The following is a 57,671-nucleotide window of genomic DNA, read 5'->3' as shown; positions in this document are numbered from 1 at the left end:
GGGTGGAATTGAACGGACCACCTTGTGTCAGGGCTAAGTTTTGATCATAGATTTTAAATGCGTTGGACAACGTCAAGAACAAAGTGACGGTGAAAGCTGGCATCAACATGGGTAATTTGATACGGAAAAAGACTTGCAAAGGATTTGCCCCATCCATATCTGCCGCTTCCAGAATCTCTTCTGGAATATTGTTGAGAAATGAGATATAGATCAGCATCATATAGCCACTCATTTGCCAAACAAATAAAATAATGAGCCCCCAAAACCCCGTTTCTGGCGTGTTCAGCCAACCGGCAAAAAAATTGATACCCGTCATAGTTGCTAGACTTTCAAATGCTTTATTGAAAATAAACTGCCAAATAAATCCTAGGATGATCCCTCCAATCAGATTTGGCATGAAAAAGATCGTTCGGAAAAAAGTCGTCCATCTACCTAATTTTTGTGTCACGAACATCGCTAGACCTAAAGCCACGATGTTGATCAAAATCACACTGAAAAATGAGAATTTTGCGGTAAACAGTAAACTGTCGATAAATCCTTGATCATTAAATGCCCGAAGATAGTTTTCAAATCCAACGAATTCACCTACTGTATTGCCATTCCAGTTTGTGAGTGAGTAATACCCCCCTGTCATTAATGGAATGAACAAAACGATCGCTAACGCCAATAACGCTGGTGCAAGTAATAACCAAAAAGCTTTTGTGCGATTTGTTAACATGAGAACCCTCCTTGTATCTCGCTAGATAAAAATCAACCGATCACCGCTTACTTCCTTTCTTGTGTCCAACTGGTCTGCAAGGTATCAATAAATTCCTCCCAAGAGATTCGATCGGCTGCATACGCTTGGATCTGGACACCAAATATATTTTGTCCAAATCCATCTGGATAGGAATTATGGACCCATGGAACGGTTTTACCTTCGCTTAAATACGTATAGATTTCCTTGGATAACGGATCATTGATCGCTTCGCTCGAAAAGTTGGTATACGCCGGAATAAATTGAAACTCATCAACGATTGCTGTCATCGCCTGCTCATCCGTATACATCCACGTTAAAAATTCGATCGACGCATCAATGACTGCTTGATCTTTATCCTTATTGCCCCCCCAATACCAAGCTGGCCCCGCCACGATGTTGCTTTCTCCCGATGCTTCGATTTGCATAGGAAGAATCCCTAGTTTTTCTTTCGTGAACGTCTCATCTAAGCTATCTAATGTTGGTACGATCCAATTTCCTTGATGGATGATAGCCACCTTTTCACTGGCAAATAATTCTTCAACAGATGTACTATAATCCATTGCCTCCATTGGTTGTGCATTGTACTTAATGACCAAGTCGGTGTAGTTTTTCATTTGCTCGGCATAATCTACGCTTAATTCAGACGCTTGATAAGTCTTTTCTAAGCTGTTCTCAAACTCCGGAGCAAGAAAATTCGAACTATATTGACTGGATACCCACGTTTCTGCCCCACTAAAACCAAATACGCCTTGTAGCCCAAGTTCGTCTTTTTTACTATCCAATAATTGAACGGCTTCTTCAAATGCCTCAAATGAGTTGATCGATCCACTATCGATGCCAGCTTGTTTAAAAATATCCTGATTGATCAACCAGCCATATCCTTCGATATTCATCGGTACCCCATAGACCGTCTCGTCGAGTGTAGCCCCCTCTAATGTCCCCTCAATTGCTTGTTTTGCTAATGTCGTTTCCCCAAGATCATAGAGTTTATGTTGCCAAATCTGCGTATCTGCTAAGCCACCCAACATAAAGATATCCGGTTCATCTCCTGAGGAAAACTTTGATTGTAACGCTGCCGTCGCATCAGTTCCTCCGCCAACCGTCGTCAAGTTGATCTTGATTTGCGGATGGTCTTTCTCGAAATCCTCCACTAAGGCATCCATTTGCTCGGCTGTTTCTGTCTTGATATTGAAAATCTCTAATGTTACACTACCATCATCTGAAGACCCGCTTTGTGCCGTCCCGCAGCCAGTAATTCCAAACACCATGATAAAAGCAAGTATTAAAAATCCTCGTTGTTTCTTCATGATTATTCCTCCTCCTCTTATTAACAAATTGATTATATTGATATTTACAACGGTATGTAATCGCTATCTTAATCAAAATACCTTGTAATATTGATCAAAATGGAGGAAATGTGATGTTTAGACCAAACGATATTTTTACCCCCAATCCTAGTCAACAAGATATTGATACCACGCTAAAGGAAATGACCGAACATGGGGATAGTTTGTTTCCAATTGCCGTTCACTATACGAATCACCCAACCCATCAGGAAAATATGATCCACCCCCATTGGCATCGAGAACTAGAGATTCTTTATGTCTATCAAGGACTCATGGAAGTCAAAATAGAAGGAGTAACTTACGTTGTTCACGAAGGAGAGGTTATGTTTATTCCTGCGAATCAATTACATGAAGCACTCAATCATCAAATGAATGCCTGTGCATTTTTTGCCATCGTATTTGATGCTTCATTCATTGAAAGTCGCGTTTCTGATCATATTCAGCAAACTTATCTTGATCCATTGCTCCATTCACCAGAACAAGTAGCGATCCATTTTACAAATGATTGCTCAGATATTTTGGAGATCCAACAACTTGTTATCACGATCATTGATACATTTGCCTTGAAAGAATCTCGCTTTGAACTGACGATCAAAGCACAATTATTCTTACTGCTCAAACATTTTTCGCGCTGCAGTACTCAGGTAAATCCTACAAAATTAGTTGCTAGTAAAAACAAACTCAACACCTATCGCTGTAAAAAAATCATTCTATACCTTGAAGAAAATTACCAAAACACCATCACTCTTGAAGCAATCAGTCGTCATATTGGCTATAGCAAAGAGCATTTCTGTCGTTTCTTTAAAAAACATTTCCGTATGACTTTTTTTACGTATCTAAATCAAATGCGCATCAAAAAAGCCGAATACCTGTTACTGCATACTGAGTTGAAAATCATCGATATTGCCTTGGAAGCTGGTTTTGAAGACGCGAATTATTTCAGTAGCCTTTTTAAACGTGAAACCCAAATGACTCCGTCAAATTATCGAAAAAAAAACGCAAAAAATCATTGATTTTGCGCTTGATTCGTTAGTTGAACAATGGTTACGAGAAAAGATCTATTCTAAAACAGCAACATCTTGTATAGACGATATCTTTGATTTATTTGTCAACTCTTCTTACTTTCACTGTCAATAGAAACTAATTCATCTTGTTTCGCTAATTTGAAATATTTTCTTATCGTATCAGCTATATTCCACTCACGGAATAAGCGACTTTGTATTTCACTTACTTTGCGAACTGAGCTGAAAACAATAATGTAAAGGAAAATTTATCTTTCTATATAATTAGATATAAGAGACAATACAGTTGATTTAATATCAACAAGCGTATATACGGTATATACAAAAAGAAAAGGGGAGGGTGAAGAATATGGCAATTGAAGAAAGAAAATTTGGATAATTAAGTAGTATGAACAATTTCAAAGGCGTTTCTCAAAGAAAACGGGTTACATCCTGAAGATATAATTTTTTAGATTTTTAGATAAGGAAAAACTTCAAGCAGCAATTCAAAAAAACAAAGCTTAACTGATGAGATGGATGTATTAATATCTCAAGCATCAACAGAGTACGATCCTGCCTTTCAATATCTTGTTGGTAAATGATTATTCATTTTTTCATCAAAGTGGTAATGATAATTCGTCCATTATCTACTAATTGTATTTTTTAGTAGATATGGTATAGTTGTTTTAACGAAAAGGTAATTCATGATACACCAAAAACCACTAGCTGGCGGGCTAGTGGTTTTCTTTTACGTTCTATTCAGATTAAAGGTAGGCTTACTGTCTTTTTTGGCAATAATTTTGCAATCAAGCCATTTACAGATGTAATGCGCGGTTACTTCTGCTACGATTGCAAAAAACATATCGAAAAGGTAATTCATAATACAACTTCCTCCCCTTGCCAGAATAGGCCAGGGTAGCAGACAGCATAAATATCATACCCTAACTGAAAATCTCATTTTAGTACATTTCTATATATATTGATAAACCATCACAATAAAACATACCCTGACTAAAAGAAAAACTCTTATTAAACTTAATATAACTTGTAAAATATCCAACTGTATAGAAAACGTAATTTTCTATACAATTAAAAAGGTTAAATTAATTACTAAAAAATTATATTATAAGCTTTATGTTATAATTTTAGAAAACACATTAGGAGATGTATTCTATGTTTTTCTGGCCTATAGCCTTACAATATTTCATATATACAATTTGTATATTACTCATCGATTATCAAATAGTACATAAATCTCTTTTTCTAATTGTTACTTGTTTAAATGCTATCTTATTAAGTGTCTTGTACCCACTATTTGGGATTTTTTCTACACTAATAGCAATTTTTATGTTAGCTATGATATTCCATTGTTTATCTTCATCACATCGACCCTTAGTATATGCTTTAACTTTGGGATTATTATCTTCCCTACTAGGAGATCATCTAGCAAGTATAGGAGATTTTATAGTATTTGGTTCTCCAGTGATCGAACCCGGAGACAGCTCGCAATACTTTCATATTGCGCTTTCAGCTCTTTTGTCTTTTATCCTTGCTTATAGTTTTAGAAAATCTCTTGATAATTGGTCTTATGTAATTGATTACCAAATAATCGGTACAATCGGTGTATTTATTCTTTCAACTTATTATATTATTATCTTATATACTCGTTTTTCGGGAGGAAATCCGGAAGTTCTTGCATTAAATACTACTTTTTTTATTCTATATCTATGTATTGGTTTAATTATTTTTATTTATTATTGGAAAATTTCAAATGCAAAAATGGAAGAACAATTATTAGAACAACGAATCCAGCTACAACAAGATTATATAAGAGATATTGAGAAAAATTATCAAGAACTTAGGGAATTCAAGCATGACTATCAGAATCTATTATTTTCGATGAATAGTTATATTATTGAAGAGGATCTGGAAGGACTACAAAAATATTACGATCAAAATATACTTCCTACACGTGAGATAATGAATCTTACCCCAGTAAATCTTAGTTTATTAGATAAAATAAATGTACCGGAAATAAGAAGTTTATTGTCATTAAAATTGATGATGGCAATAGAGAAAAGTATCTCTCTACAGATAACCATACCTGAAGAAGTAAAAATTGATTCCAAGCATACGGTTAATTTAGTTCGTATACTTGGTATTGTCTTAGATAACGCAACAGAAGGAGCTGCTGTGACAAAAAAGAAAAAAATCGAATTGTTAATTTTAAAGAAGAAAAATTCGTTAGTTATTCGAGTAGTTAATACAACTATCAATACACTACCACTTAACCAATTAAAACAAAAGGGTTTTTCTACGAAGAGCAATCCTAAAAATGAAGGACTGGGTCTGCATATCCTGGATAATTTGGCAAAAACGAACCCTTATCTATTGATTGAAACTTCAATTGAAAATCAGCGTTTTTCTCAAACAATTTATATACAAACACATTAAAAGGAGCTTTTTTAATGATTCCAATATATATATGTGAAGATGATCCGAAACAACTGGAGATGATAACTACTGTCATAAAGAATCGAATCATGATTGAAAATTTAGGCTACTATATCCATTTCGTTACTTCAAATCCCCAAGATTTACTCACAAGTGTTCAAATAAATACATCTCCTTTTGGTATTTATTTTTTAGATATCGAATTGAAGGACAGTGAATTGAATGGGATTGAACTCGGTAAAAAAATTCGTGATCTTGATCCATCTGGTAAAATAATTTATGTCACTTCTTATACTGATCTTTCGTTGATTATTTTGAAAAATAATATTGAACCCACTGATTATATTATCAAGGAAGATATTTTACATTTGAAAGATAATATCGAACGTATTTTAAGTAAGCTATTTAAAGATCTTCAAATAGCTCCTTTAGAAAAAGAGATGTTTAAAATCGAATTCAACGATGAAATCAAATTTTTACCTGTTAAAGATATCCAATACTTTTCTACTTCTCCTGGTGTACCTCATAAATTAGAGGTACATCTCCCTTATAGTCAATTCCAGTTCTATGGCAACATAAAAGAGATTGAAGATAGAAACCATCACTTTATTCGTTGCCATAAATCATTTGTAGTAAATACCCAGAATATTCAAATGATTAATAAAAAAATACGGGAAGTTACTTTAGAAAACGGGGACATTATTCCAGTATCCATTCGTGGTCTGAAAAAACTAATTACTTGAAAATTAAATTCAATTGACTATTTATATAAAATACCACACAAACTGAAGTGATCGTTCAGTCTGTGTGGTATTAGTAATTTCAACAAAAGATACTTTATTCAATAAAAAATTTTATTATTTAGAGACTAATATTGATATATTTCCACGTGAATTAATTCAAAAAATAAATTGAATAATTTAATATAGTAGCAAATATTACCCATAGATAATAGGGAATCATCAATAGCATAGCTTTCCGACTATTCATCCACAATTGATAGAGTAAAATCGTTAAGAAAACTAAAAGTAAGCTGATATCAATAGCTGCAATAAAGCTATTCTTCAAATTAAAGAATAATATCGTCCATAAAAAATTACAAATAAACTGAATCGCAAATAGGATTAATAATCTGCCCTTCATTTTTGTAGAAGGTAGATTGATTATTAAATACAACGCGCCTCCCATCATAATATATAGAAGGGTCCACATCGGTCCGAATATCCAGCTAGGCGGTGCAAATGGCGGTAACTGTAAAGAATAATAATAGTCTCCTGGGTTGCCACTAAAAACACTTGATAAAAATCCTAACCCAACGATTCCTACAAGACATAACCATAAACGATAATCTTTTAAATAATTCATGTTTGAGAAAATTCCTTTCTATTATTTAATCACTTTCTATCAACTTTTTTTCATCATCTTATCTTTATTGAGTAGAAACTTCAGCGGTTAAATGATATATATTTCTTTTAACTTATTCACAATATTTACTTTATTCTCTTCATATCCTTCATTCCTTTCTTTAAGAAAATTATAATATGAATATAAAAGGATAAGTTATTTTTTTCATAAAGTGTTCTTTTTAGAGCATAATCGTATTTTACTCAAAATTTTATTCATTAAATATGAATTATCCTACTAAGGATAAATTATATATATTGATGATTTATGTAAGTTCAAACTTGAACCTTCTAAACAAACTAAAACGAGTTTCCCTGAATTTACTCCTATACAAAGAAAGGAAAGAGAACGATTCTCTTTCCTTTAATTACCAGGAACTGCACTTAATTCCCATGTCAGCTTGGTCGAATAACTAGTTGCTTCTGGATTTGTCCCTCCAGGGACATAGAGACTGACACTTTTATCTGCCGTTTGTTGATCCCCAAAACGATAGATCCACGTTCCTGTACCAGATTCTCCGTTTGCTTGTATGAGTACTTTCCTTGTATTTGGTACGATTCTTTGTACAGGTTCTTCCTGTAGTTCAGGTTTAGTCCCGCCTTGTGCAGTCACTAGTTCTTGATTGAATAACTGGATTTCAGACCCAATCAATTCATGTCCGCTTTCATTACGGAATTGTCCGTTCTGAGTAACTGATAATTGCCATCCATTGCGCTCATTGGCGGCACGACGGTCACTGATCTGTACATAGTTTGGACGCTCTTTCGTCTCGTTAACCGTTCCATCTTCATTTAATAACCGTTGTGGTTGGGCGTAATACGTTTGATCACTAACAGATATTTTTTGTGTCTCAAAGTTAAATTGGGACACAAAATCTAGACTCAAACGTCCTTGATCTTCTGGGATTTCTGGTTTATTCTCCGGTTCAACTTCCGTTTCAGGATCTAATGGATCCACAGGTGCCACCACAATTTTTTCCTCTACCATTGTACTAGCGGTATCATTTTTCCCATTCAAAAAAGCATAGGCTGTCACGGTATTTCCAGCAGTGAATCGTCGATCTTCCGGTAATTCATAGCGATAATCCCCATTTTCATCCGCCGTTGTATGATACTTTTCACTTTCAGAAATATCAGGCGAAGGAATAGAGCCTGCAGGAATCGCCGGATCTCCTGAGAAGCGGATCACACTATTAGGATTCGCCTTTCCAGTAATCGTATGAGAATTCACTTCCTTCGGATCTTCTGTTAACGGATCAATCGTGACTTCGACATCTGGAATTTTTTCAAATAAAACCCGTTGGACATTTTGCGTAGTGAAATATTTTTTAAAACTATCCGCTGTTTCTTGTGGAATAGAAGAAACATCATCGTTAATCCTAGGTACAATTCCTGTATAGCGTAGATTCAAATTGAAGATAGGTGTCCATGAATGATCAGGTATCTCTTCAAAATTTCCTCTTGCCCATTGTTTCACTGATTGGACATCGATATCTAATAGACCGGTACTTCCTGCGATATTAATCAATCCGTTGGCGGTCGACGTTCCGGCAATCGTTCCAGTTCGTTCCAAATTGACTTCTTGAGCATCAGAAAATTCAAAAGTTGACCCAGCAGAAGCGAAGTACATCAAATTTTGATCATTTGAGGTGCTGTCACTTTTTATATTCAAGGTGGCATCTTTGCCGATGGATACCGTTGCATTTCCATTAACATGTAAAAGATTCGATGGTGAGGCAGCCATTTCAGTGGCAACAATATTCAGTGTACTCCCGCTTTCTACTAGTAGATTACTTCCTGCCGCCATCCAAATAATATTATATAGGGCACCATTAGCATTCGCCTTTGTTCCTTGAGAATCGATGGTAAGGACGCCTTTTTCTTTTATTCTGAGCGATGAGTTCGCAGTACGTAAAGAAATTGCTGATCTTAGATTTTGTGGTACTAAGTTCAGCTTTGCACCCTCATCTATTTCAACACTGCCTCTTCGAACGAGTAAACTTGTTCCATCAGCTTCGCCAGCATTTCCTTTTGATACAGCATTTAAAGATGAATTTTTTTCCATTCTAAAGTTGTTATTGGGGTGTACTACTCCTCCTAAATCTAAATTACCTGCGCTAATTGTTTCTAATTCAACCTCAGCATCTTCAACTATCGTTAAATTTGAAGCATAGATATTCGTTTGATCTAGTGCATTGATGCGCCACGTACCAAAAGAGGAAGTATACTCTGATACTTGTTTACTACTTGATTTACCTGAGATTTTAATACTACTGTAAGGTGAATGAATCAGTTGATTTCCGTAGTTCGTAATATTATGGTAAGTGATCTGACTAGCAGTTTGATTCGTCACGTTCAAATCATTGAAAGTCAACGGTCCATAATAGTTTCCGTGGTATATCTCTAAATCTTTTAACGCGATATTCCAAGGAGTTGAAGAATTAGCCGTAATATTGTTAAAACATAAAGTGATTGCGCGAAAATCAATTTGATGGCCATTTCCTTCGACCGTTAGATTTCTAGAGATATTAGCTACATTAAGATAAACAAATGCTGTCCCACCATTAGGATTATTCGTTCCACCTGTTGTAATATCCGTTAGATTGAGTCTAGGATTATCTGGTGTTTGAAAATCAGAAACAACATTAATCGTTGTTATTGACGGATCTACAAATGCACGGATAAACTCTTCCCAATTCGCCACATCTTGAACACTCGCTTCTTTTGTTGACCGAGCGCTTTCTGTTACTTGTTCTGGATCATTTTGCGAAGTATCTGTGGTTGATGATTTTTCATCACTTGATACACTCGCTTCTTCTTCGACTGTTGATTCTTCGGTCTTCGCTGTTTCTTTTTCTTCCGAGGAAGTGACTTCTTGTTCACTAGTTTGTTGGCTCTCCTCTGCTTGAATGTTAAGCGTCATTTTTGATTCTCCGACAGCTATCTCATAGGCTCCTGCTTTTTCTACAACTAGTGGAATGGAAAAGATCATTTGTGGAGAATTCGTCCGTACTTGCCACTGGCTTCCTTCTATATTGGTGAACTTAATGTTGGCAGATTGCTTGTCTTCTACGATACTGACTCTCTCTGGGAGATTCAACACAAACTCGGAAACTTCTTGACTGGCATGTGCGACTAATTCAAACTGTTTATTTACCATATGTGGCTCTTGGCTCTCTTCAAATGAAAATATAGGACCGTTTGTTTCCGTTGTACTGGCCAGTGGATCCTGCAATTCTGATTCTCTCGATAGTTCCACAGAATTCTCAATGGCAGATACCGGAATACTCGTTGAAATCACTGGGAAAAAGAACGAAGGAAAACAAAGAAGACTAACACTTACCACGACCAAGATTTTTTTAATTTTCATCTCACTGGTCCTCCTTATTTTTAGCTCTTTGCTTCTTAATAAGTAACCAAACAATAATCAACAATAAGAAAAGAATCAGGATGACCGCGGCAACGAGCCACCAATTAATACTCGTATCAATTGTGACATCTTGCTGATTCAATGCTCGGGCTGTATCTGCTTCAATGGTAAATTTCCGTTCCCATTGCCATTCCTCTTCTCCTGAACGTGCCGTCATTTTCAACACGTAGTCGCCACTTCGAAAGCGATCCCCTTCTAAAGAGATGGGGAAGTTGAAATTAGAATTAGGTGCCATTTGCATCTGTTCTTGCTTAGCTCGATAGAGAATATCGTTCTCCCCTTCTTTTTGTACCGTTGCTTCTACTTCTAAATGATTGACAAAGGTAGGTGTAAAGTTCTGTAAGTTCGCACTGATCACATTGCGATAGTTGAGTTGATCGGCAAAGACATCCAATAAATCTAAATCAGGTTTTACGGCAGAGCGATCATTACTCACCACCACTCCTACGACATAGGCAAATTCATTTTTGATCGCCACTCCTTCTCCACTTGTTTCTGTTTCCTGTGGCTTTTCTTTCACCTCTGCAATTCTTAAGCCTCCCGCTAAAAATCCTGAAAATGCTTCTTTAGGCATATTTAGCGTGACTTTGACAGTCTTCGTTTCGTTTCCTGCAAGCTCAATAGGGACTGGGGGTTCAATTAAGTCTGCCAAAGAATAGGGTAAGGTTGGGTCTGCTTTTTCGGCATCTTTACCATATTCCACCACTCCTTGGACATTAGTAAATGCCGTATGAGCCGTGATTTCAATTGTCTTTGCTTGATCATTAGCATTTTGAATTTTCAGTGTCAATTCCTCTGTACTTCTAGGTTCACTGTTAAGGTCGAAGTAACGGCCACTTCCTTCTACTTGACTCTCTGGAAACTCTGGTGTGACATAAAAACTTAAATTTTCTTCTGCAGAAACAAGAATTGGAGAGAACAAAAACGCTAACATAATAAGTAATCGTCCACTCCATTGAATCCTCCTCTTTATTTGATATATCGTACTTTTTATCATCAAACACACTCCTTCGATGTTTCATTCAAAAAAGCAGCGCTACATATTATGTAACGCTACTTTAGTCATGTCCCTAATCCATCATTAGATACACCAATCTATTAGGCTCCTACATCGCTACCTGGTGTAGTCGTTAATTCCCATGTCAATGTTGAGGTATAGGTGGTCGCGTCTTTGGCTGACGCGCCGGGTACAGATAATTGAATGGCATTGTTTGTCACAGGTGCTTTTGGATCTGCCTCAAATTGGGCATCTAAGTCTGCTTGATTTCCCCAAACAACAGATGAACGCCCCGCTCCTTTACTTGACTCAGCGGTCATAACTGAAACTGCACCACTATTAGGCAACAATTCCAAATTATTTGCATGTGCAGCTGGAGCTAACTCCTGATTGTTCCCCGTGTATTGAATTTGGGGATCCTTTAAAGTGACTTTGGCTCCTCTCAAGATAGCGTTTTGCGTATTTTCCGCTTGAAAGTCACTTAGACTGACTTTCAAATCCCAGCCTGCATTGCTTCCTCTAGTATCAGAAACTTGTGCAAAACTGATATAAGGAACTTTATTTTCCTCACCAGTCGTCCCGGTCTTCTGTTGTCTTTCTGCTACCATATTGTACGTTTGATCTTGATTTGAAATCACTTGTGAACCAAAATTCATTGTCGCAGCCTTTACAATTGACAAAGGACCCGTGGTTCCGGGTACTTCTGGTCCAATCTCTACATCTGGTTCTTCTACTGGTGGAACAACGATTTCTGGTTCGTCTGTACTAGGTGTAAATTCGATATTTCCGTTGGTCGTCACTTGACGAGTCTCGTCGGCAAACGCAGAAATCGCTCCTCCGGCGAAAATAGTAGTTGATAATGTTGCAATGGTTGCTAATCTAACGAATTTCATATATTTAAATCCTACTTTCTTTGATTGTTTTTTTCTTTTTGTTTTTTCCAAAACCAAAAGCCAAGTATGACTACGATGATCAGGATGCCCAATATTTTCCAAGCACTCATCTGACTCTCGTTCGTTTGAGGTAATTTTTTATGTTCACTCTTTCGCACTTCTGATGGTGATTGAACAATTTCTTCGGGAAAGCTTGGTTTTACCTCAACTTCTGGTGCTGGCTCTGGTATTCCTGGTGTTTCATATACCCCAGTAAAACCAATTGTTCCTTCAGTTTCCACCGAGTGTACTTCTGTCCCATAAACAACTAGTGGTGCATAAACTTGAATCAATACTATACCTATACTTAATATGCATCTTTTTAAGTGTTTCATACCCCTCCTCCTATATTCTTAGATGTCTCAAAAATCTTCGTTTTAAGGACAGCACAAAAAAAGACATCTGATACCATCAGATGTCTTGAAAAAGTGATTAGATTAGGTTCCCTATTTATAATGATAAATAACGAATTTAAATTACTAAAAACGAAGGTTTTTGAGAATTAAAAGTTAAGCCAATAACTATTATACATGACTTACACTTACATCATACTATACCAGAAATATTTTTCCAAATAAAGTGATATATTTCTTTGGTCACTTAAAAAATACTGGGCCATAAGAACTAACTCAATTCAGAAAGATTCCTCTCTAGTTTTAAATAGCGATAAAAAGTTGATTGTTTAATCCCAGTTTTTTTACAAACTTCTGAGACAGATAATCCTTTTGTAAGGTGTAATGAGAGTGATTCTTGAAGAACGTCTTGATCTATCTTTGGCCGGCCACCAACCTTACCTCTTGCACGTGCAGAGTTTAATCCTTCAAGGGTCCTTTCAACAATAATATCTCGTTCAAATTGACTAAAAGCTTGGAAAACAGTGATCATTAATTTTCCCTGAGGAGTTTGAGTATCAAAATTTTCTTTTATACTGATTATTTTAACTCCTTTTTTTTCAAAAAAATAAACAAGGTTAATTAAATCTTTTGTGCTACGTCCAAATCGTGAGAAGCTTTCAATGACTATTTGATCACCGGTCTTTACACGTTTTTTTAGTTTATTTAGTTCTGGACGACTTGCACGGACACCACTGATTTTTTCAGTATATATTTTTTCGCAATGATAAGTTTCTAATAAATCTAACTGTCGCGAAAGATCTTGTTGTTTAGTTGAAACTCGAGCATAGCCGTAAATTTTTCTAGTCATATAATTCCTCCAATAAGTTATCTAATAAAAAACTCATAATTATCAATAATATATTTATAGAATAGATATGAGTAGAGCCAATTATACAATGACTTAACTGTAAAAATGACTACTGTAATAAAAAAAGCATGCAACGAGTCGCTTATGGTTATCATAACTTTCTAAATTACCATGAATATTTTCCTTGATCTAGGGCTTAGTTTGCCAAAATCAATTCAGAACAAAAAATAATCAATCGAAGTTTACTTCTACTTCGATTGATTAACTTTAAATTAGCATCGATTCCTCGAATTCGACTTTAGCTTTTTTGAAATCAAAGTACTTTTCAGATATCAAATCTTCGTAATCGTTTTTTTCTACCTGTTAAAGCTTCCAAGCATCTCTAGCTCCTGAGGACACTGGAATATCATTTGATAAGTCGTATAGTTGAAAAAAGACCTCATTTTGTACAATCGTCATAATCAGAAAAGATACAAAGGCCCAAAGGATTTAGTTTATTCAATAATAAAGTATTGGTATGAAGCATTAGTAAATTCTTGAGTAACTCAATATTTCTACCTCCAAATTAAAGTCCTCTGTGGCTTAATACTCGCTGTTCATGATTATTGATCAATCGATAGGCATCCCCTTTTTGTGGATCTGTCATCATATGACGAATTTTCCATTGTCGTCCTTCAATTGGATTAGCTAATGGTCTCGCTCCTACCAGTCTATCACTATTTTGATCACAACCGGACAAAGAATGTAAATTTCCATATTGAATCCCATTAACATTTACATAAGGTAGTTTACTTTGAACTATGTGGGTACCTGACGCATCATCATACTTCAAGATTCATTTTCGTCTATCATGTTCAGTATTCTTAGTCATTTTAACTTCATCCCAATTTGTCTCCCATATCCACGTGAGAGCATAAGAAGGATCATCTACACTTTTAATTTTTATTTCTCTGTTATCAAATAGTTCTCTATAGTCAATTCCACCATTAGCTGATACAGTACCTGCATCTACATCATTACCTCCGGAGAATAAGCCGAAACTTGCACATGCCGCTGCACCTAATAAAAATTTTACACTAATTTCATTTTTTCTTTCCCATCTCGTTTGTATTGATAAATACTATTTGTATACTATTGCAACATGTTTTTTCTTAAAAGAAAAAACATCAAAACCAAGATATTCTAGGGGATTTATCAGGCAATGGATTAGCTCCTTGAGACATAATACCGTTTATCGTATCAAAAAAAAAGATCAAAAACTTTTTAAGTTTTTGATCTTTTTTCTTATGATCGATTTATTCTACTTCATACGTTGCTAATACTTGCAACGAATTCGATGAACCACCAGGTGTTCCACTGCTTAATTCAACTGAGATTACATCGCCAGCTTTATAATCAATTGTTTTACTAACTTTTACGCTGTCCTCTGCTCTTTCACGTACCGATGCATAATAAACTTTGCCTTTATGGATTTCTGCGACATAGGCACCATTTTTACGAATGATCATTCGGTTGTTCCCTTCGAAACTTGCACGATCAAAATCAACGTCTAATCTGTTTCCTGATAATTGAATATTCTTCACCGCATGTTCTAATAAAGAAGTGTCCACTGCTAAATCTTCTTCTAATGTGATCGATTCTAACAAGCGCTTGCCTGTTGAGCTGTGACCAGGTGAATTTGGTGCGGTATAGACTTCGATTACTTGTCCTTTGACACCGGAAATGCTACGACGTACTTGAGTACCTTCATCGGTTTTGCTTGTAAATGAATAGTAAGCTTTACCTTTATAGGTTTCAAAATGATAACGACCATCAATATAGACCATCAATCGTTCTGAACTGTTGAAACGTTCTGCATCTAGATTTAAATACGCATAAGCTTCACGATCTTGTGTTCCTACAGTCAATAAACTCGTTTCTGTTTTTTCTGGTTCTACTTGAATATTGTCAAATTTTGCCCAGCCATTTCCTGTTGAAGAGAAACGAATAATGTATGTATTGTCTGTTTCAGGTGTAGTAAATGTAAATTCTCTACGTGTCCAGTTTTCATTGTTGTGTGATGTTTCTTCTAACGAAATAAAACCTTCATCATGATTCATCGTACCAAATTCAACTTTTGCTGGAAAATCAGCACTACCTGCTACATCATAGCCAAATGTATAGGTCGTGTTTGGTTTCAGTGCCAAATATTGATGAATGTTTTCTCCATAAGTAGCAACTGCATATTTATTCCCGCTTAACTCTTCGATTGTTGGATTCTGTGTACCTGGACTAGAAACGATCCAATGGTTCAAACCCTCATTGAAATCACCGTTTTTGATCGTCAACTGTTCTTCTACCTGATTACTGATATTCGCCGAATCACCTGTTGATTGACTTGCCGCAGATGTCACGACTGGTCCTCCTAACGAAAGAAGTAACATGCTTGTTGCTGCAATTTTTTTCAAGTTGTTTTTTTTCATCTCAAGCTCCTTATTGATAGCGGATAGTTCGTTATACAGTAAACCATAAAACATAATCTATCTCGCTCTTTAAAAAGAATAACTGATAAATATCTCAATAAGAAAACACTTTTTTCTGGAAAAATATTTTTATGGAAACATAACGATGAACAAAAAAAAAGTAATGGATAATAACCGCAAAAAATCAACAGTCCACTAAGTTTATCGAATGATTTCAATTATTCCTTTTCTTGGATAAAATAAAAAAATACAGCACATGGCTGTATTTCAGACTGTAGACAAAGTACTAGTTTTTAGTGCTTTGTCTTTTTTTATCCGTTAAAATAAGAGTATCAATTGGAGGTGTATCCAAATGCTCTCAAAACAAGATATGAGTAAACGCGCACAAATCGGTTTCTTTTCTCTTGAAGACTTGGTCCCACAGGACCATTTATTGCGTCAAATAGATCAATGTATTGATTTCTCCTTTATTTATGAATTGGTTAAAGAGAAATACGATGAAATCCAAGGACGTCCTAGCTTGGATCCTATTCTTCTAATTAAATTACCAATGATTCAATATCTATTTGGTATTAAAAGTATGAGACAAACAATAAAAGAAATAGAAGTGAATATCGCTTATCGCTGGTTTTTAGGTTTGAGTTTAGAAGATCCTGTTCCTCATTTTTCAACATTTGGTAAAAACTATACGCGACGGTTCAAAGGAACAGATCTCTTTGAAAAAATTTTTTATGAAATTCTAGAACAATGTATCGCTGAAGGTATCGTAGATACTTCGGAAGTATTTATTGATAGTACGCATATTAAAGCACATGCGAATCGTAACAAAAAAGAATCTGTCGAAGTAATGGAACAAGCTGTTTTTTATACAGATAAGCTGACAAAAGAAATCACCAAGAATCGAGAAAAACATTTAAAAAAGCCCTTAAAAGAAACAAACGCAGAAAGTAAAACCTCCTTGAAAAAAGAAGTACGACTGATCCTGAAAGTGGTTGGTTTCACAAAGGTGAACACAAAGAAGTTTTTGCTTATAGCTCACAAGTGGCGTGTGATAAACATGGATGGATACTAGGTTATACTACACACCCAGGGAACTTTCATGACAGTCGTACGTTTGTTTCTTTGTTTAACAAGCTCAAAGGAGCTTTTCCCCTAGAAAAATTGATTATGGATGCTGGGTATAAGACACCAGCAATTGCACAATTACTACTCGAACATAAATTGACCCCGATTTTCCCATATAAACGTCCGATGACTAAAAAAGGCTATTTCAAGAAACATGAATATGTTTATGACGATTACTATAATTGTTATATCTGTCCCAATAATAAAATACTCTCTTATACCACTACCAATCGTAAAGGATATATCGAATACAAAAGCAATCCAAAGGATTGTAAAAATTGTCCTTTCTTATCTAAGTGTACCAACTCAAAAAATCATACCAAAGTAATCACTAGACATATTTGGGCTGAAGCTTTAGAAACCTGTGAAGAGATACGCCATCAAAGTTGGTTCAAAGAACTTTATAAAAAGAGAAAAGAAACCATTGAACGAATTTTTGGGACAGCAAAAGAATTTCATGGATTACGTTATACCAATCAAATAGGAATTGAAAAAATGCACATGAAAATTGGGCTTACTTTTGCGTGTCTTAATATGAAAAAGCTAGCAAAAATAAAAAGGATCAGAGTGCAAAAGAGGCGTTTTCCTAAAGGAAAACTGCCTAATCTATCGATTATCCATAGAATATTACATAGAAAAAAGACAAACCTCATGTTTGTATAAGGTTTGTCTACAGTCTGAAATACAGCACATGGCTGTATTTTTTTATTTTATCCAAGAAAATCAATCTATCAAAACATAACACCTAAAGATATCACTCACAACATTTTTCGTTATGGTGAGCACGTTGTTTAAAAAGCTGGGATATTTGAGCCTTTTGAATTATTTTTGATGTAGTCAGCGACTTCTGGTGTAGTCATCGCTTCTTTCAACACCTTGATTTTCTCGCTATCTTTTTCTTCCTCTCGAGTAACTAATTGCAACGCATAATGTTTACTTGCTGCTTCGTCTTCAAGTAACAAGGCATCTTCTGTCGTCAAGTTTGCTGGTTCCAAATATGCTGGATAACAAAAGACCATCGCAATATCACTTTCATCATAAGCTTTTACTAGATTCAAAAGATCAATACTTTCAAAGGTAAGATTTTTAGGATTCTCTATAATATCTGCGACTGTACCATCAAAACCAACTCCATCTTTCAATTGAATGATCTCATTCTCATTCAAAATCGCTAGCGCACGACCTTCATTTGTTGGATCACTCGGAATACCGACTTTTGCATTTTCTGGCAAATCATTAACATCATCATATTCTTTTGAATAAAATCCGCCGGCAAAATAATAGATTGGTTGGACAGCTACTAAATCAGCGTCTTTTTCTTGATTGAATCGTTCCATAAAGGGTTCGTGTTGCGCAAAGTTTGCATCTACTTCCTTATGTTGGACGGCATCATTATAAGCAACATTATCACTGACTTCCATGATATTGATCGTGTAGCCTGATTTTTCTACTTCTTTTTTGGCAATTTCTAGAATATCTTTTGAGGATTCCAATTGAACCGCTACAGTGATTTCTTTTTTACTTTCTGCGGTTTCATTGCTTCCACCACAAGCCGCTAAAACTAGAACTCCAACTAAAGCAAACGCAAATAAATAAAACTTTTTCATAACTTTTTTCCTACTTTCGTTTATCTAATGATTGTGCAACAAAATTTCCAAACATTTGTAAAAAGAAGACCAAAGCGATCATGATCACAATAGCAACATACATGACACCATACTCATACCGTTGATAGCCGACACGGACAGCAAAATCACCGATTCCGCCACCACCTACGACACCCATGACGGTGGAATAAGAGATCATACTAACTGTTGTCGTAGTATAAGCCAACACTAAGCCGCTTCGCGCTTCAACAAATAAGAAGTGCCAGATGTATTGAAATCTGGAAGCGCCTAAAGAATTCGATAAGGCATAGATCTCTTCAGGGACATCTAACAACACTTGCTCCACTAAACGAGCAAAAATCGCGACTGCTACAATACTAAGTGGTATAGATGAAGGAACAGGTCCAAAGGCCTTTCCTAAAATTGATCGCGTCACTGGGATCAACGCAATCACTAATAAAAGATAAGGAAACGAGCGAACGACTGTCACAATGAAGTTGAGTAACCAGTATAACCAAGGGTGTGTCCCTCTGACCTTGGGATTTGTCAAATATAGACCTAATCCTACTGGCAAACCTCCCAACACACAAACGAACATGGAAATCGCCATCATGATGCCCGTTTCTTTCAAACTATTGATTAGAGACGGCCAATATTCAATCAATGCTGTGGGCAAGTTCATCAGTCAAACTCCTTTTTATTTTTTCAAAATAAGTTAGTTCCTCTTCCTCGTACTGTTTTGGGTCATTCATCAATTCACCGATCAGATGCCCATTTTCCATGACTAAGATCCGTTTACATAAGCGTTTGACCGTTTCCAGTTCATGACTAACAAAAAAAATAGTCGGTTGAAACTCGGCATGTGTTTTATGTAATAAGCGAACCACACTTTCTGTATTTTCTTCATCTAAAGAACTCGTTGCTTCATCACAAAGTAACAAATGCGGATCTCTACTTAACGCTCTTGCAATAGAAACCCGTTGTCTTTCTCCGCCAGAAAGTTTGACTGGATAGCTTTCTGCTTTATGACTCATGCCAACAAAATCGAGTAGATCATTGATTTTTTTAGGCTCTTTTTTCCTTTGTAACTTCAATGGTAATGCAACATTTTCATAAACACGTAAATTTTCAAGTAGGTTATGATGTTGAAAAATCATGCCTATTTTTTGTTGTTGCTGCCGGCGCTCTTTTTTTGATAATGACTGAACATCTACACCATTTAGTTTGATTGTGCCTTCAGTAGGCGTTTCCATCAAATTCAATAAACGTAACAAGGTCGATTTCCCAGAACCACTTTTCCCAACGATCCCGATCACTTCCCCTTGTTTTACAGTAAAACTAATCTTATGCAACGACTTGGTCTTTTCATACTGCTTCGACACATTTACTAGCTCGATCACATTTTTCCTCCAGTCTATACATGCAATTAAAAGAATAACACAAAGAAAAAAAACTGTATTAATTTTATTGCTAATAAAAGATTTATCTGAATTTTTAAAAGAGTAAATAAAGTACAAAAACATCTATTTTTATAATCCATTAAAAGAAAGGAAAAAGCAACTTTTTTACTCACAGATAAATATACACTGTTTTGATTTCTGTACTAGTAGTTTTAGAAAAGATAGCTTGGTTATTCATTTTCGACCAGTCTATCTTGAGATTGAAATATATTTTTTTATGAGTGAACTCAATAATTTATCAAATCTAAAAACAAATTGATTTAGTATACTATTTTTTTAATATGAGAAAAAATAATAAATAGAGCGGAAGGAAAAAGATGTTATACTTTGGATAATGGATAGCTCAGTAATACAATATAGATTGGTTCGTTATCTTATATTGTATCAAAAATTAGATTATTGATAAACGAACGAAGGACTGCTATCCTGAATACAATTATTGTGGATGAAACAATCGGGACTAAAAATTGTTTGGGGAAGTAGTTTTTAGTACTTTTCGTCCATACGTGTCAATGGCGTGCTACTTTCAGCATCACTAAAAACGAGAGTAGAACAAATCGGTCTCCTCTCGAAAAAATAAGCAGCAACCCATCAAATTTGATCGGTTGCTGCTTATTTTGCTAGATTCAACGATCTTCAAGATCCAATCATAATTCCATTAATTTTAAGTACGGTCAAAAATTCCTCTACATAACTATCTTTTTCATCATCTGTAAATTCTTGATCTAAACGATACTTGTCTCGCACAAAGGCTTTTATGTTTTCTTTCGTCGATTCAGCCTTTAACAAATTAAATATATCAATTGCTACGTCATTGTCTAAAACATAACGTTCATCCTCGACCATGATGTATAAGTCATTACCCATTTTTTCATAAGTGATGTGCTCATTGAGTTTCATGTCTTCCACTCTTTTCGTTATTCATTTGTACAGCTACGAACCATTTGATGCTTTAGGATTTCCTTGATCAAATTACACTCTGCTTCGTCTACACCTTGGGTATCATTGGTTGCATAATAATGATGTGCACGACATCCTCCACCGCATAAGTAACGGAATGAACAATCATTACATTTTGTTAAATGATTGATGCTTTGAGAGCGAATAAAAGCAATATTCTCTTCGCCAAAAACCTCGCTAAGTTGCTTTTCTCTAATATTTCCCAGTTTGTAGTCAGCAGTTTCTAACAGTTTACAGGCAAATATATCACCAACAGGATTGATTGCAAATTCTCCAACGCCAAGTCCACAGGATTCTTTGATGGTGAAAGGTTTTAAAAATGGTGAACGATTTTTGTTCTTTTGTTTTAACTCGATTTCTGTTCTCTCACTATCAGTTAAAGAAATCTCTGCCATTTTTGCACGTCCTAGTTCACTGAATCCGCCTAATTTATAATTGATGTTATTCTTCTTTAAAAATTCCACCGTTTCGTCAATATTATTGAAATTATTATTGGTAATGATCGTATTGACTGCAATATTTGGATAATTCAAGTCTAATAGATTTTGAATCCCTCTCATTGCTATGCGATAGCAGCCTTTCCCTCTATTTTTATCATTTGCAACTTGATCGATCGAATCTAAGCTGATGGTGATCGAAGCACATCTTTCAGCTAGAAACGCTGCATCTTTTGCATTCCGCACTAAAGTCCCATTCGTGATCAAACCAATAGTTAGACCAATTTTTTTGGCATAATCGATATATTTTAGCGCATCCTTACTTAACCCAACCTCACCGCCAGTAAAGATAATTTTCTTTACACCGCAATCCTTCAATTGATTGAGAACGTCGATCCATTCGACAAAATTTAAACTATCCTCATATTCCTTTTCAGGACTGGCTTCTGCATAGCAGTAAACACAGTTCAAATTACATTGATGGGTCATAACCAAATAAGCTGTCTCTGGTATTCCATGCTCCGTTTTTTCTACTTCAATCGGGTCTTCTAAAAGGATTTGAAACAGATCCATCTTTTTCTGGGTTGCCATTGGTAGATGTTTGTAATCTTGCTTTTTTATTTTGTTTAATTCTTCTTGATCAACTAATATCCATGTACTACGTAGGACATTATGTACAATAAATTGTTCATTGAATCGATAGGCATGAAGATTCTCTTTGATTCGGATAAAATCACCTCATTTTTTAAACCACAAATTCATTTTCGCAGGGTAAACCGAAGGGAGCGCCCACTTTCTGCACCAAAAATAAGTAGCAAACATTTGAAACCCCTTTCAAAAAAAACAAACTGAAAGTCACAAAAATCGTATGAACAATTTCCGTAATCTTCAGCTTATTTCTTGAGGTAAGACATGTTGTCATCGTCTCATCTCTATTTACGATCCTTGACCAGCAATAATCCCACAGTTGCATGGAACTGCGTATGTACCTGTAATTCTTTTCAAGTCAGGTTTTTTGAACATTACTATTCCTCCTTTACGTTTTCAAACCATATCAAAAAATCAGCATGAGCATACGAAACAACATAAATTCTGTTAAGTAACTACCTAATTTTTCTGTCTTTACACACTCACAAATTTAGGAAAAAGAGAAAAATAACCTTTCCATTTTTTCCTAATAAAAGTATAATATTCTTTATAATGATTTGTCAACCACGTACTTAAGGAGTGTAATGGAAAATGAATTTTTTTTCAAAGAAAGGCTACATATATCTATTTATATCTATGTTATTAGTTTTAGTAACCGTACTAACCACCTTGATTGCTCCCTTCATCCTTAATAGTATCAATAGTTATCAGTCAACCACTATTTTTCCTATTATCTTCCTAATAATTGGTGCCATGACACTCTCTTATCTTTTTCAGGTTTGTTTGATCATTTACCGAGAAAATTTTGCAAAAAAATTCAATTTGAACTCAATTTCCGATTTGTTAGCCAAAATATATACTTTGAAATTTGAGAAATATATCAATTTAGAATCTGGTAATCTAGTCACTCGAATTTTCAGAATTGTAGATACCTCCTATATGTTTATGACGACCAGCTTCTTTTTAGTACTGAAATCAGCCATCTCTATTCTTATCGTGTTAGGTATATTTTTAACCCTCGATGCAACTATTTTCCTGATTACGCTTCTTTTGATCCCTATTAACATCTTCTCTTATCTTTTTATCAATAAAACACTCAATCAAAGAATCAAAACGATGCAAGACGAAAATGCCAATGCTCAAAAAGATTTGATTTTGCTCTTGGGTAATCCAGAACAATTTAAAATGTTACCTAGCTTTGATACTGTCAAACAACTAACTTCAAAAACACTCAAAAAAATGTACACAAGTTTGGCAGCAACAAATAAATTTGCTCAAATCACTAGTTATACTGTCTCATTCATCAACCAACTTTCTCAAAATATTATTTTTATAACGATCAGCTACTTGGTGTATAACCAACAGCTCCAGTTGAATAATATGATGGTAGTTAGTATATTAATGCCCGTTTTCTTCACTTCCCTTTCTGACTTATCCAAAATCAATGTCGATTATCGAACAGTCGTGGCAAACCAACAATTTGTTCAAGAAAACTTAGAACTACATCAAGAAGATTTATCCGGCACACCAATTGATCCAATCACTAGCATCAAATTTACCGATCCGCAAATCACGATGGCATTAAATGCGAAAAGAATCCATTTGTCATTGACTGAAACACTGAATTTAGGAGATATTTGTTATATCGAAGGCCCTTCAGGTTCTGGAAAATCGACGCTGATAAAAGCCATCTTGAGCTTTTATGCAAGTAATGGTATCTATATCAACGACTTCCCTCTTGATCAGTTGAATGGGAAGCAAGTCAGAGAACAAATCACTTATCTTTCTCAAACAACTTTGCTCTTTTCAAATACACTTGAATACAATATCACTCTTGGTCAACCGATTTCAGAAGAAAAAAAAGAAGCGCTGAGAAATTCAACACTTCTTGCTCCGATTTTTAAAAACAAAGACTGGGATTCTTTAATCATTGATAATGGCGCAAACCTGTCGGGGGGCGAAAAACAACGCGTGTTCATTGCCCGTATGATACTCCAAGACAGTAGGATATGGATTCTAGATGAAAGTACGAGTAGTATCGACAAAGACTCTGCGGATGCCATCTTTGACACACTCATGAACGTAAGACAAAATAAAATCATTTTATTCACCTCTCATGACAAGGAAAATAAAAATTTTGCCAATAAGTTCATTCAAATCTCTTCTCGTGTAGAAACGATTGTATAGATCTATCCTCCGTCCTCTTCAAAAAACAAGTAAGAATCCACAAAAATCCGATGAACGACTTTTGTGGATTCCTGCTTTTATCTACGCTAGATATTTTCCTTTTGGACTAATAGTAAAATTGTTATTCTTTCTTTTCTAACACTACTGCTAGTGTCGGCGAGTTCTCATCATAAGGACTTCCTTTTACATCCCCGTAAAACCCACTAACAACAAAACCAGCAGCTTCCATTTCTTTTTGCAGAGTTTCTTTTGTGAAATACGTCATCCATAGATAATAATTTTTGTTTTCATGATCGGTAAGGATCGTCGTTTGTTCTAAAGTTACATGTTCGTTGTATTTTGTATTATATTGTAATGCTACATGAGGTTCATCTGTCCAGAATCTTCCGTCTGGACAAGTATCCCAAACTCGCTTTTCTTCAAATGATTGATAACTTGCCATCGAAAAAACATCCAATAAAACTTTTCCCGTCGGTTTTAGATGCTGATAAATATTTTCTAATAATCTTTTTCTATCACTCGCTGATAACGCTCCAAAGTCACAATAGATCATTGTGATGCTATCGTATTGTTTATCTAAATCCATTGTCAGATAATCTGCGTAATGGTACGTAATCGGTAACTGTTGGTCTTCCGCAGATTTTTTGGCATATGCTATCGAACGCTTAGAAAAATCAAGCCCCGTTACTTCATACCCTAATCGACTAAATTTTTCTGCATAGATTCCCGGACCACAGCCAATATCTAATAATGTTGGATAGGCTTTCGGCGGGATTACTGTATTGATCCAACGAACAGATTCATCAATAAACCCAGCTTTTCGACTTGCGCCTTCAAATTCAGGGTCAAGATGTGCTTGTAACATTTGTTTTGAGATGTGACGATCATCCCAAAATGCGCCTTTCGTTTGTTGATAAAGTGTTGGTTTGTTTAAAAGTGTTTCAATCATTGTTTTCCATCTCCTCATTTTTTTATAAATTTGAACAAAAGAAAAAGCCGTAGATTTTACTCTACGGCTTCCCTGCATAAGGCGAAGATGCGAGTAAAATAAAATCAAATACATAGGTACGCTAAATAAAGCTGTGTCTCAGCTAAATTTTTTACCTATTGAATTGATTTTATTTACTCGCTTCCAGTCATACCCATGTTACTGATTATATAACATCTGATATGCCGGATTCATCACCTTTTTCTGTTAAATTTATAGTTTCGTTTTATAGGACATACCAGTAATTGTCAATTTTTCTCTGGTAAATATAAAACGATCGTAAAAGAAGCATACCTATAAAATAATGGGACATCAAAGTAATTTTTTCTAAACGGGAGAAATATTCCTGGATGGCGCAGCCAACTATTTTAGTCGTTGTGAAAGAGGAGCATTCATGTAATTGATTTTATTTATACTCCCTGATTTTAGGCGGGATATACTGATCTACAAAAGGTTGAATTTCTGTCAGCGCATCCGCAAACAAAATTTTATCGAACTCTTCTCTTGTTAAAAAGCCTTGATTGACCATGGCTTGATACTGCTGCTTTAAAGGATCGAAAAATTCTTTGTAATTCATTAACACGCACGGATTGACATGTTGCCCGATCCTCCCCCAAGAGATTACTTCAGTAATTTCTTCGATGGTTCCTGGGCCACCTGGTAACGCAATATAGACATCTGATAATTCAATCATTTTTTGTTTCCGTTCGTGCATCTACGACACGATCATCAAAGAGGTGCCATCTTTTTTGCTAGTTCTCGTTTTGCCAAAAAGTCAGGCATGATACCTGTCACTTTCCCTCCAGATCCTAGTACTGAATCAGCAATAATCCCCTTCAAACCAGCGTTTCCACCACCATAAACCAACTGATACTCATTCTTCCCGATCCACTCACTTAAGCTTCTCGTTACTCGTTCAAATTCTGGAGAATTCCCTTTACTTGCTCCGCAATAGACTGCAATCTTTATTTCCGAAACCCCTTCCAAATTTTTTTCAGCTTATGCTATTATATAATTGAAAGGTGGTTAACCTCAACATGAACATAAAAGAATACAACGACTGGGTGGTTGATTTTTATAAAAAAAGAAAGTGGTACGACTACGATCCATTTATCCGTATCGGCTTTTTAACTGAAGAAGTTGGCGAAGTTTCAAGAGCGGTTCGAAGTCTCGAAATCGGTCGTGATCGTCCGGATGAATCTATACAAACAATTGATTTTTACAAGGAAAATCTGATGGAGGAATTGGGTGATGTCTTAGATAATGTTCTGATTCTTGCTGATAAATATGACCTATCCTTCGAAGAAATCATTCATCACCACAAACAAAAACTAGAGAAGCGGTTCAATATGTAGTCTTCTCACGATGCCATTTCCAATTTTTTTAGAAAAACCCTTTCCATCGTGCTATACTCTAAAGAAAAAGAATCTTGAGGTAAACACATGGCTATCTTTGAAAGTCTTAACTTAAATAAATTGTCTGCCGTTGAACAAGAGATTTACCGCTTTATCGTTAATAACCTTGAGAAAATACCTTATATGCGGGTACGAGATATTGCGACGGATGCGCATGTTTCGTCAACTTCTGTCTTTCGTTTTATCCAAAAAGTCGGCTTTGATTCCTTTCCGGAATTTCGTTTTTATATTAAAAATCATTTGGAAAAAGCCCATTATGAAACAGATGACAAGCAATTAATGTTAGAAGAACGAATCAATCAGTTGAACATGACGATTTTTCATCCCGATATTGAATATCAAATCAAAAAAATGGCAAAAACATTGCGTCAAGCTGATTTTATCCTATTTATGGGCATGGGGGCTTCGGGAGCATTAGCGCAATATGTGGCACGAAAATTAGCGAATATCGGTTACTTTTGTATTAGCTTAGATGAACTGACTTATCCGATTCGTAGCTTTTTGCGTCCAGATCAAAAAAATGCGTTAGTCTTTTTGAGTGTTTCAGGTGAAACAAAAGAACTGATCGAAGTAATTTCAGGTTTAGCTCATGCGGATAGCGTGCATAAGTATTGTATTACCGCTCATAAAGAAAGTTCATTGGCCCAATTGTGTGATTACTCAATTGACTATGCCATTAAAGAAGAACGGAAAGACATCTTTCTTGATTTGACTAGTCAGCTACCTTCCATGGCGATCCTTGAAACACTGATCGGTTATTTAGAGGATGAATGATTCACCACTCAATTTGGAACACTATGTTCCTACCACGAAATAATTTTCATTGTTCCAAATTTTTATCCTAAATAAGAATGCGCTTACTTTTCTTTCACACCTTTCGCTATAATGAATCCATCATATAGCGAAAGGTGTTATTCTTATGCAAAAATTCAATGATTTATTAGATCGAAGTCTTGTTCCTATTGCAACACGGTTAAACAACCAACGACATATTGCAGCCGTTCGAGATGCATTCATGCTTATTTTTCCATTGACGATTTCTTCTTCATTAGTCATCCTAGTCAATAATATTTTATTTTCAAAAGACAGTTTTATCGTGCAATTATTTCAACTTTCACGTATTTTTCCAAATTTAGAAAGTGCACAACAAGTCCTTGCTTCTGTAGCAAATGGCACAATCAATATCATGAGTTTGTTTATTGCTTTTTTAGTCGCTCAGCTGTTGGCAAAACATTTCGAAGCTGATGCAACCTTAGTTGGGCTAACTAGTGTCGCTTGCTTTATGATTTTTTACCCTACTTCTTTTGCAGTCGATGAAATGAATGTCATCTCGACGCAATATTTGGGTGCTCAAGGTTTATTCGTTGCGATGATTGTCGCTTGCTTGGTTGGCGAATTCTTACCGAAATTATTCAAAGTCAAGAAATTACAAATCAAGATGCCTGAACTCGTTCCACCAGCTGTTTCTCGCTCTTTTTCTGGAATGATCCCAATCATTGTCGTTGTTTCTATGTCAGCTTTGATCAACTTCTTCGTCTTGATGATCGCGCCTGAAGGAATCAACGAGTTGATTTATGCCGGTATCCAAGCACCTTTACGTGACTTAGGTGGGAATGTGTTTGGCGTCCTACTCTTAGCTTTTATTCAGACACTGCTATTTTCTATTGGTATTCATGGTCCAAACACATTGAATGCTGTTCGTTCAGCGATTTTTACCGAGCAAGACTTAGCCAATCTCCAATTCATCAATGATGGTGGTTCGCTGTGGGATGTCCCTTACAAGGAAACTTGGGGCATTTTGAACGATATGTTTGCAAACATGGGTGGAACGGGTATGACCTTAGGCTTGATCATTGCGATTTTTATTGCTTCACGACGACCTGAATATCGCGAAATCGCCAAACTATCTTTTGTACCAGGTATTTTCCAAATCAATGAACCGATGATTTTTGGACTACCGATCGTCTTAAATCCAATTATGATCATTCCTTTTGTTTTAACACCGATGGTCAATATTCTGGTCGGTTACTTCGTCACAGTCGTCTGGCCAATCATGCCATCACCAGCGATTGGTTTACCTTGGACCACCCCAGGGATCATCAATTTGTTTTTAGGAACTGGTGGGAATATCATGGGAATTGTAATAGGCGTACTTTGTTTAGCGATTTCCGTTTTGATTTACCTACCTTTTGTCATGGCTTCCAACCGCGCACAACGCACAGAGATATAACTTGAGAATCACTGAAACTTAGGAGGAATTTGTATGAATAGAGAGTTACCCAAAGATTTTTTATGGGGAGGCGCAATTGCTGCTCATCAAGCAGAAGGTGCTTGGAATATTGATGGACGAGGTCCAAGTATCGCTGATGTTATGACTGCTGGCGGAAATGGGATTCCGCGGAAGATCACTAAAGGCATCATCGAAGGGGAATATTACCCAAATCACGAGGCCATTGATTTTTACCATCGTTACAAAGAAGACATCCAATTATTTAAAGAACTAGGCTTAAAATGTCTACGCACTTCCATTTCATGGAGTCGGATCTTTCCTACTGGTCAAGAAGAAACACCGAATGAACAAGGATTAAAATTTTACGATGATCTTTTTGATGAATGCTTAAAAAACGGGATCGAACCGGTAGTTACGTTGTCTCATTTTGAGATTCCTTATGCCATTTATGAAGATTTTGGTGGCTTTGCCAATAAAGCGGTCATTCCTTTATTTGTTAAATTTGCTCAGTGCGTATTTGACCGTTACAAAGACAAAGTAACTTACTGGATGACCTTCAATGAAATCAATAATCAGGCGGACGGACAAGAGCCCGTTCATGTTTGGACCAATTCAGCCATGATCATTGAAGATGACCAAGATAAAGAGGCCTTAGTATTCCAAGCAGGAGTCAACGAACTGATTGCCAGTGCTTGGGCTGTCAATGAAGGGAAAAAGATCAATCCCAATTTTCAGATTGGTTGTATGATGGCTTACGTTCCAATCTATCCCTACTCCTGTGCGCCAGAAGATATGATTGCTTCAGTCAAAGCAAATGAACGTCGTTTCTTCTACAGTGATGTCCATGTACGCGGAGAAATCCCTACCTACACAGAAAAGTATTGGGAACAAAAAGGGCTCACAATCGATATTAGCGAGAAAGAACGACAAATTTTACGTCAAGGAACTGTTGACTATATCGGTTTTAGCTATTATATGTCGGGAACGATCACAACTCTTCCCGATGTTGAGGGCAGACAAACAGAAGATATTCCTTCAGCAAAACTAGTTAAAAATCCTTATATTACTGCTTCTGACTGGGGCTGGCCGATTGATCCTGTTGGGTTACGTTATGTATTGAATACGGTGTACCAGCGTTATGATCTCCCCCTGTTTATCGTTGAAAATGGTTTTGGTGCCTACGATCAGTTAACTGATTCAAATGAGATCCATGATGACTACCGGATCAATTATTTAAGAGAACACATCGAACAAATGAAAAAAGCAGTAGTTGAAGATGGCGTACCATTAATTGGTTACACACCTTGGGGAATCATCGATATCGTCAGCTTTGGCAGTGGTGAAATGGAAAAACGCTATGGCATGATCTATGTCGATAAGGATAATACCGGTAAAGGAACCTTACAACGTTTGAAAAAAGATTCCTTTGCTTGGTACCAACAAGTGATTGAAACCAATGGGGAACAGCTTTAGTAACGAACAAGGAAAGGCGATCCGACTTCATTGTCGTGACCGCCTTTCTTTGTTATGTTTCATATTTTTCTTTCACAACTGCTAAGTAATGTTGCAGACCGATATTCATTACCCAGGCTACACCTAGACCAATGAAACTACCGATGACGATACCAATAAAACGATACTCGATCAATGAGATCAAGTACGTGTTCCTGACCAATGTCGAAAGCATCAATGCCATGGGGTTCAAGAAAATATTCGCCACTGCATAATTTCGGGCAACTAAAAACTGAGAAATACCATAAAGAAACGTAATTAAAAAAATCGTTTCAAGTTGGGAAAAAGGAATCAGTGATAAGACAGCCGATAAACACAACCCTAACATCGAACCAATCAAATATTGCACTTGCCGATGTTTCATCGCATCTAAATTCTCAGCTAATAAAATCGAGGCACAAGACAGTGTCAGCCAATAAGGATTTTTCATGTTCAAGCCATGGCTCACATAAACGGAAAGGAATAATGCAGCGCTGTAAAAAATCGAATCAATGATCACTAAAGGTTCTTGGTGAAAACGCTCCTTCAAAGATACCTTTATCACTTCCTGTTCCGGGCGCGAATCCATTTTTTTCGTTAGAAATGCAGCAATCAAAGCAAACACAACACCCATAAAGAAAAAAGAAGCTACTGTCGGCAAATGAGAAAATGGAACGGACATACTCGTTCCCATAGCCGCTAACATCGCAAAGAATAAGCCCCCTGGTTTAGAAATATGGAACAAACGCAAAATAAACCGACTGAAAAAAGCAACTGCTCCAACAGCAAATGGTTCAAGCCAGATGACATACGTCGACAATAGCCCTAATGTAAAAGCCAGTAATAGACCGCAACCAATCAAAAATAGGCGCTTTAGTAATTGCTTCATCGGAATGTTCTGGTAGTAAAAGAAGGTAAAGATACCTAGAGAAGAGAAACTTGAAATCAAAAAATTATGATTGATGTAACCGATCCATAAAACGAGAAAGATCAGCACCATCAGATTCATGATACGAAATGGATTTTCTTGAATTTTGTTAAATGTAAAATAAGATTTAACCATAAAAAACCTCCTTATTTTGAAATGTATATAAAAATCGTTTTCGCCTTAAGGATGTCTTGTCTATTATAAGAAGTATCAAAGAAATCAACTATTAGAAGTAAAAGGAGAGTTTTCCAGAGAAAAATTTAAACGAATTTACTTTATCTAGTATAACACCAATTTTCATCGCTTAAACAGACAGAAATTCCCATCAATCATTAAATAACAAATTAAATATTATAATTAATTAATAATAACCACCATTATTTGTAATAATATAGATAGTTTTAGCTATCTAAAATTAAAAGCTTTTCATCTATTCAAAGAATTTGTGAAATCTGCTTTATTTTTTTGTATTTTAAATTTATACTATGAAAGAAATCATTTTTAATAACAAAAAAAAATAAAATTTATTGTTACATAAAGTTTTTTTGATTTTAACATCAGACATATACGTTGGAGAACACAGAAAGGACAAAAAGTAAGGAAAATGAAGAAAATTATTTTAATTATCAGTAGCTTGTTTGCATGTGTCGGTTTATTTTCTTTTATTCATTTTTTGAATTCTCCTGTTCGAGATGTTACCTCCAAAGCTGAAATGATCCAAACAGACGAAATTAAAATGGAATATGTTCCTACAAAAAATCAGTTATTGAAAAGCATTGGTGACTCGGTCGATTTTTTAGGCATCTACGAAGTAACAGAAATCAATTTTAATGATACACCTCATATCGTACTAACAAAAGAAGATGAAAATGAACTATCGTTTGAAATCAGAGTAACTGATCCAAAAGAGCAATCGTTCTCGATTCCAGCAATAAAATTCTCTCCACAAAACATTCATGTTTCTGATACATTTGGCATTGCGAAAAAAAATGATCGCTACTTTGCCTATAAAAACAATGTATCCATTGAAGGAGAACCTTACAACACACGCTGACATACCCTGTGGGGGTAAATATAGATTTATATTTATACTACAAAAAAGCAAACTGAAACGAAGAAATTCCTCTTCCTTTCAGTTTGCTTTTTTTTGAGATCCAACGAATATCTGTCCATCCTTTAGTATCGTTTTATCTATGTTATTTAAAATAACAACAAAAAATAAATGTGCTTGTTATCTAAATTTTTGATTTAATAATGAGTTGTCCACAGTGGATAACTCATTAGCTCTTTCTATTTGTCCACAAAATCCGTCATCTTTGACCTTGTGACCGATCGAGCTCAAGTTTGTTTACTTCTTTGTATCGTCTATCCTTTAAGCGTGACGATGACAGTAAGTAAAACTGACAACAGGAGAACGAGCAAATTACACCTCGATTGCTCTACATAAATAAGTACGGTAATAAAACTTGTAATGATTGCTGGATAAAATTTTTTTCGTTTTCTCATATGCATCCCTCTTTAACTATCATTGTGCCTAAAAAATTCGATTGTTTTTTTATTTTTTACTTATGTTTCTGTTAAATTTTTTTATAATCGTTAAAAGAGTCAAAAGCATACAAAAAAAACACAGAACAGGAAAGGAGTATTTCCTAACTATTCTGTGTCTTTTGATTGACTATGTTATTCAAGTATCTAGCGATAGTATGCTTCAATTTTACGACTTGGGATCAACCAAGTAACCAAAATCAAGACATTGACTATTAGTACTGCGATGGGCGCGATCAAATATCCGAGAATCAATCCCACGACATTCAAACCAATAGATACGTAGGATTTACGATAATTGCCAAACAACTCTTTGATAGATGCATTCTCGTCTTCCTCTGAGGCAACTAATGTCCTTGCTAACAAATAATACGTGAGATTAGCTCCTAATATCACTATACCATAGGTCATTTCAGGAACAAGACTGTTACTGTATTCGCTGATCCATGAAGTAACGAATGGAAACAGCGACAGGAAAAAAATAAAAAAGCTATTCACCCAGAGCACTCGCCCATTCACTTTGTGGACGGCTTGAAACAAATGATGGTGGTTATTCCAATAAATGCCCAGGGTAAAGAAACTAATGATATAAATAAAAAAACGTGGCGCAAGTGCAACTAGCGCTTCCAAGGTATCTGAGTGTGGTTCATGTAGCTCCAACACTAAAATCGTCATAATAATAGCGATCACGGCGTCTGTAAAGGCCTCTAGTCGATTTTTCGGCATGACTTTCCTCTCCTTTCGCTTCATTTTATTCGTAATAAGGGCAAAAAAGCAACCTTTTCACACCAAAGTAGCAAGTAGAAATCGGGCTCTGGGTGGAGGTTAAGTCAATCAATCCTTGCTATACTTACTATATAGAAAACAGCAAGCGTAACTTCTATTGAGAAGTTTATCAAACGAGAAAAGAGGCGATCATCATGCAAAAAAGAAATACGTTTCAAACAATCATTCTATTAGTGGTAGGTTTCTTCGTAGCTAGCTTTGTCCTCAATCTATTCGTTGGCGTGATCAGTGGTTTATTATGGTTAGGTATTAAATTATTGATTCCAGTAGCCATTGCGATTTGGTTAGTCCGTTGGATCACTCGCACCACGCAACAAAGAAAATACTACTAATACTATTTTCCTAAATGAAAAACAAAAAGAGGCAGAAAATTTCTGCCTCTTTTTTTACTTCTTTTAAATGATATATCATTTAACCTAATGCTACATCTAAGATCATCATGATAATAAAACCAGTCATAACACCAAAAACTGCATAGTGTCGTTTACTTGAAAGTGTTTGTTGCGCTTCAGGAATCAGTTCTTCCACGACGACGTAAATCATTGCACCCGCAGCAAAAGCTAAGGCATAAGGCAGTAAGACTGCAACTTTTGTCACTAAGATTGCCCCGATGACTCCAGCAATCGGTTCAACCACTCCTGAAGCTTGCCCATAGACAAAGGCTTTTGTTCGACTTAATCCTTCTTGTCGGAGAGGAATCGAAACAGCCGCACCTTCTGGAAAGTTTTGAATACCAATCCCTAACGCAACAGAGATCGCTGCTAGCACCGCAGTCGTTGGATTATCTGCAGTTGCCGCTGCACCAAATGCAACACCTACTGCTAAACCTTCTGGAATATTATGCAAGGTAATGGAAAAGACAAGCAAAATCGTGCGTTTTAAATGTGTTGGTAAGCCTTCTTTTTCGTGTGCTGGACCAAAATGCATGTGTGGTAAGATTTTGTCGGCAATGTATAAAAATAATCCCCCTAGCCCAAAACCAATACTCACCACAAGCCAAGCAATATCACCATTTTCTTCTGCTTTTGTGATTGCCGGATCTAATAAAGACCAAAAACTGGCGGCGATCATCACACCCGAAGCGAAACCTAACATCAAATTGAGTACATCTTTTTTGATTTCTTTAAAGAAAAAAACTAAGCCAGCCCCAAGCGCAGTCATAAAATAAGTAAACGCCGTACCCGTCAACGCTTGCTGCCAAGGTTCTAGCTTCAGTAACCAATCAACCATACAATTCCCCTTTCACCTTTTTATTCTTACTCTAGCATATTGCCAAAAATGTGACTACTATTCTACTATTAATCTGATGATCCTTTATTCTAAGCGGTTATCCCCTCACGTTTTTCCAATCATTCCCATACCACTTATGGTAAAGATCATCAACGACTTGAACATTTGTAATCGTCATGTTTGGATCGACCACCGTATCTTGCTTCTTACCTGAGGAAAGTAAATCGGCGACATGACGGATCTCAAAGACAAATTCACTATCCATTGGAAAATCTTTTGTTAACACTTTTCCGTTGTTCATCTGGATCGTATAATGGTCTGTTTTCCAATAGTTAGGGATGATGATCGTGCCTTTTTCTCCAACGATGGTATACGTACTAGTAAAATCCATTTTTGTCGTAAGGAATAAACTGATGAAAAGGTCTTTCTTCTTCAGGTTGACCATACACTCTTCATCCGTCAGACCTTCTCCATGTTCTACACATAAGCCGTTATATTCATCAAATCCTGTACCAAATAAATATTGACTGACACTTAATGGGTAAGAGGCGTTGGAAATCAATACGCCACCTCCTTGTTCCATCTTCCAAAACCAAGGGATTTTTTCAGAACCCGGTCGAGCATCACGAATATCGACTAATTTTACTTGACCGATTTTTTCTGATCCAATGGTTTTTTTTAAGTCTTCGATCGCAGGTAGAAATAGGGCTTTTTGTGCTTCCATGAGAAAAACCTTGTGCTCCTTAGCCAAGGCATAGAGTTCTTGTGCTTGCTCCGAATGTAGCGTAAAAGGCTTCTCTAAAAGCACATGTTTCTTTGCTTGGATCGCGGCTTTCGCGGCTGAAAAATGCAAGTGATTGATCAATGGAATATAAATCAGTTCTATCTCGTTGTCAGAAAGTAACGCTTCGTAACTGCCATACGCTTTTGGAATGCCTAACTCTGTGGCTAACTGTTGCGCCTTTTCTAAGCGACGTGTCGCAATCGCTACAGCTTGTGCCACGCCACTTTCTTTGATCCCCTCCACAACACGTGGCACGATCGAAGCACCGCTCATAATACCGATTTTCAGCATACTCTTCCTCCTAACATTTTGAATCCACTATAACATAGTTTCACACATTACTGGCACTTCACTCTACTTGGTTGAAAGTCGCTTTAGTTGGGCTTTTGATAAGGAAGATTTATACTTTAGACAATAAATATAATTTGTTTTTTTAGGGAGTGGATCAAAATGTCAACGATAAATGCCGGTATTGCCATGGTAAAAGTGCTTGAAAGCTGGGGAGTTGATCATATTTATGGGATTCCGGGTGGTTCGTTCAATTCCATTATGGATGCGTTGTACCATGAAAAAGACCAAATCGATTATATCCAAGTACGTCATGAAGAAGTAGGCGCGTTAGCTGCCGCAGCGGATGCCAAATTAACAGGAAAAGTCGGAGCTGTCTTTGGCTCAGCTGGTCCTGGAGCCACTCATTTGATCAACGGACTTTACGATGCTCAAATGGATCACGTCCCAGTTGTCGCCCTTTTAGGGCAAGTGGCTTCGACTTCTATGAATTATACTGCCTTTCAAGAATTAAATGAAAATCCAATTTTCGCTGATGTTAGTGTTTATAATCGGACAGTCATGACACCTGAAAGTTTACCTTATGTCGTTGATGAAGCGATCAAGGCAGCTTATGCACATCAAGGAGTCGCTGTTGTGACGATCCCAGTTGATTTTGGTTTTGAAGAAATCGAGTGGCAGGATGTTTCTAATGCTTCTACGTACAAAACAGGGGTGATCCTCCCTGAGATTGAAGACGTGAAAGCAGCCCTTCCTTATCTCGAACAAGCTCAAAAACCTGTCTTGTTCATCGGTCAAGGTGTTCGTCATGGCTATGATCAGATCAAGAAATTTACCGAATATTTCAAAATGCCCGTGGTTGCCTCTGTTTTAGCAAAAGGAATCGTGCCAGATGAAGACAAAAATTTTCTTGGATTTGCAGGTCGGGTAGCGACAAAACCTGCGAATGAAGCATTAGCAGAAGCCGATTTGATTTTATTTGTAGGAAGTGACTTTCCTTTTGGGCGAACCTTTTTCAATCCAGAAGCTGCTTTTATCCAAGTCGATATTGATGCCGCCAAATTCGGCCGCCGTCATCATACCGATTTAGCTATTTTAGGGGATGGTAAAACAACGTTAGAAAAACTGATTGAATTGGGGAACGAACGCACAGAAGATGCTTGGTATCTAGCCAATCAAGAAAATCTTCGCAATTGGCGGCGTTGGTTAACGTCCTTTGAAGAACCCACGGAGAAATCGATTCGACCAGAAGCGGTCTATAAAGAAATCAACCGAATTGCCGAACGTGATGCTATTTTTGTGACAGATGTTGGAAATACGACCATTCATTCGATTCGTTTACTGAACATGACTGGTGAGCAGTTACACACTACTTCGGGTTGGTTTGCGACGATGGGAAATGGTATACCCGGCGGAATCGCCGCTAAATTAAGCTTTCCGGAGAGACAAGTCTTTACTTTGAGCGGAGACGGCGGTTTTGCCATGGTGATGCAAGATATCTTGACTCAAGTCAGCTATCAGTTGCCAATCATCAATGTCGTTTTCTCAAATGATTCATTCGGATTTATCGAAGCAGAACAAGAAGATACTGAACAACAAAAATTTGGTGTTTCCCTTGAACAAGCTGATTTTGGGAAAGCCTGCGAAGCCTTAGGTGCCGATGGCTTCACGATCACACACTACGAACAATTACGCCCTGCCTTAGATGCTGCGGCGAAATCTGATCGACCAGTCGTGATCGACGTCAAGATCCCCAACAAACGGCCCTTACCTGTCGAAGACTTACACTTAGACCCAAGAAAGTATAGCGAAGAAGAAATTGAGCGCTTCAAAGAAAAATACGAAGTACATGATATGCCGGTGCTTCATGAAATATATACGCATCATCTTTCTAAACAGTTGTAAAAGTCCAGTAAACCACAACTTAGTGAGAAAAGATCCACCTCAAATTGATAGGATTTGAGGTGGATCTTTTTCAAATTTCATACACTTATTTTATTACTAATCATCTAAACGCATAAACGATCTGATTGATCCCAACGACCATAAAATAAAATCCAACTAAAAAACTTAGCGTCAACGCAGAGGATAAAGGATTGAATAATAAAATAATACCTAGTAAGATACCCAATACATTGATGACCACTGTAAACCAATAATGTCCTGCGCTTATTCCTCTGAATAAATCAGCAGTAAATAAAGCCAAAACAGAATCAATAATAAACCAAACAGCGAAGACAAATGGTAGTGCAACTACCCCCGCACCAATATTGAAAATGAAAAAGATCCCAATCAATAAATCAATGATCCCAATCACTATCGGCATCTTCCCTTTATATCCTGTCAGTTCTTTTACTCGACTACGTAGAAATAACTCAAATAATCCTTTTAGGATCGCAAAAATAGCAAATACAATAACGATAGCAACTAAGTTACCTACTGGATCGCGAAAAGAAATCAAGGAAACTAAAACAAATAGTATCCCCAAAATAAGTGAACCCCAATCAATTTTTCTACTTTCTTTCATTTTAATCCCTACTTTCTTCTAATCTATTTCTATCTTACGCCCCCATTTAAATAACTTCAAAAATTTAGCATTTATGAAAATGCTTTAGTTGTAAAAAAACGGTTTATCTCTTTTCTTCTTTTGATTGTTTCACGTGAAACGTAAAGAATTACTGATTTCCTTGAAACTTTCAACATTCCCCTATATAATTCTAGAAGACTTGGCAAATATTATAAACATAAAGTGAGGAAAAAAATTGATTACTGTAAATGATGTAAGTTTGCACTTTTCAGATCGCAAACTATTTGATGATGTTAATATAAAATTCACTCCCGGCAATTGTTATGGCTTAATTGGAGCAAATGGCGCAGGTAAATCAACATTCCTTAAAGTATTATCAGGTGACTTGCAACCTTCAACAGGCTCTGTCACATTAGGTCCAGATGAACGTATGGCTGTTTTGAAACAAAACCACTATGACTATGAAGAATATACTGTGATGGAAACAGTAATCATGGGTCATAAACGTTTATATGAAGTAATGAAAGAAAAAGATGCCATCTATATGAAAGAAGATTTCACAGATGAAGATGGGATTCGTGCGGCAGAATTAGAAGGCGAATTTGCAGAATTAAACGGATGGGAAGCAGAACCAGAAGCAGCCGTTTTACTCCAAGGATTAAATATTCCTGAAGAGTTGCATCATCAATTGATGAGCGAACTAACTGGTGGCCAAAAAGTGAAAGTGTTGCTTGCACAAACGCTATTCGGTAAACCAGATGTTTTACTTTTAGATGAGCCGACAAACGGACTAGATATCCAATCGATCAACTGGTTAGAAGAATTTTTGATCGAATTTGAGAATACAGTGATCGTTGTTTCCCATGACCGTCATTTCTTGAATAAAGTATGTACCCACATGGCAGATTTAGACTTTGGAAAAATCAAGCTTTATGTAGGAAACTACGATTTCTGGTTAGAATCAAGCCAATTAGCAACTAAGTTACAAGCAAACGCCAATGCGAAAAAAGAAGAACAAATCAAAGAATTACAAGACTTTATCGCACGTTTCAGTGCAAATGCGTCAAAATCAAAACAAGCGACATCCCGTAAAAAAATGTTAGAAAAAATCACATTGGATGATATCCAACCTTCTTCACGTCGCTATCCTTTCGTTGGATTCAAACCAGAGCGTGAAATTGGAAATGACTTACTACAGGTAGAAAACGTTAGTGTGACAATAGATGGTAAAAAGATTTTAAATGATATATCATTTACATTAAACAAAGAAGACAAGGTAGCATTCGTTGCCGAAAACGATATAACAACTACAACGCTATTTAAAGTTATCATGGGCGATCTAACACCTGATACCGGTACTGTCCGTTGGGGTGTAACAACTAGCAATGCTTATCTACCAAAGGATACAACGAAGGAATTCGATACGGACTTAACGATTCTTGATTGGTTACGTCAATATGCAAGTAAAGAAGAAGACGACAATACGTTCTTACGTAGCTTCTTAGGTCGTATGTTGTTTTCTGGAGAGGAAGTACTAAAACCCGTGAATGTTCTTTCTGGGGGCGAAAAAGTGCGTTGCATGCTTTCTAAATTGATGCTTTCAAAAGCAAACGTCCTTGTCTTAGACGACCCAACGAATCATTTAGATTTAGAATCAATTACTGCATTGAATGATGGTTTGATGGCATTTTCAGGTTCGATCCTATTTGCTTCTCATGACCACCAATTCATCCAAACGTTAGCAAATCGTATCATTGCTGTTTCTGATAAAGGCGTGATCGATCGTGCAGATACGACATATGATGAATTCTTAGAGAACAAAGACATCCAAAAACAATTAGAACAATTGTGGAACTAAATATTCCAAAAATAACTATAAAAACAGCTGTACAACGTGAGTAGTCTTACGTTGTACAGCTGTTTTTCTTTTTTATCGACTTACACCCATTGAAAAGATGGCGATACACCCATAGCCTGTATGACTGGCGATCGTTGGTCCTAAGGGATAGAGTTTGATTTCTTTTGTTTTGATATTTTCTTCTAATAATTTTTTGGCTTTCTCAGCACTTTCTAGGTCTCCGGCATAAGCGATATACACCGTTTGTTCCAATGGAGCTACGATCGTTTTGACCGTTTCCTCCACGATTTTCTGAATGGATTTGTTTCTACCACGCACTTTATCGACATTCTTCAAATGACCACTTGGTTCAACGGTAATGATCGGCTTCACGCTTAACAGACTACCAATAGCAGCACTTGCTTTAGAGATGCGTCCTCCACGTTCTAAATGTTTTAAATCATCAACGGTTACCCAAGAATGAACTTTTAGGTAATTATTTTGTAACCAAGCCAATGTTTCTTCCAAAGAATAACCCGATTCTTTCAAACGAACAGCTTCTAATACAAGTAGTCCTTCCCCGATACTTGCGGCTTTCGTATCAAACACATGAACTTGCGGGTCCTCATAGGTTTCTTTCAATAATTCGACTGCTTGTAAGGCACTGCTGTAAGAACCACTCATGCCACTCGAAAAAGCAACGTACAAGACTGGGATACCTTTCTCCACATAGCTACGGAAGAACTCCAAATAGCGACCCACATTGATTTGTGAGGTCGTAGGCATTGCTCCTTCACGTAACTGTTGGATGTACCCTTCATAATCAAATGTTTTTCCCAGATCATCGATTCGTATTTCCTCACCAATCTGGATCTCCATGGATAAAAAATCAACATTTGCATTTGCCAACACTTGATAGGGCAGATCGCAACATGAATCTGTGACTATTTGATACATTCGTTCCAACTCCTTTTTTTCTCCACTTTTCATCGCAGTCTATTATAGCAAACTCCTTTAATTTTAAATAACTTCAGCTCTTATATTCGTTGTACTTGGTACAAGCCAATCAAGCGAACGCTTAAATGAACACGATCAGTCTAAAACAAAAGTCACATTCATTTTTGTGTGTCGCCCTAAAACCGATAAATAATGGCAATAGGAGTAATCTCTTGGGAAATAAAGCGACAACCACAAAAATTAGAAAAACAATTTTCGTGGTTGTCGCCGTATTTCTCGAGGCTAAACACTTCTGTCCCGATTTCATTTATTTCTCGTGATTTCAGTGGTCCACTCATTCTTAAAGAATGTTCCTGTTAGCGAATCATCACTGAAAGGCTTAGATTTGCGCCCACACGCTTTCTAAGATATTTGTTTGGTTTCGGTCAGGACCTACTGAAAATGTTGAAATACGCACGCCTACAAGCTCTGAGATACGTCTTACATAGTTACGAGCATTTTCTGGTAATTCAGCTAGTGTGCGACAAGCAGTAATGTCTTCTGACCAACCTGGCAATTCTTCGTAGATTGGTTTGCAACGGTTCAATTCTTTCAAACTCGCTGGATAATGATAGATTCGTTCACCGTCTAATTCGTATGCTGTACAGATTTTCACTGTTTCCAAACCGCTCAAGACATCGATCGAATTCAATGATAGATTCGTGATACCTGACACACGTTTTGAGTGACGCATCACGACTGTATCAAACCAGCCGACACGACGTGGACGTCCAGTCGTTGTACCATATTCGCGACCGACTTCACGAATTTGTTGACCTGTTTCATCAAACAATTCAGTAGGGAATGGGCCATCTCCCACACGTGAAGTGTAAGCTTTACATACACCGACCACTTTATTGATTTTTGAAGGTCCGACACCACTACCGATCGTCACACCACCAGCCACTGGATTTGATGAGGTAACAAACGGATACGTTCCTTGATCGATATCCAACATCACACCTTGTGCGCCTTCAAATAAAACACGTTTTCCTGCATCTAACGCATCATTTAAGATAACTGATGTATCCGTCACGTATTGTTTGATTTGTTGTCCATATTCGTAGTATTCTTCAAAGATTTCTTCAAATTCAATTGGCTCTGAATCGAACATTTTCACAAATTGACGGTTTTTATCGTCTAGATTCACTCGTAAACGCTCTTCAAAAATTTCTTTATCTAATAAATCGGCTACACGGATTCCGACACGAGCGGCTTTGTCCATATAAGCAGGGCCAATCCCTTTGATGGTCGTACCGATTTTATTTTCTCCTTTTGCATCTTCTTGCAATTGGTCTAATTTGATATGATACGGTAAAATCACATGCGCACGATCAGAAATACGTAAATTATCTGTCGTCACATTTTTTTCATGTAAATAAGCCAATTCTTTGACTAAAGATTTCGGATTGACTACTACACCATTCCCGATCACGCTGATTTTATCTTTGTAAAAAATCCCCGAAGGAATCAAGTGCAGTTTATACGTAACACCATCGAATTTAATTGTGTGTCCCGCATTGTCGCCACCTTGGTACCGTGCGATCACTTCAGCATTTTCACTAAGAAAGTCAGTAATTTTTCCTTTCCCTTCGTCGCCCCATTGTGTACCCACTACTACTACAGATGACATTTGAACACCTCATTTAATATTATTTAATCCTGAATTATTGTAACAATACTTCAAACTTTATTCAACTAAAATCGAATGATATTTAATATATTTTAGAGAAAACGTTTAAAAAGCGAACATTATAATTTTCTATGTTCCATTGGTTACTAACAAGTAGGCGCCTGACCTGACTGAGTTTGAAAAACCATCTTCGGACATTCGTCCTCTCGCACCACCAAAAATCGAATAAACGGTGGGAATAGAAATAACCTCTTTGAAAAATAAAGCGCCAGCCACAAAAATTTGAAGAACAATTTTCGTGGCTGGCACCTTATTTCTCGAGGCTAAACACTTCTGTCCCGACCTCGATGTTTGATTTATTCAGATTTATTCAGATTTATTCAGATTTATTCGTCCTAATATTCTTCTCGCGGAGAAAGCGAGGAAAATTTATTGTATTCTTTGATAAAGAGCAATTCGACCGTTCCCCTTGCTCCACTCCGGTTTTTTTCAATGATGACTTCGATCACATTATCGTTTTGTGGTTCTGGCGCATCACCATCTTCGCCACCTTCACGTTCGTAGTAATCATCACGATATAAGAATGCCACGATATCCGCATCCTGCTCAATCGAACCAGACTCACGGATATCACTTAAGACAGGCCGTTTATCTTGGCGTTGTTCCACTCCACGAGAAAGCTGGGAAAGAGCAATGACGGGAACTTTTAATTCTTTCGCTAGTTTTTTCAATTGACGTGAGATATCGGATACTTCTTGTTGACGGTTTTCTTTCCCATTTCCTTCGATCAACTGCAAGTAATCGATGAGTATCAAGCCTAGATTTCCTTTTTCTTGTGCAAGTTTCCGACATTTTGCTCGTATCTCAGAGATTTTGATCCCTGGTGTATCATCAATAAAGATATTTGCTTTCGATAAACTACCCATCGCAACAATCAAATTGGACCATTCTTCTTCGGACAGCTGTCCCGTACGTAAGTGACTCGCTTCAATCGAACCTTCCGCACAAAGCATCCGGTTGACCAGTGATTCTGCCCCCATCTCTAGACTGAAGATCGCTACAGAACGATCCGTTTTTGTACCAACATTTTGGGCAATATTCAAGGCAAAGGCTGTTTTCCCTACTGCCGGACGTGCAGCCAAAATAATCAGCTCTTCTGCTTGGAAGCCAGCAGTCATTTTATCTAATCCTTGGTAACCAGTTGGCAAACCTGTGATCTCTTCATTGTTTTGCGCGAGTTGGTCAATATTTTCAATCGTAGAATTCAAGACTTCCGCAATAGATAAGAACCCGCTACGGTTACGTTTTTCTGATACTTCAAGAATGCTACGTTCCGCATCATCTAAGATGGATTGGACTTCTTCTCCTTGTTCAAATCCTCTAGTCACGATCCCTGTTGCTGTTTGGATCAAATTACGGAGCAATGATTTTTCTTCCACGATTTTTGCGTAGTAGACAATGTTCGCTGCCGTTGGTACAGCTAAAGCTAAATCAGATAAGTAACTGACTCCACCAGCATCTTCCAAGAGATTTCGTTGCTCCAAACGATCTTTGACGGTCACGACATCAATCGCTTCACTACGGTCATTCAATTCGATCATGATTTCAAAAATGATTTGATGTCCCCGACGATAAAAATCTTTCGGTTCTATGTACTCCATGGCATCGATGATCGTTTCAGCGTCTAGAAAAACAGAACCTAGAACCGCTTGTTCAGCTTCAATATTTTGCGGTGGAATTCGATCCTGCCACACTTCACTCATATTCTATCGCTCCTTGCTTTCAATTGCTTCATTTTACAAGAAAATGGCAGAAAAGTCATCCCTAAAATGAACATCTGTTCCAAAAGCTCTTCCTTCGAAAATAGGCCGCAAAAGTCAAAAATAATCGAAAGCGATTTTTGTCCTCTGCGGCTGATTTATCGAAGTGATTTCGTCACATGTTCTTTTCGTTTATTCAGAGACAACGTGTACCTTGATCGTTGCAGTTACTTCATGGTGTAGTTTCACAGGTACGTTGGTATAGCCTAACGTACGAATTGGGTTGTTCAACTCAATTTTACGTTTGTCTAATTTTACTTTGTATTGCTTATTCAAGCCTTCAGCGATTTGTTTCGATGGGATCGAGCCAAATAAACGGCTATCTTCTCCTGCTTTGGCTTTTAATTCCACGACTGTTTCTTCTTTTTCAAGAAATTCTTTTAATTTTTTGGCTTCTTCAAGAATTTCTGCTTCTTGTTTTTCTTGGGCTTTTTTCTGTCCTTCTAACTGACTGATGCTGCTTTTATTTGCTTCTTTTGCCAGATTGTTTTTGATCAAATAATTTTGCGCATAGCCTGTAGGAACTTCCTTGACATCGCCTTTTTTGCCTTTGCCTTTAACATCTTGTAAGAAAATGACTTTCATCTCATCTACTCCTTTTTATATAATTGATTCATATTTTCTTGGATAGCAGCGAGCAGTTGTTGTTTTGCTTCTTCTACAGTCACATTTTCCAGTTGTGTTGCCGCATTGGTGAAATGTCCGCCACCGCCTAAGGATTCCATGATCAATTGGACATTGATCGTTCCTGTGCTGCGGGCACTGATACCAACTAAGCCATCCGTCCGTTTCGTAATGACGAAAGCGCCGTTGATATTGACCATTGAGAGCAACGTATCTGCTGTTTTTGCTGCGATAACACTATTATACTCTTTTTCATCCGTCCCTGCTGCCACCACAATATCCTCCGTCACTTGTTCATTGTGGGCGATCAAGTGGCTGATTTCTAAATAAGTGGCTAAATCAGAGCTCAATAAATATTGTACTAAGGATGCGTCCGCACTACAAGTCTTTAAATAGCTTGCAACATCAAACGTACGTGCTGTCGTTCGCACATTGAAGTTATTCGTATCAACGGTCATGCCAGCTAACAACAACGTCGCCTCTAAACGGCTGATCCGATTGGTTCGGCTACTTTGGTATTGGATTAATTCTGTGACTAATTCAGAGGCAGAAGACGCAGAAGATTCAATATACGTTAAGAGCGGTTTGCTTGGAAACTCTTCGCCTCGACGATGATGGTCAATGATCACGATCTTATCAAATTGCTCGTAAAGGCTCTGAGAGATCGATAGCGATGGTTTATGGTAATCGACCATTACGAGTAGATCCTTGTCTTTCTTAAGCTCCATTGCGCGTTCTGGCGTAATCAATTGCATCTCCAACTCTGGTTCTTTATGGATTTCTGTTAAACAGCGTTCCACATCTGGAATGATTTCTTTTTCATCGATGACGATATAGGCTTTTTTCTGATTGAAGCGCGCCAGACAACTGACTCCAACGGCTGAACCGATAGCGTCCATATCAGGGAAGCGATGCCCCATAATAAATACATCGCCTGTTTCATCAAAAATTTTGCGTAAAGCAGTACTCATCGCCCGTGAACGAACGCGCGTACGTTTGATGGTCGTTGCTGATTTCCCACCATAGTAAGTAGGTTTCGCTCCTTCACGAACTTCTTTCACCACGACCTGATCCCCACCACGAACCAAAGCGATATCTAAGTTATTTTGAGCTTCGCTACCGATTTCTTCTAGTGTTTGTTGTCCATAGGCAATTCCCATACTAAGGGTCAACGGATGGTTTTGTCTTTCAGCTTCTGCTCGTAAGCGATCTAAGAGATCAAATTTCTTATCCATCATTTTCTTTAAGTCACTCATCTGTCCAAAAAAGAAAAAGCGCTCTGAATTGATTCGTTTAAAAAACACATGATATTCATTCATCCAGTCAGAAATCAGTGTCGTAATGAAGGAGTTCAAATAAGAAACTTCTTTTTCATCCAATTTATCGACCGTATCTGCATAGTTATCGATTGAAAGAATCCCGATGATTGGCTGGCTATTCACTTGATGGATCTTCAGTAGTTGGTTCTGGGTCACGTCAATAAAATAAACGACCCCTTTCACCGTATCCAATTCAAACTGAAACGTTTTGTCAGCTAAATAGACTTGATTTTTCTTCTTTTCTTTTGCTGAAAAAAAAGTTTCTAACAAGTCTGCTTCCAATAAAGAGCTTTGGTCTTTCACATTCAATGCGAAAGGATTCAGCCAATCAATGGTTTGTGTCGCTGGTTGGTAAGAGATGATTCCGACTGGCATGATCTCAGAAACATAATTCAAATTGGATTCCGCAACTGTGGAAGCTTGTTGGATCTTATCACGATTCCTTAGAGTCAACCACCGTTTCATCTTTAAACCATAACGAATACAAAATAGATTCACGATCAGGATGAACAACGCACTGATCAAGCGAAATGGCATCAATAATACAACCAAAACTTCTGCAAGGATCAATAAAAGAATGAGCAGAGGGCTCGGGCTTACTTTTATTTTTTCTTTATCCATGTCTTTCCTCCCGTAACTGATTAGCCTAATTTTACCATAACTCATGTCATGTAAGCGACTAAACACCTAAATGGAACAAAAAGAGGAAGTCACGACAGTAGTCATAACTTCCTCTGTAATGGTTTGAAACGATTGGGTATTCCTACAGAATCATTCCTAAAGCGAATTATTCTTCGCCAACGAATGGTAGTAATCCCATGATACGTGCGCGTTTGATTGCAATCGTAATTTTACGTTGGTTTTTAGCGCCTGTACCTGTTACACGACGTGGCAAAATTTTACCACGTTCTGAGATAAATCTTTTTAGCAATTCGATATCTTTATAATCGATATATTCAATATGGTTAGCAGCGATGTAGTCTACTTTACGACGTTTACGTCCGCCTCTTCTTTGTTGTGCCATTCTATTTCCCTCCTATCAAATTCGTTTAGAATGGTAAATCATCGTCTGAAATGTCGATCGTTGAGCTTGATCCGAATGGATCAGAAGAATCACGATCAAAATCAGGCATACCGTTGGATGATTGAGATGTTTGATTATAGTTATTGTTTCCGCCGTTTCCGCCAAAATTATTTGTCGATTGACCAGTGTCTTGGTAGCCACCGCTTTGTTGACGGTTTTCAGATGCTGCACGACTTTCCAATAATTGGAAGTTTTCAGCAACTACTTCTGTTACGTACACACGTTGTCCTTGTTGATTATCATAAGAACGCGTTTGAATACGACCAGTTACACCTAAAAGTGTTCCTTTATGTGCATAGTTTGCTAGTGTTTCTGCTGATTTTCGCCAAATCACACAATTAATAAAATCCGCCTCACGGTTGCCGTTTTGGCTCGTGAAGTTACGATTGACAGCTAAAGTGAACGTTGCTACAGCAGTGCCACTTGATGTATATCGTAAATCTGGATCTTTTGTCAGACGTCCAACTAGTACAACGTTATTAATCAAAATGGTCATCTCCTCTCATCGTTTGATTGTTCCATGTGAAACAATAATTAAGCTTCTTCTTTTACGATCATGTGACGAACGATATCGTCATTGATTTTAGCAAGACGATCAAACTCGTTGATTGCATCTGCTGATGATGGAGAAGATACTTTAACGATGTGATAGATACCTTCACGGTAACCGTTCATTTCGTATGCTAAACGGCGTTTTTCCCAATCTTTTGATTCGATAACTTCAGCTCCGTTATCTTTCAAGATTGAATCGAAACGTTCGATTAAAGCAGTTTTTGCTTCTTCATCAATGTTTGGACGAATAATATACATGATTTCATATTTCGTGTTTTCCATTGATTTTTCACCTCCCTATGGACTTTCGGCTCTCAGCTTTCCCAAGAGCAAGGAGAGTTTTCTAATAAATTAGACTACTCACAATCCTCAATTATACACGCAATGCACTAAAAAAGCAAGCTGCTGTTCTTTGTTTTCCAAATTTTTTCTTTTGAGACGACCAAAAACTCCCAAAGATAGTTTTACCTATTCTTGGGAGTTTTGATTTTAGACGTTCACTTTTGCTTTACGCCTATTTCTATTCTTCTGTATGATCTGTTTCCACATCAACTGTCTCTGCTTCGACAGTCGTTTCTTCCGCAGGTTCTGGTTCTACTGCTGCCATGGTCACCACTTTCGTTTCTGCTTCCATCTTGATCAAGCGCACGCCTAGCGTTGCCCGACCTGTCTGAGAAACCGTTGAAACGTTGAAGCGGATGATGACACCTTTGTCTGTGATCAACATAATATCTTCTTCGCCTGTCACCGTCGTCAATCCAGCTAATGGACCATTTTTCTCAGTGATATTCGCAGTTTTGATCCCTTTACCCCCACGTCCTTTGACAGGGTACTCAGAAACCTTGGTACGTTTTCCATAACCTTTTTCTGTGATGATCAAGACTTCATGATCCTCATTCATCAAGGCTGCTCCAACGACGTAATCGTCTTCTCTCAAACGAACCCCACGAACCCCAGAGGCTGTACGTCCCATATCACGAACGGCATCTTCTGCAAAAGTCACAGAATAGCCATCGTGTGTACCAATGATGATGTTTGATTGGCCATCAGTCAATAAGACGTTGACCAATTCATCATTTTCTTTCAAACCAATCGCAATCAACCCATTGCTACGGATATTGGCAAAAGCAGTGACAGTCGTACGTTTGACTGTTCCTTGGCGTGTAGTAAAGAACAAGTAATGCCCTTCCTCTGCTTCACCAGTTACTGCGATGATGGCTTGGATCTTCTCACTTGAATCAATGCCCAGTAAGTTGATGATCGGAATCCCTTTTGCTGTACGTCCGTACTCTGGGATCTCGTATCCTTTCGCACGATACACTTTTCCGTTATTAGTAAAGAACAGCAATGTATCATGTGTGGAGCAAGAAACAAGATTTTTCACGAAATCATCGTTATGAACACCCATTCCTTGGATGCCTCGACCTCCACGACGTTGTGCGCGGAATTCGTTGTTGGCTAAACGTTTGATATAGCCATTATTCGTCAATGTGATCACGATTTCTTCTTCTTCGATTAAATCTTCGTCTTCTAAACTCAAGACTTCACCGACCAGTAATTCTGTACGACGTTTGTCGCCAAATCGTTGACTCAATTCAGCAAGTTCGGTTTGAATGATTTCTGTTACTCGTTCAGGGCGAGCAAGAATATCAGCTAAATCTTCAATGAGTTTCAATAATTCTTGGTATTCATTTTCGATTTTTTCTCTTTCCAAACCAGTCAAACGGCGTAAACGCATATCTAAGATTGCTTGCGATTGACGGTCAGAAAGATCGAAGCGCTCGATCATCGCGTTTTTCGCTTCTTCATCTGATTTGGACCCACGAATGATCGCGATGATTTCATCAATATGATCTAAGGCGATTCGTAGTCCTTCTAAGATATGTGCTCTTGCTTCTGCTTTATCTTTTTCAAAGACCGTACGACGTGTAATAACTTCGCGTTGGTGTTCAATATAATTTTCAAGGATCTGCTTCAAGCTTAGAACTTTCGGTACGCCTTTTTCGATTGCTAACATATTGAAACCAAATGAGTTTTGTAAGGATGTCAATTTGTAGAGATTGTTCAAAATGACAGAGGCACTCGCGTCACGACGCACATCGATCACGATACGCATTCCTTCACGAGAAGATTCATCTCTTAGATCTGTGATCCCTTCAATTCGTTTGTCACGGTGCAATTCTGAAATTCGCTCAATCAATTTCGCTTTATTGACCATATATGGCAATTCAGTGACTAAGATCCGCTCTTTTCCATTTGGCATTTCCGTGATTTCTACTTTTGCTCGAACAGTGATTGAACCTTTTCCTGTTTCATACGCTCGACGAATGCCGGATTTCCCCATGACTAATCCGCCGGTAGGAAAATCAGGCCCAGGTAAGACTTCCATCAATTCATTGGTTGTCACATCTGGATTTTCCATCAATAGATCAATCGCTGCTACAACTTCTGTCAGATTATGTGGGGGAATATTCGTCGCCATTCCGACTGCGATCCCTGTCGTACCATTGACTAGCAAGTTAGGAAAACGTGCCGGTAAGACAACTGGTTCTTTTTCCGTATCATCATAGTTGCTTTGGAAATCGACCGTATTTTTATTGATATCACGTAACATTTCTGTCGCGATCTTACTCATTCTGGCTTCAGTATAACGCATCGCAGCTGCGCCATCTCCATCAACTGACCCAAAGTTTCCATGACCATCTACTAACATGTAGCGATAGCTAAAAGGCTGCGCCATCCGAACCATTGATTCATAGATCGCACTGTCACCATGGGGATGGTATTTACCCATGACGTCCCCCACGATTCTGGCTGATTTCTTGTGTGCTTTGTCTGGTGTGACACCTAGTTCATTCATCCCATATAAAATACGGCGGTGAACTGGTTTTAATCCATCTCTAACATCTGGTAGAGCCCGAGCGACAATGACACTCATGGCGTAATCTATGAAGGAGTCTTTCATTTCGCTAGTTAGATTGACATCATGGATGTTTTCTCTGATTTCTTCACTCATTTTTCTTCCTCCTTCATGATTAAATATCTAGATTTTTAACATAGTGAGCATTTTCTTCAATGAATGCACGACGAGGTTCCACTCGATCGCCCATCAACATTTCAAATACTTCATCGGCAGCAATCGCATCATCTACACTGACACGAGCCATCATACGTTTGCTTGGGTCCATCGTCGTTTCCCATAGTTGATGATCATCCATCTCACCAAGCCCTTTGTATCGTTGAACACTTGGTTTTGGTGTTGCTGGTAGTGATTCGATGACTTTTCTCAACTCTTCTTCGGCATTTTTCCCTGGTTGGACATATGTGATTTTCTTTCCTTGTTTAACGCCATATAGCGGTGGTTGCGCGATATAAACATAGCCGGCTTCCACGATTGGGCGCATATAACGATAAAAGAGCGTCAATAGCAACGTACGAATGTGGGCACCATCGACATCGGCATCGGTCATGATGACTAATTTATGGTAACGTGCTTTGGACACGTCGAAATCTTCACCAAATCCTGTACCCATCGCTGTAAACAGTGAGCGAATTTCTTCGTTGGCTAAAATTTTATCCATACTTGCTTTTTCAACGTTCAAGATTTTCCCGCGGATCGGTAAAATCGCTTGAAATTCACGGCTTCGTCCTTGCTTTGCTGAACCACCGGCTGAATCTCCTTCGACGATGAACAATTCACTTTTTTCAGGATCATTGCTGGAACAATCGGCTAATTTACCAGGTAGATTACTGATTTCCAATGCTCCTTTTCTCCGCGTCACTTCACGCGCGCGTTTAGCCGCTAAGCGGGCTCTAGAGGCAAGTAGTCCTTTTTCGACGATCTGACGGCCCACACTTGGGTTTTCCAATAAGAATTTCATGAAATGCTCACTGAACAAACGATCAGTGACCGTACGTACTTCTGAGTTTCCTAATTTTGTTTTCGTTTGTCCTTCAAACTGAGGATCTGGATGCTTGATCGAAATGACTGCTGTCAATCCTTCACGCACATCTTCACCTGTTAAATTATCATCATTTTCTTTCATCAATTTTTGCTTACGTGCATAATCATTGATGACCCGTGTCAAAGCTGTCTTAAATCCTGATTCATGTGTTCCGCCTTCGTACGTATGGATATTGTTGGCAAAGCTCATGATATTGGAATGATAACCGTCTGTATATTGCATCGAAACTTCGACAGTGATTTCTTGTTGCTCCCCTTCTAAATAAACAGGTTCTGGGAAAATCACTGTTTTGCTCGCATTTAAATATTCGACGTAGCTTTTGATTCCACCGTCGTAATGGTATTCTTTCACGACAGGCTTTTCTTCGCGACGATCTTCAATTGAGATTTTCATCCCACGATTCAAGAAAGCCAGCTCACGAATACGAGTCGCCAATTTATTAAAGTCGAAAGTTGTCGTTTCTGTAAAAATTTCTGGGTCTGGGATGAAGTGAACGGTCGTTCCACTTAAATCAGTGTCACCGATGACTTTCAAATCATCGACTACCGCCCCACGACGATATTCTTGGTAATAGATCTTGCCATCTTTGTACACTTTGACATCTAATAGTGTCGATAGTGCATTCACAACGGACGAACCAACCCCATGAAGACCACCGGATACTTTGTAGCCGCCTCCGCCAAATTTACCACCCGCATGCAAGACAGTAAACACTGTTTCTACAGCTGGACGACCAGTCTTTGCTTGGATATCGACCGGAATCCCACGACCATCATCGATGACAGTGATACTGTTGTCTTCCTCAATGATGACTTGGATCTTTGTCGCAAATCCTGCCAAGACTTCATCGATCGAATTATCGACAATTTCCCATACTAAGTGGTGAAGTCCTTCTGAACTTGTTGAACCAATGTACATCCCCGGACGTTTCCGAACGGCTTCAAGACCCTCAAGCACTTGAATCTGACTGGCATCATATTCTTTTGCGCGCTCGACTAAACTTCTTTCTTCTGTCATGTATGTTTATTCTCCTTTTATTTCTCCCTGCTGAACATAAAAAATCTCAGGTTCAACAGTCATTTTATTTTTAACGTGATCCAGGGAGGTAGTAGTTAAGAATGTCTGTACTTTCCCTTCAATCGTTTCAAGTAAATGGAGTTGACGTTGGTCGTCTAACTCACTCATTACATCATCCAGTAATAGGATCGGATACTCGCCTGTTTCTTCTTTGATCAAATCGATTTCTGCTAATTTGACACTTAATGCCGTTGTTCGCTGTTGACCTTGAGAACCAAAATTTTGCACGTTTTTTTCATTGACAAAAAAAGAAAGGTCATCTCGATGGGGACCCACAGTCGTTGTCCCTCGAAAGAGATCTTTCTTTTTGTTTTGTTCGAGCAACGTTAAAAATTGTGACTGGATCTCTTGAACTGTCATAGTGTCTAAAGAAGAGAGGGCGGTCACATATTCGATTGCCAACTGTTCTCTTTGATGCGTGATTTGTTGATGTAAAGAATTTGCCCAATATTCTAAACGCTTGATAAACTGCGCTCTTGCCTTTAGTACTTTGCTACCAAATTCTGCTAGTTGTTCAGATAAAATATCAAGATAAAGTAAATCCGTTTGTTTTTTCTCATTCAATTGCTTCAAATACTGATTTCTCTGCTTTAGGATTGCTTGATATTGGACAAGATCGTAAAGATAGATTGGATTGATCTGACCTAATTCCATATCTAAAAATTTGCGTCGGATCTGTGGGCTTCCTTTCACTAAAGAAAGATCTTCAGGAGCAAATAAAATGACATTCAATTGTCCAACATAACTACTCAACTTCTTTTGTTCGATATGATTGATCTTTGTTTTTCGTCCTTTTTTAGACAGTTGGATCTCTAACGGGATCTTAGAGGTTCCTCTTGTGATCTCCCCTTGGATCATCGACTGCTCATCGTTCCATCCAATCAACTCTTGTTCACTATTTGTACGATGACTTCTTGTCACTGCAAGCACATAAATACTTTCCAAAAGATTCGTTTTTCCTTGGGCATTTTCTCCTAAAAAAATCACGAGGTTTTTGGAAAAATCAATTTGCAATTCTTGATAGTTTCGATAATTTTTGAGGTGCAGCTTATTCAGCCTCATTATCGTTATTCCCTTTTTTTACCATAAAAAAAGTTCCTGCTTCTGGAACTTCGATCATCATACCGGGATAAAGCTTTCGTCCACGACGATTTTCTGGCTCGCCATCAACCAAAACCGTGTTTTCTGCTAAATACCATTTTGCTTGTCCACCACTGCCGATGACGGTGACTTCTTTCAGCATTTGACCCAACGTCATAAACTCAGTTTTTAGAATGACTTGTTGTTTCACTCTTCATCCCTCATTTTCATTATTAAAAGTATACTTTATTATACCCTTTTTTTCGCAAGAAAACAAATTTATCCATATATTTTTCCATATGAGCGGATTTAAATGAAAAAAGGTGATTTGAACAAAAAGAAACAGAAAGCCTTAAAATTGATTTTAGGGCCTTCTGTTTAAAATGGTTTATTTTTCAGTTTATTTTCAATTAGTATTTTAGTTTGTGCGTACTGGAGTGATCAATTGGATGAATTGTACCCCATCTTCCGTTGGTTCTAACGTAAATGGACGAATGGCAGAAATGAATTTTACTTTGATACTCATATCGCCAAATGCACGCAAAGCAGCTTTCATATAGTCCGGATTAAAGGAAATATCCAGCGGATCACCGGTGCTAGTCGTATAGTTCAAGCTTTCTTCTACTTTTCCGATTTCAGGAGAATTACCGTATAGAACAACAGAATCAGGCTGGATCGACAAACGAACGATATTGTTGCGTCCTTCATGTGAGAGCAAAGAGGCACGCTCAATCGCTGCTAAAAAGCTTGGGACAGAAAATTCAACTTCGGTATTGAAACTTGAAGGAATCAAACGATTCGTATCGGGATAATTCCCTTCTAGCAAGCGTGAATAAAAATACATATTTTCAGTTTTGAACAATACTTGGTTTTCCATAATACTGATTTCTACGATTTCTTCTTCATTTGTCAATGAACGTGATAATTCAGTCAAACTTTTTCCAGGAATCACGATATCGAATTGATCAGCTGATTGTTCGATCGGGATCACTCGTTGACTCAAACGATGTGAGTCAGTTGCTACTGCTAATAACGAGTTGTCTTTCAAAATGAAATGAACACCTGTAAGAATTGGGCGACTTTCATGTTGAGAAACAGCAAACACTGTTTCATTGATCAATTTGGTCAATACATGTACAGGCAATTTCATCTGGTTGTGACTTTCTACAACAGGAAGATGAGGGTAATTATCCGCATCTAACCCATTCACTAAGAAATTCGCTTTCCCTGAAGTAATGGCCACTTGTTTGTTTTCTAGCACTTCTAGCGTAAAGGTTTCTTCGGGCAATCGACGAATGATTTCACTGAAGAAGCGAGCTTGTAGAACAATGGCTCCTGTTGTTTCAATTTGCATTTGCGCTTTTTCATTTTCAACAGATAGAAATGTCTCAATTGAAATATCTGCATTACTACCTGTTAAAGTCAGGCCTTCTTGATTGAGGGTGATTTTAACCCCAGTCAAAATAGGAATTGTCGTTTTACTTGAAATCGCACGCTGAACAGTTTGCAATTCTTGCATAAATGTTGCGCGGTTTAAGGTTACTTTCATTGTAGATCTCCTTTGCCATATATTTATTTTATTATTAGTAAATAAAGTAATAAAAGTATTAGGTACTGTTGATACTGTGGAAAACTATAAAAATGCTAGAAGAGAAAAGAAAAAACAGCTGTGGAAAATATGTGCATAACTTTTGAATGATTTCTAATTTTATCCACAAGGTGTTTTTCTTTCTATCAAGCATCTTTTTAGTTTAATAGGAAATTTTTGATTTCTGATACTTCATTTTGCATGCTGACACTTGAATCGATCAGTTGCTGGATTTTTTCGTGCGCATGGATGACAGTTGTATGATCTTTTCCACCAAATTCGGCGCCGATTTTAGGAAGCGAGCTATCGGTTAATTCCCGAGCCAAGTACATAGCGATTTGACGAGGAACAACGATCGATTTGACGCGTTTCTTTCCTTTTAGATCCTTTAATTGAATATGGTAATACTTTGCAACTTCTTCTTGGATCTGCAAAATCGAGAGTTGCGGGTGACCTTTGCCAGATTTCAATGTCTTTAAAGCGTCCGCAGCTAAACTAGTTGATATATCTTCACTGTTCATCGTAGCAAATGCTTGAACACGTACAAGAGCGCCTTCTAGTTCACGAATGTTGGAATCGATTTGTCCTGCAATATAACTTAAGGTATCATCAGGGATTTCTAGGCGTTCTGCTGCGGCTTTTTTTCTCAAAATAGCTGTTCTTGTTTCAAGGTCAGGTGGCGTGATATCTACTGAAAGTCCCCAAGCAAAGCGAGAAACGAGACGTTCCTGCAATTTTGGGATTTCGTTTGGTAAACGATCACTCGTCAGGACGATTTGTTTTCCTTCATTGTAGAGCGCATTGAAGGTATGGAAAAATTCTTCTTGAGTTGCTTCTTTTTCAGCAAAAAATTGAATATCATCGACTAATAGTAAGTCGACATTTCGATATTCTTGGCGAAATTCTTCGGCCGTTTTATTTTGGATCGAATTGATAAAATCATTGGCAAACGTCTCACTGCTTACATATTTGACCTTCGCATTTGGCTGACTTAACAACATTTGATGACCAATTGCGTGCATCAAGTGAGTCTTACCAAGTCCGACACCACCATAGAAGAACAATGGATTATAAATCGAACCAGGATCTTCAGCAACTACCAAGGCAGCGGCATGAGCCATCTGGTTACCTTTTCCGATTACAAATGTATCGAAGGTATACTTAGGATTCAACATCGCTTTTTTGATTGGTGTGATTGGGGGAACTTTCATTGTTTTGATTTCTTCTACTTCTTCTTGTTCCGCTTCTTCACCGGTTACAAAACGTGGAATGATTTCTTTTCCCGTTAACATGTAGCCGACCTCAACAATCTTTGTTGCGAGATTTTTTTCCCAATATTCCTTATGGATCTTGCTTGGAACAGTCACCACTAATTGGCTTTGTTCTAAGGATTTAGGTTGTGCTGTCTCAATCCAAGTATTGTAACTTGCTGGAGACAGTTCTTTTTGATAAGTCGTTTTTAATTCAGTCCATAAAGCATCGAGGGATACCAT

At 37.4% G+C, this 57,671-nt stretch carries 48 protein-coding genes and 2 pseudogenes (1 of these 50 running past the window's edge); 13 read left to right on the top strand and 37 right to left on the bottom strand.

Features of this window, described 5'->3' with window-relative positions:
- Both IGJ99_RS00250 and IGJ99_RS00245 read right to left on the bottom strand, forming a co-directional pair.
- A protein-coding gene (locus IGJ99_RS00250) for a carbohydrate ABC transporter permease (protein WP_023518883.1) crosses the window boundary here: on the bottom strand, window positions 1-718 show its 5' portion. It extends 149 nt beyond the left edge of the window; 718 of the gene's 867 nt are visible here — the first part of the coding sequence; it begins with the start codon at window positions 716-718; its stop codon lies off the left edge, out of view.
- Between the two features lie 47 nt (window positions 719-765).
- Window positions 766-2,046, bottom strand: coding sequence for an ABC transporter substrate-binding protein (locus IGJ99_RS00245; protein WP_438770433.1), 1,281 nt, complete (start codon window positions 2,044-2,046; stop codon window positions 766-768).
- 113 nt (window positions 2,047-2,159) lie between these two features.
- Here IGJ99_RS00245 and IGJ99_RS00240 point away from each other — a divergent pair, with 113 nt between their 5' ends.
- The 3 genes from IGJ99_RS00240 to IGJ99_RS00230 all read left to right on the top strand — a co-directional run bounded on the left by IGJ99_RS00240 (window position 2,160) and on the right by IGJ99_RS00230 (window position 6,283).
- Window positions 2,160-3,098, top strand: a complete 939-nt coding sequence (locus IGJ99_RS00240) for an AraC family transcriptional regulator (protein ID WP_023518881.1) — start codon at window positions 2,160-2,162, stop codon at window positions 3,096-3,098.
- Between the two features lie 1,161 nt (window positions 3,099-4,259).
- Window positions 4,260-5,540, top strand: a complete 1,281-nt coding sequence (locus tag IGJ99_RS00235) for a GHKL domain-containing protein (protein ID WP_438770431.1) — start codon at window positions 4,260-4,262, stop codon at window positions 5,538-5,540.
- A 14-nt stretch (window positions 5,541-5,554) separates the two neighbouring features.
- Complete coding sequence (locus tag IGJ99_RS00230) at window positions 5,555-6,283, top strand: LytR/AlgR family response regulator transcription factor (protein WP_023518878.1); 729 nt, start codon at window positions 5,555-5,557, stop codon at window positions 6,281-6,283.
- Between the two features lie 151 nt (window positions 6,284-6,434).
- Here IGJ99_RS00230 and IGJ99_RS00225 read toward each other — a convergent pair whose 3' ends face one another.
- The 8 genes from IGJ99_RS00225 to IGJ99_RS00190 all read right to left on the bottom strand — a co-directional run bounded on the left by IGJ99_RS00225 (window position 6,435) and on the right by IGJ99_RS00190 (window position 15,967).
- Window positions 6,435-6,905 carry a TspO/MBR family protein gene (locus tag IGJ99_RS00225; protein ID WP_409173690.1) on the bottom strand — a complete coding sequence of 157 codons (471 nt, stop codon included), beginning with the start codon at window positions 6,903-6,905 and terminating at the stop codon, window positions 6,435-6,437.
- 402 nt (window positions 6,906-7,307) lie between these two features.
- Window positions 7,308-10,313, bottom strand: a complete 3,006-nt coding sequence (locus tag IGJ99_RS00220) for a WxL domain-containing protein (RefSeq protein ID WP_409173689.1) — start codon at window positions 10,311-10,313, stop codon at window positions 7,308-7,310.
- 1 nt (window position 10,314) lies between these two features.
- Window positions 10,315-11,370, bottom strand: a complete 1,056-nt coding sequence (locus IGJ99_RS00215) for a DUF916 and DUF3324 domain-containing protein (protein WP_409173688.1) — start codon at window positions 11,368-11,370, stop codon at window positions 10,315-10,317.
- A 101-nt stretch (window positions 11,371-11,471) separates the two neighbouring features.
- Window positions 11,472-12,263 carry a WxL domain-containing protein gene (locus IGJ99_RS00210; protein ID WP_226075960.1) on the bottom strand — a complete coding sequence of 264 codons (792 nt, stop codon included), beginning with the start codon at window positions 12,261-12,263 and terminating at the stop codon, window positions 11,472-11,474.
- 11 nt (window positions 12,264-12,274) lie between these two features.
- Window positions 12,275-12,637: an LPXTG cell wall anchor domain-containing protein gene (locus tag IGJ99_RS00205; RefSeq protein ID WP_224434392.1), complete on the bottom strand. Its 363-nt coding sequence runs from the start codon at window positions 12,635-12,637 to the stop codon at window positions 12,275-12,277.
- 289 nt (window positions 12,638-12,926) lie between these two features.
- Window positions 12,927-13,505, bottom strand: a complete 579-nt coding sequence (locus IGJ99_RS00200; protein ID WP_224434391.1) for a recombinase family protein — start codon at window positions 13,503-13,505, stop codon at window positions 12,927-12,929.
- A gap of 565 nt (window positions 13,506-14,070) precedes the next feature.
- Window positions 14,071-14,244: a hypothetical protein gene (locus IGJ99_RS00195; RefSeq protein ID WP_153830001.1), complete on the bottom strand. Its 174-nt coding sequence runs from the start codon at window positions 14,242-14,244 to the stop codon at window positions 14,071-14,073.
- A gap of 556 nt (window positions 14,245-14,800) precedes the next feature.
- Window positions 14,801-15,967 (bottom strand): carbohydrate binding domain-containing protein, encoded by a 1,167-nt coding sequence (locus IGJ99_RS00190; protein ID WP_224434390.1) that lies wholly within the window; start codon window positions 15,965-15,967, stop codon window positions 14,801-14,803.
- Window positions 15,968-16,319: 352 nt separating this feature from the next.
- Between IGJ99_RS00190 and IGJ99_RS00185 the strand changes: the two are divergent.
- Window positions 16,320-17,755 (top strand): annotated as a pseudogene (locus IGJ99_RS00185) (IS1182 family transposase).
- A gap of 128 nt (window positions 17,756-17,883) precedes the next feature.
- On the opposite strand, the gene IGJ99_RS00180 reads toward IGJ99_RS00185, so the two are convergent.
- From IGJ99_RS00180 to IGJ99_RS00160, 5 genes are all read right to left on the bottom strand, one after another.
- A complete protein-coding gene (locus IGJ99_RS00180; protein ID WP_438770428.1) occupies window positions 17,884-18,699 on the bottom strand; it encodes a MetQ/NlpA family ABC transporter substrate-binding protein in 816 nt (271 codons plus the stop codon).
- Between the two features lie 10 nt (window positions 18,700-18,709).
- Entirely contained in the window at window positions 18,710-19,381 is a 672-nt protein-coding gene (locus IGJ99_RS00175; RefSeq protein WP_023518871.1) for a methionine ABC transporter permease, read from the bottom strand.
- A complete protein-coding gene (locus IGJ99_RS00170; RefSeq protein WP_010734527.1) occupies window positions 19,356-20,099 on the bottom strand; it encodes an ATP-binding cassette domain-containing protein in 744 nt (247 codons plus the stop codon). The genes IGJ99_RS00175 and IGJ99_RS00170 overlap by 26 nt, the downstream gene beginning before the upstream one ends.
- A gap of 696 nt (window positions 20,100-20,795) precedes the next feature.
- The gene (locus IGJ99_RS00165; protein ID WP_010734528.1) at window positions 20,796-21,059 is read right to left on the bottom strand and encodes a hypothetical protein; all 264 of its coding nucleotides are present in this window, start codon (window positions 21,057-21,059) and stop codon (window positions 20,796-20,798) included.
- Window positions 21,060-21,076: 17 nt separating this feature from the next.
- Window positions 21,077-22,147, bottom strand: a complete 1,071-nt coding sequence (locus IGJ99_RS00160; protein WP_438770426.1) for a radical SAM protein — start codon at window positions 22,145-22,147, stop codon at window positions 21,077-21,079.
- Between the two features lie 693 nt (window positions 22,148-22,840).
- On the opposite strand from IGJ99_RS00160, the gene IGJ99_RS00155 reads away from it, so the two are divergent.
- Window positions 22,841-24,391, top strand: coding sequence for an ATP-binding cassette domain-containing protein (locus tag IGJ99_RS00155; RefSeq protein ID WP_228065611.1), 1,551 nt, complete (start codon window positions 22,841-22,843; stop codon window positions 24,389-24,391).
- Window positions 24,392-24,512: 121 nt separating this feature from the next.
- Here IGJ99_RS00155 and IGJ99_RS00150 read toward each other — a convergent pair whose 3' ends face one another.
- Complete coding sequence (locus IGJ99_RS00150; RefSeq protein WP_194179946.1) at window positions 24,513-25,340, bottom strand: class I SAM-dependent methyltransferase; 828 nt, start codon at window positions 25,338-25,340, stop codon at window positions 24,513-24,515.
- Window positions 25,341-25,785: 445 nt separating this feature from the next.
- Window positions 25,786-26,348 (bottom strand): annotated as a pseudogene (locus IGJ99_RS00145) (TIGR00730 family Rossman fold protein).
- Between the two features lie 68 nt (window positions 26,349-26,416).
- Between IGJ99_RS00145 and IGJ99_RS00140 the strand changes: the two are divergent.
- The 4 genes from IGJ99_RS00140 to IGJ99_RS00125 all read left to right on the top strand — a co-directional run bounded on the left by IGJ99_RS00140 (window position 26,417) and on the right by IGJ99_RS00125 (window position 30,497).
- Window positions 26,417-26,734: a MazG nucleotide pyrophosphohydrolase domain-containing protein gene (locus tag IGJ99_RS00140; protein ID WP_010734535.1), complete on the top strand. Its 318-nt coding sequence runs from the start codon at window positions 26,417-26,419 to the stop codon at window positions 26,732-26,734.
- An 87-nt stretch (window positions 26,735-26,821) separates the two neighbouring features.
- Window positions 26,822-27,568 carry a MurR/RpiR family transcriptional regulator gene (locus tag IGJ99_RS00135; protein WP_019722675.1) on the top strand — a complete coding sequence of 249 codons (747 nt, stop codon included), beginning with the start codon at window positions 26,822-26,824 and terminating at the stop codon, window positions 27,566-27,568.
- Between the two features lie 145 nt (window positions 27,569-27,713).
- A complete protein-coding gene (locus IGJ99_RS00130) occupies window positions 27,714-29,024 on the top strand; it encodes a PTS sugar transporter subunit IIC (protein ID WP_438770423.1) in 1,311 nt (436 codons plus the stop codon).
- Between the two features lie 33 nt (window positions 29,025-29,057).
- Window positions 29,058-30,497: a 6-phospho-beta-glucosidase gene (locus IGJ99_RS00125; protein WP_010734539.1), complete on the top strand. Its 1,440-nt coding sequence runs from the start codon at window positions 29,058-29,060 to the stop codon at window positions 30,495-30,497.
- Window positions 30,498-30,549: 52 nt separating this feature from the next.
- Here IGJ99_RS00125 and IGJ99_RS00120 read toward each other — a convergent pair whose 3' ends face one another.
- Complete coding sequence (locus IGJ99_RS00120) at window positions 30,550-31,578, bottom strand: FUSC family protein (protein WP_023518865.1); 1,029 nt, start codon at window positions 31,576-31,578, stop codon at window positions 30,550-30,552.
- Window positions 31,579-32,047: 469 nt separating this feature from the next.
- Here IGJ99_RS00120 and IGJ99_RS00115 point away from each other — a divergent pair, with 469 nt between their 5' ends.
- Complete coding sequence (locus IGJ99_RS00115) at window positions 32,048-32,497, top strand: hypothetical protein (RefSeq protein WP_019722679.1); 450 nt, start codon at window positions 32,048-32,050, stop codon at window positions 32,495-32,497.
- Between the two features lie 311 nt (window positions 32,498-32,808).
- Here IGJ99_RS00115 and IGJ99_RS00110 read toward each other — a convergent pair whose 3' ends face one another.
- Window positions 32,809-32,949, bottom strand: coding sequence for a hypothetical protein (locus IGJ99_RS00110; RefSeq protein WP_153830006.1), 141 nt, complete (start codon window positions 32,947-32,949; stop codon window positions 32,809-32,811).
- Between the two features lie 186 nt (window positions 32,950-33,135).
- A complete protein-coding gene (locus tag IGJ99_RS00105) occupies window positions 33,136-33,714 on the bottom strand; it encodes a TMEM175 family protein (protein WP_023518863.1) in 579 nt (192 codons plus the stop codon).
- Between the two features lie 194 nt (window positions 33,715-33,908).
- On the opposite strand from IGJ99_RS00105, the gene IGJ99_RS00100 reads away from it, so the two are divergent.
- A complete protein-coding gene (locus IGJ99_RS00100; RefSeq protein ID WP_438770421.1) occupies window positions 33,909-34,106 on the top strand; it encodes a hypothetical protein in 198 nt (65 codons plus the stop codon).
- Window positions 34,107-34,185: 79 nt separating this feature from the next.
- Here IGJ99_RS00100 and IGJ99_RS00095 read toward each other — a convergent pair whose 3' ends face one another.
- Both IGJ99_RS00095 and IGJ99_RS00090 read right to left on the bottom strand, forming a co-directional pair.
- Window positions 34,186-35,004: a ZIP family metal transporter gene (locus tag IGJ99_RS00095; RefSeq protein ID WP_438770420.1), complete on the bottom strand. Its 819-nt coding sequence runs from the start codon at window positions 35,002-35,004 to the stop codon at window positions 34,186-34,188.
- 97 nt (window positions 35,005-35,101) lie between these two features.
- The gene (locus tag IGJ99_RS00090) at window positions 35,102-36,079 is read right to left on the bottom strand and encodes a Gfo/Idh/MocA family protein (RefSeq protein ID WP_438770417.1); all 978 of its coding nucleotides are present in this window, start codon (window positions 36,077-36,079) and stop codon (window positions 35,102-35,104) included.
- 159 nt (window positions 36,080-36,238) lie between these two features.
- On the opposite strand from IGJ99_RS00090, the gene spxB reads away from it, so the two are divergent.
- Window positions 36,239-37,981, top strand: a complete 1,743-nt coding sequence (spxB, locus tag IGJ99_RS00085) for a pyruvate oxidase (protein WP_010734547.1) — start codon at window positions 36,239-36,241, stop codon at window positions 37,979-37,981.
- Between the two features lie 100 nt (window positions 37,982-38,081).
- Here spxB and IGJ99_RS00080 read toward each other — a convergent pair whose 3' ends face one another.
- Window positions 38,082-38,603 carry an HdeD family acid-resistance protein gene (locus IGJ99_RS00080; protein WP_438770415.1) on the bottom strand — a complete coding sequence of 174 codons (522 nt, stop codon included), beginning with the start codon at window positions 38,601-38,603 and terminating at the stop codon, window positions 38,082-38,084.
- Between the two features lie 235 nt (window positions 38,604-38,838).
- Here IGJ99_RS00080 and IGJ99_RS00075 point away from each other — a divergent pair, with 235 nt between their 5' ends.
- Window positions 38,839-40,461 (top strand): ABC-F family ATP-binding cassette domain-containing protein, encoded by a 1,623-nt coding sequence (locus tag IGJ99_RS00075; protein ID WP_029594258.1) that lies wholly within the window; start codon window positions 38,839-38,841, stop codon window positions 40,459-40,461.
- Window positions 40,462-40,533: 72 nt separating this feature from the next.
- On the opposite strand, the gene IGJ99_RS00070 is transcribed toward IGJ99_RS00075, so the two are convergent.
- From IGJ99_RS00070 to dnaA, 14 genes are all read right to left on the bottom strand, one after another.
- Window positions 40,534-41,397: a DegV family protein gene (locus IGJ99_RS00070; RefSeq protein WP_010734550.1), complete on the bottom strand. Its 864-nt coding sequence runs from the start codon at window positions 41,395-41,397 to the stop codon at window positions 40,534-40,536.
- Window positions 41,398-41,776: 379 nt separating this feature from the next.
- Window positions 41,777-43,069, bottom strand: a complete 1,293-nt coding sequence (locus tag IGJ99_RS00065; protein ID WP_010734551.1) for an adenylosuccinate synthase — start codon at window positions 43,067-43,069, stop codon at window positions 41,777-41,779.
- Window positions 43,070-43,464: 395 nt separating this feature from the next.
- The gene (dnaB, locus tag IGJ99_RS00060) at window positions 43,465-44,832 is read right to left on the bottom strand and encodes a replicative DNA helicase (protein ID WP_010734552.1); all 1,368 of its coding nucleotides are present in this window, start codon (window positions 44,830-44,832) and stop codon (window positions 43,465-43,467) included.
- Window positions 44,833-45,021: 189 nt separating this feature from the next.
- Window positions 45,022-45,474 carry a 50S ribosomal protein L9 gene (rplI, locus tag IGJ99_RS00055; RefSeq protein WP_010734553.1) on the bottom strand — a complete coding sequence of 151 codons (453 nt, stop codon included), beginning with the start codon at window positions 45,472-45,474 and terminating at the stop codon, window positions 45,022-45,024.
- Between the two features lie 5 nt (window positions 45,475-45,479).
- On the bottom strand, window positions 45,480-47,453 hold the full coding sequence (locus IGJ99_RS00050; RefSeq protein ID WP_010734554.1) for a DHH family phosphoesterase: 1,974 nt from the start codon (window positions 47,451-47,453) through the stop codon (window positions 45,480-45,482).
- A 166-nt stretch (window positions 47,454-47,619) separates the two neighbouring features.
- Window positions 47,620-47,856, bottom strand: a complete 237-nt coding sequence (gene rpsR / locus IGJ99_RS00045) for a 30S ribosomal protein S18 (protein ID WP_010734555.1) — start codon at window positions 47,854-47,856, stop codon at window positions 47,620-47,622.
- Between the two features lie 25 nt (window positions 47,857-47,881).
- A complete protein-coding gene (ssb, locus tag IGJ99_RS00040) occupies window positions 47,882-48,403 on the bottom strand; it encodes a single-stranded DNA-binding protein (protein ID WP_010734556.1) in 522 nt (173 codons plus the stop codon).
- A 47-nt stretch (window positions 48,404-48,450) separates the two neighbouring features.
- The gene (rpsF, locus tag IGJ99_RS00035) at window positions 48,451-48,750 is read right to left on the bottom strand and encodes a 30S ribosomal protein S6 (protein ID WP_019723039.1); all 300 of its coding nucleotides are present in this window, start codon (window positions 48,748-48,750) and stop codon (window positions 48,451-48,453) included.
- A 238-nt stretch (window positions 48,751-48,988) separates the two neighbouring features.
- Window positions 48,989-51,484, bottom strand: coding sequence for a DNA gyrase subunit A (gene gyrA, locus IGJ99_RS00030; protein WP_023518859.1), 2,496 nt, complete (start codon window positions 51,482-51,484; stop codon window positions 48,989-48,991).
- Between the two features lie 19 nt (window positions 51,485-51,503).
- Window positions 51,504-53,450, bottom strand: coding sequence for a DNA topoisomerase (ATP-hydrolyzing) subunit B (gene gyrB, locus IGJ99_RS00025; protein WP_010734559.1), 1,947 nt, complete (start codon window positions 53,448-53,450; stop codon window positions 51,504-51,506).
- A gap of 6 nt (window positions 53,451-53,456) precedes the next feature.
- Window positions 53,457-54,572 (bottom strand): DNA replication/repair protein RecF, encoded by a 1,116-nt coding sequence (gene recF, locus IGJ99_RS00020; protein ID WP_438770413.1) that lies wholly within the window; start codon window positions 54,570-54,572, stop codon window positions 53,457-53,459.
- On the bottom strand, window positions 54,559-54,801 hold the full coding sequence (gene yaaA, locus IGJ99_RS00015) for a S4 domain-containing protein YaaA (protein ID WP_019723041.1): 243 nt from the start codon (window positions 54,799-54,801) through the stop codon (window positions 54,559-54,561). Before yaaA ends, recF begins: the two co-directional genes overlap by 14 nt.
- Before the next feature lie 207 nt (window positions 54,802-55,008).
- Complete coding sequence (gene dnaN / locus IGJ99_RS00010; RefSeq protein ID WP_023518858.1) at window positions 55,009-56,139, bottom strand: DNA polymerase III subunit beta; 1,131 nt, start codon at window positions 56,137-56,139, stop codon at window positions 55,009-55,011.
- Window positions 56,140-56,336: 197 nt separating this feature from the next.
- Window positions 56,337-57,671 (bottom strand): chromosomal replication initiator protein DnaA (gene dnaA, locus IGJ99_RS00005; protein ID WP_023518857.1); only part of this gene is annotated, 1,335 nt, incomplete at its 5' end.

It is taken from the genome of Enterococcus sp. AZ095b (genome assembly GCF_051714725.1).
GTDB classification, from domain to species: Bacteria; Bacillota; Bacilli; order Lactobacillales; family Enterococcaceae; genus Enterococcus_B; species Enterococcus_B pernyi.
This window is presented reverse-complemented; position numbering and strand designations above follow the sequence as displayed.

What these genes read in the sequence shown, in the direction of transcription:
- IGJ99_RS00190 (WP_224434390.1), bottom strand. Translation starts at nt 15,967, where the DNA reads ATGAAAAAAAACAACTTGAAAAAAATTGCAGCAACAAGCATGTTACTT.
- IGJ99_RS00095 (WP_438770420.1), bottom strand. Translation starts at nt 35,004, where the DNA reads ATGGTTGATTGGTTACTGAAGCTAGAACCTTGGCAGCAAGCGTTGACG.
- IGJ99_RS00115 (WP_019722679.1), top strand. Translation starts at nt 32,048, where the DNA reads ATGAAGAAAATTATTTTAATTATCAGTAGCTTGTTTGCATGTGTCGGT.
- IGJ99_RS00240 (WP_023518881.1), top strand. Translation starts at nt 2,160, where the DNA reads ATGTTTAGACCAAACGATATTTTTACCCCCAATCCTAGTCAACAAGAT.
- IGJ99_RS00105 (WP_023518863.1), bottom strand. Translation starts at nt 33,714, where the DNA reads ATGCCGAAAAATCGACTAGAGGCCTTTACAGACGCCGTGATCGCTATT.
- IGJ99_RS00070 (WP_010734550.1), bottom strand. Translation starts at nt 41,397, where the DNA reads ATGTATCAAATAGTCACAGATTCATGTTGCGATCTGCCCTATCAAGTG.
- dnaB (WP_010734552.1), bottom strand. Translation starts at nt 44,832, where the DNA reads ATGAGTGAAGTGTGGCAGGATCGAATTCCACCGCAAAATATTGAAGCT.
- IGJ99_RS00090 (WP_438770417.1), bottom strand. Translation starts at nt 36,079, where the DNA reads ATGCTGAAAATCGGTATTATGAGCGGTGCTTCGATCGTGCCACGTGTT.
- rplI (WP_010734553.1), bottom strand. Translation starts at nt 45,474, where the DNA reads ATGAAAGTCATTTTCTTACAAGATGTTAAAGGCAAAGGCAAAAAAGGC.
- IGJ99_RS00150 (WP_194179946.1), bottom strand. Translation starts at nt 25,340, where the DNA reads ATGATTGAAACACTTTTAAACAAACCAACACTTTATCAACAAACGAAA.
- IGJ99_RS00110 (WP_153830006.1), bottom strand. Translation starts at nt 32,949, where the DNA reads ATGAGAAAACGAAAAAAATTTTATCCAGCAATCATTACAAGTTTTATT.
- gyrA (WP_023518859.1), bottom strand. Translation starts at nt 51,484, where the DNA reads ATGAGTGAAGAAATCAGAGAAAACATCCATGATGTCAATCTAACTAGC.
- recF (WP_438770413.1), bottom strand. Translation starts at nt 54,572, where the DNA reads ATGAGGCTGAATAAGCTGCACCTCAAAAATTATCGAAACTATCAAGAA.
- IGJ99_RS00220 (WP_409173689.1), bottom strand. Translation starts at nt 10,313, where the DNA reads ATGAAAATTAAAAAAATCTTGGTCGTGGTAAGTGTTAGTCTTCTTTGT.
- IGJ99_RS00050 (WP_010734554.1), bottom strand. Translation starts at nt 47,453, where the DNA reads ATGGATAAAGAAAAAATAAAAGTAAGCCCGAGCCCTCTGCTCATTCTT.
- IGJ99_RS00080 (WP_438770415.1), bottom strand. Translation starts at nt 38,603, where the DNA reads ATGAAAGAAAGTAGAAAAATTGATTGGGGTTCACTTATTTTGGGGATA.
- IGJ99_RS00100 (WP_438770421.1), top strand. Translation starts at nt 33,909, where the DNA reads ATGCAAAAAAGAAATACGTTTCAAACAATCATTCTATTAGTGGTAGGT.
- IGJ99_RS00135 (WP_019722675.1), top strand. Translation starts at nt 26,822, where the DNA reads ATGGCTATCTTTGAAAGTCTTAACTTAAATAAATTGTCTGCCGTTGAA.
- IGJ99_RS00160 (WP_438770426.1), bottom strand. Translation starts at nt 22,147, where the DNA reads ATGGCAACCCAGAAAAAGATGGATCTGTTTCAAATCCTTTTAGAAGAC.
- IGJ99_RS00120 (WP_023518865.1), bottom strand. Translation starts at nt 31,578, where the DNA reads ATGGTTAAATCTTATTTTACATTTAACAAAATTCAAGAAAATCCATTT.
- IGJ99_RS00235 (WP_438770431.1), top strand. Translation starts at nt 4,260, where the DNA reads ATGTTTTTCTGGCCTATAGCCTTACAATATTTCATATATACAATTTGT.
- spxB (WP_010734547.1), top strand. Translation starts at nt 36,239, where the DNA reads ATGTCAACGATAAATGCCGGTATTGCCATGGTAAAAGTGCTTGAAAGC.
- rpsR (WP_010734555.1), bottom strand. Translation starts at nt 47,856, where the DNA reads ATGGCACAACAAAGAAGAGGCGGACGTAAACGTCGTAAAGTAGACTAC.
- dnaN (WP_023518858.1), bottom strand. Translation starts at nt 56,139, where the DNA reads ATGAAAGTAACCTTAAACCGCGCAACATTTATGCAAGAATTGCAAACT.
- IGJ99_RS00140 (WP_010734535.1), top strand. Translation starts at nt 26,417, where the DNA reads ATGAACATAAAAGAATACAACGACTGGGTGGTTGATTTTTATAAAAAA.
- IGJ99_RS00130 (WP_438770423.1), top strand. Translation starts at nt 27,714, where the DNA reads ATGCAAAAATTCAATGATTTATTAGATCGAAGTCTTGTTCCTATTGCA.
- IGJ99_RS00065 (WP_010734551.1), bottom strand. Translation starts at nt 43,069, where the DNA reads ATGTCATCTGTAGTAGTAGTGGGTACACAATGGGGCGACGAAGGGAAA.
- IGJ99_RS00210 (WP_226075960.1), bottom strand. Translation starts at nt 12,263, where the DNA reads ATGAAATTCGTTAGATTAGCAACCATTGCAACATTATCAACTACTATT.
- IGJ99_RS00165 (WP_010734528.1), bottom strand. Translation starts at nt 21,059, where the DNA reads ATGAAACTCAATGAGCACATCACTTATGAAAAAATGGGTAATGACTTA.
- rpsF (WP_019723039.1), bottom strand. Translation starts at nt 48,750, where the DNA reads ATGGAAAACACGAAATATGAAATCATGTATATTATTCGTCCAAACATT.
- IGJ99_RS00155 (WP_228065611.1), top strand. Translation starts at nt 22,841, where the DNA reads ATGTTATTAGTTTTAGTAACCGTACTAACCACCTTGATTGCTCCCTTC.
- IGJ99_RS00215 (WP_409173688.1), bottom strand. Translation starts at nt 11,370, where the DNA reads ATGATAAAAAGTACGATATATCAAATAAAGAGGAGGATTCAATGGAGT.
- gyrB (WP_010734559.1), bottom strand. Translation starts at nt 53,450, where the DNA reads ATGACAGAAGAAAGAAGTTTAGTCGAGCGCGCAAAAGAATATGATGCC.
- IGJ99_RS00175 (WP_023518871.1), bottom strand. Translation starts at nt 19,381, where the DNA reads ATGAACTTGCCCACAGCATTGATTGAATATTGGCCGTCTCTAATCAAT.
- IGJ99_RS00225 (WP_409173690.1), bottom strand. Translation starts at nt 6,905, where the DNA reads ATGAATTATTTAAAAGATTATCGTTTATGGTTATGTCTTGTAGGAATC.
- IGJ99_RS00180 (WP_438770428.1), bottom strand. Translation starts at nt 18,699, where the DNA reads ATGAAAAAGTTTTATTTATTTGCGTTTGCTTTAGTTGGAGTTCTAGTT.
- IGJ99_RS00200 (WP_224434391.1), bottom strand. Translation starts at nt 13,505, where the DNA reads ATGACTAGAAAAATTTACGGCTATGCTCGAGTTTCAACTAAACAACAA.
- IGJ99_RS00230 (WP_023518878.1), top strand. Translation starts at nt 5,555, where the DNA reads ATGATTCCAATATATATATGTGAAGATGATCCGAAACAACTGGAGATG.
- IGJ99_RS00125 (WP_010734539.1), top strand. Translation starts at nt 29,058, where the DNA reads ATGAATAGAGAGTTACCCAAAGATTTTTTATGGGGAGGCGCAATTGCT.
- IGJ99_RS00205 (WP_224434392.1), bottom strand. Translation starts at nt 12,637, where the DNA reads ATGAAACACTTAAAAAGATGCATATTAAGTATAGGTATAGTATTGATT.
- IGJ99_RS00245 (WP_438770433.1), bottom strand. Translation starts at nt 2,046, where the DNA reads ATGAAGAAACAACGAGGATTTTTAATACTTGCTTTTATCATGGTGTTT.